The 55,989-nt window shown below is 67.2% G+C and carries 57 protein-coding genes (2 of these 57 running past the window's edge); 37 read left to right on the top strand and 20 right to left on the bottom strand.

Features of this window, described 5'->3' with window-relative positions:
- Positions 1–552, bottom strand: partial view of an SDR family NAD(P)-dependent oxidoreductase gene (locus AB0B25_RS02515; protein WP_357173579.1) — the 5' portion only. 390 nt of this gene lie to the left of the window's left edge; only the first 552 of its 942 coding nucleotides appear in the window; the start codon lies at positions 550–552; its stop codon lies beyond the left edge, outside the window.
- Positions 553–687: 135 nt separating this feature from the next.
- Here AB0B25_RS02515 and AB0B25_RS02510 point away from each other — a divergent pair, with 135 nt between their 5' ends.
- Complete coding sequence (locus AB0B25_RS02510; RefSeq protein ID WP_357173576.1) at positions 688–1,266, top strand: helix-turn-helix domain-containing protein; 579 nt, start codon at positions 688–690, stop codon at positions 1,264–1,266.
- A 257-nt stretch (positions 1,267–1,523) separates the two neighbouring features.
- Here AB0B25_RS02510 and AB0B25_RS02505 read toward each other — a convergent pair whose 3' ends face one another.
- Entirely contained in the window at positions 1,524–2,105 is a 582-nt protein-coding gene (locus tag AB0B25_RS02505) for a TetR/AcrR family transcriptional regulator (RefSeq protein ID WP_357173573.1), read from the bottom strand.
- A gap of 161 nt (positions 2,106–2,266) precedes the next feature.
- On the bottom strand, positions 2,267–2,716 hold the full coding sequence (locus AB0B25_RS02500; protein ID WP_357173570.1) for a lipocalin-like domain-containing protein: 450 nt from the start codon (positions 2,714–2,716) through the stop codon (positions 2,267–2,269).
- Positions 2,717–3,110: 394 nt separating this feature from the next.
- Here AB0B25_RS02500 and AB0B25_RS02495 point away from each other — a divergent pair, with 394 nt between their 5' ends.
- Together AB0B25_RS02495 and AB0B25_RS02490 are read left to right on the top strand one after the other, a co-directional pair.
- Positions 3,111–3,740: an isochorismatase family cysteine hydrolase gene (locus tag AB0B25_RS02495; protein ID WP_357173568.1), complete on the top strand. Its 630-nt coding sequence runs from the start codon at positions 3,111–3,113 to the stop codon at positions 3,738–3,740.
- 1 nt (position 3,741) lies between these two features.
- Positions 3,742–5,319, top strand: a complete 1,578-nt coding sequence (locus AB0B25_RS02490; protein WP_357173565.1) for an aldehyde dehydrogenase (NADP(+)) — start codon at positions 3,742–3,744, stop codon at positions 5,317–5,319.
- A 202-nt stretch (positions 5,320–5,521) separates the two neighbouring features.
- On the opposite strand, the gene AB0B25_RS02485 is transcribed toward AB0B25_RS02490, so the two are convergent.
- Positions 5,522–6,100, bottom strand: coding sequence for an ester cyclase (locus AB0B25_RS02485; protein WP_357173562.1), 579 nt, complete (start codon positions 6,098–6,100; stop codon positions 5,522–5,524).
- Positions 6,101–6,262: 162 nt separating this feature from the next.
- Here AB0B25_RS02485 and AB0B25_RS02480 point away from each other — a divergent pair, with 162 nt between their 5' ends.
- From AB0B25_RS02480 to AB0B25_RS02470, 3 genes are all read left to right on the top strand, one after another.
- The gene (locus AB0B25_RS02480) at positions 6,263–6,874 is read left to right on the top strand and encodes a helix-turn-helix domain-containing protein (protein WP_357173559.1); all 612 of its coding nucleotides are present in this window, start codon (positions 6,263–6,265) and stop codon (positions 6,872–6,874) included.
- Between the two features lie 83 nt (positions 6,875–6,957).
- The gene (locus AB0B25_RS02475; protein WP_357173556.1) at positions 6,958–7,488 is read left to right on the top strand and encodes a CYTH domain-containing protein; all 531 of its coding nucleotides are present in this window, start codon (positions 6,958–6,960) and stop codon (positions 7,486–7,488) included.
- Positions 7,489–7,529: 41 nt separating this feature from the next.
- On the top strand, positions 7,530–7,775 hold the full coding sequence (locus tag AB0B25_RS02470) for a cupin domain-containing protein (protein ID WP_357173553.1): 246 nt from the start codon (positions 7,530–7,532) through the stop codon (positions 7,773–7,775).
- A 367-nt stretch (positions 7,776–8,142) separates the two neighbouring features.
- Here AB0B25_RS02470 and AB0B25_RS02465 read toward each other — a convergent pair whose 3' ends face one another.
- Positions 8,143–8,598: a hypothetical protein gene (locus AB0B25_RS02465; protein WP_357173550.1), complete on the bottom strand. Its 456-nt coding sequence runs from the start codon at positions 8,596–8,598 to the stop codon at positions 8,143–8,145.
- Between the two features lie 531 nt (positions 8,599–9,129).
- Between AB0B25_RS02465 and AB0B25_RS02460 the strand changes: the two genes are divergently transcribed.
- Positions 9,130–9,942 carry a hypothetical protein gene (locus AB0B25_RS02460; RefSeq protein ID WP_357173548.1) on the top strand — a complete coding sequence of 271 codons (813 nt, stop codon included), beginning with the start codon at positions 9,130–9,132 and terminating at the stop codon, positions 9,940–9,942.
- Positions 9,943–10,142: 200 nt separating this feature from the next.
- Here AB0B25_RS02460 and AB0B25_RS02455 read toward each other — a convergent pair whose 3' ends face one another.
- The 3 genes from AB0B25_RS02455 to AB0B25_RS02445 form a co-directional block, all read right to left on the bottom strand.
- Positions 10,143–11,105 carry a hypothetical protein gene (locus tag AB0B25_RS02455; protein WP_357173545.1) on the bottom strand — a complete coding sequence of 321 codons (963 nt, stop codon included), beginning with the start codon at positions 11,103–11,105 and terminating at the stop codon, positions 10,143–10,145.
- A gap of 239 nt (positions 11,106–11,344) precedes the next feature.
- Complete coding sequence (locus tag AB0B25_RS02450; protein WP_357173542.1) at positions 11,345–11,611, bottom strand: protealysin inhibitor emfourin; 267 nt, start codon at positions 11,609–11,611, stop codon at positions 11,345–11,347.
- 21 nt (positions 11,612–11,632) lie between these two features.
- Positions 11,633–12,706, bottom strand: coding sequence for a M4 family metallopeptidase (locus AB0B25_RS02445; RefSeq protein ID WP_357173539.1), 1,074 nt, complete (start codon positions 12,704–12,706; stop codon positions 11,633–11,635).
- A 559-nt stretch (positions 12,707–13,265) separates the two neighbouring features.
- Here AB0B25_RS02445 and AB0B25_RS02440 point away from each other — a divergent pair.
- The 7 genes from AB0B25_RS02440 (at position 13,266) to AB0B25_RS02410 (ending at position 19,838) form a co-directional block, all read left to right on the top strand.
- Positions 13,266–14,309 carry an MBL fold metallo-hydrolase gene (locus tag AB0B25_RS02440; protein WP_357173537.1) on the top strand — a complete coding sequence of 348 codons (1,044 nt, stop codon included), beginning with the start codon at positions 13,266–13,268 and terminating at the stop codon, positions 14,307–14,309.
- A 301-nt stretch (positions 14,310–14,610) separates the two neighbouring features.
- On the top strand, positions 14,611–15,279 hold the full coding sequence (locus AB0B25_RS02435) for a class I SAM-dependent methyltransferase (RefSeq protein WP_357173534.1): 669 nt from the start codon (positions 14,611–14,613) through the stop codon (positions 15,277–15,279).
- A 217-nt stretch (positions 15,280–15,496) separates the two neighbouring features.
- On the top strand, positions 15,497–16,804 hold the full coding sequence (locus tag AB0B25_RS02430; RefSeq protein ID WP_357173531.1) for an MFS transporter: 1,308 nt from the start codon (positions 15,497–15,499) through the stop codon (positions 16,802–16,804).
- Positions 16,805–17,023: 219 nt separating this feature from the next.
- A complete protein-coding gene (locus AB0B25_RS02425; RefSeq protein ID WP_357173528.1) occupies positions 17,024–17,497 on the top strand; it encodes a hypothetical protein in 474 nt (157 codons plus the stop codon).
- Positions 17,498–17,871: 374 nt separating this feature from the next.
- On the top strand, positions 17,872–19,272 hold the full coding sequence (locus AB0B25_RS02420) for a cytochrome P450 (protein WP_357174125.1): 1,401 nt from the start codon (positions 17,872–17,874) through the stop codon (positions 19,270–19,272).
- On the top strand, positions 19,272–19,460 hold the full coding sequence (locus AB0B25_RS02415) for a ferredoxin (protein WP_357173525.1): 189 nt from the start codon (positions 19,272–19,274) through the stop codon (positions 19,458–19,460). The genes AB0B25_RS02420 and AB0B25_RS02415 overlap by 1 nt, the downstream gene beginning before the upstream one ends.
- Before the next feature lie 144 nt (positions 19,461–19,604).
- Positions 19,605–19,838 (top strand): hypothetical protein, encoded by a 234-nt coding sequence (locus AB0B25_RS02410; protein ID WP_357173524.1) that lies wholly within the window; start codon positions 19,605–19,607, stop codon positions 19,836–19,838.
- Between the two features lie 33 nt (positions 19,839–19,871).
- Here AB0B25_RS02410 and AB0B25_RS02405 read toward each other — a convergent pair whose 3' ends face one another.
- Positions 19,872–20,600 (bottom strand): uracil-DNA glycosylase, encoded by a 729-nt coding sequence (locus AB0B25_RS02405; protein WP_357173521.1) that lies wholly within the window; start codon positions 20,598–20,600, stop codon positions 19,872–19,874.
- A gap of 394 nt (positions 20,601–20,994) precedes the next feature.
- Between AB0B25_RS02405 and AB0B25_RS02400 the strand changes: the two genes are divergently transcribed.
- The 7 genes from AB0B25_RS02400 (at position 20,995) to AB0B25_RS02370 (ending at position 29,109) form a co-directional block, all read left to right on the top strand.
- Complete coding sequence (locus tag AB0B25_RS02400; protein WP_357072577.1) at positions 20,995–21,438, top strand: GyrI-like domain-containing protein; 444 nt, start codon at positions 20,995–20,997, stop codon at positions 21,436–21,438.
- Entirely contained in the window at positions 21,435–21,869 is a 435-nt protein-coding gene (locus AB0B25_RS02395) for an effector binding domain-containing protein (RefSeq protein WP_357173518.1), read from the top strand. The genes AB0B25_RS02400 and AB0B25_RS02395 overlap by 4 nt, the downstream gene beginning before the upstream one ends.
- A gap of 249 nt (positions 21,870–22,118) precedes the next feature.
- Positions 22,119–22,892 (top strand): hypothetical protein, encoded by a 774-nt coding sequence (locus AB0B25_RS02390; protein WP_357173516.1) that lies wholly within the window; start codon positions 22,119–22,121, stop codon positions 22,890–22,892.
- Positions 22,882–25,017 carry an Rv1355c family protein gene (locus tag AB0B25_RS02385; RefSeq protein ID WP_357174122.1) on the top strand — a complete coding sequence of 712 codons (2,136 nt, stop codon included), beginning with the start codon at positions 22,882–22,884 and terminating at the stop codon, positions 25,015–25,017. The genes AB0B25_RS02390 and AB0B25_RS02385 overlap by 11 nt, the downstream gene beginning before the upstream one ends.
- Before the next feature lie 43 nt (positions 25,018–25,060).
- Positions 25,061–26,902 carry a bifunctional diguanylate cyclase/phosphodiesterase gene (locus AB0B25_RS02380; protein ID WP_357174119.1) on the top strand — a complete coding sequence of 614 codons (1,842 nt, stop codon included), beginning with the start codon at positions 25,061–25,063 and terminating at the stop codon, positions 26,900–26,902.
- A gap of 126 nt (positions 26,903–27,028) precedes the next feature.
- On the top strand, positions 27,029–28,156 hold the full coding sequence (locus tag AB0B25_RS02375; protein WP_357173513.1) for a glycosyltransferase: 1,128 nt from the start codon (positions 27,029–27,031) through the stop codon (positions 28,154–28,156).
- Positions 28,157–28,230: 74 nt separating this feature from the next.
- Positions 28,231–29,109, top strand: coding sequence for an SDR family oxidoreductase (locus tag AB0B25_RS02370; protein WP_357173510.1), 879 nt, complete (start codon positions 28,231–28,233; stop codon positions 29,107–29,109).
- On the opposite strand, the gene soxR is transcribed toward AB0B25_RS02370, so the two are convergent.
- Positions 29,078–29,563 carry a redox-sensitive transcriptional activator SoxR gene (gene soxR / locus AB0B25_RS02365; RefSeq protein WP_357173507.1) on the bottom strand — a complete coding sequence of 162 codons (486 nt, stop codon included), beginning with the start codon at positions 29,561–29,563 and terminating at the stop codon, positions 29,078–29,080. The two genes, AB0B25_RS02370 and soxR, sit on opposite strands and share 32 nt — an antisense overlap.
- Positions 29,564–29,743: 180 nt before the next feature.
- Between soxR and arcA the strand changes: the two genes are divergently transcribed.
- Both arcA and AB0B25_RS02355 read left to right on the top strand, forming a co-directional pair.
- Entirely contained in the window at positions 29,744–30,994 is a 1,251-nt protein-coding gene (gene arcA / locus AB0B25_RS02360; protein WP_357174116.1) for an arginine deiminase, read from the top strand.
- Between the two features lie 7 nt (positions 30,995–31,001).
- On the top strand, positions 31,002–31,361 hold the full coding sequence (locus AB0B25_RS02355) for a GntR family transcriptional regulator (RefSeq protein ID WP_357173504.1): 360 nt from the start codon (positions 31,002–31,004) through the stop codon (positions 31,359–31,361).
- 35 nt (positions 31,362–31,396) lie between these two features.
- On the opposite strand, the gene AB0B25_RS02350 is transcribed toward AB0B25_RS02355, so the two are convergent.
- On the bottom strand, positions 31,397–33,022 hold the full coding sequence (locus AB0B25_RS02350) for a phospholipid carrier-dependent glycosyltransferase (RefSeq protein WP_357173501.1): 1,626 nt from the start codon (positions 33,020–33,022) through the stop codon (positions 31,397–31,399).
- 242 nt (positions 33,023–33,264) lie between these two features.
- Here AB0B25_RS02350 and rsmI point away from each other — a divergent pair, with 242 nt between their 5' ends.
- Together rsmI and AB0B25_RS02340 are read left to right on the top strand one after the other, a co-directional pair.
- Positions 33,265–34,137, top strand: coding sequence for a 16S rRNA (cytidine(1402)-2'-O)-methyltransferase (gene rsmI, locus AB0B25_RS02345; RefSeq protein ID WP_357173498.1), 873 nt, complete (start codon positions 33,265–33,267; stop codon positions 34,135–34,137).
- A 137-nt stretch (positions 34,138–34,274) separates the two neighbouring features.
- Positions 34,275–35,027: an isocitrate lyase/phosphoenolpyruvate mutase family protein gene (locus tag AB0B25_RS02340; protein WP_357173495.1), complete on the top strand. Its 753-nt coding sequence runs from the start codon at positions 34,275–34,277 to the stop codon at positions 35,025–35,027.
- Positions 35,028–35,101: 74 nt separating this feature from the next.
- On the opposite strand, the gene AB0B25_RS02335 is transcribed toward AB0B25_RS02340, so the two are convergent.
- Positions 35,102–35,770 carry a TetR/AcrR family transcriptional regulator gene (locus tag AB0B25_RS02335; RefSeq protein ID WP_357173493.1) on the bottom strand — a complete coding sequence of 223 codons (669 nt, stop codon included), beginning with the start codon at positions 35,768–35,770 and terminating at the stop codon, positions 35,102–35,104.
- 219 nt (positions 35,771–35,989) lie between these two features.
- Here AB0B25_RS02335 and AB0B25_RS02330 point away from each other — a divergent pair, with 219 nt between their 5' ends.
- Positions 35,990–36,208: a hypothetical protein gene (locus AB0B25_RS02330; RefSeq protein ID WP_357173490.1), complete on the top strand. Its 219-nt coding sequence runs from the start codon at positions 35,990–35,992 to the stop codon at positions 36,206–36,208.
- 1 nt (position 36,209) lies between these two features.
- Here the strand turns inward: AB0B25_RS02330 and metG are convergent, their stop codons facing one another.
- Positions 36,210–37,886, bottom strand: coding sequence for a methionine--tRNA ligase (gene metG, locus AB0B25_RS02325; RefSeq protein ID WP_357173487.1), 1,677 nt, complete (start codon positions 37,884–37,886; stop codon positions 36,210–36,212).
- Positions 37,887–37,888: 2 nt separating this feature from the next.
- Between metG and AB0B25_RS02320 the strand changes: the two genes are divergently transcribed.
- The 3 genes from AB0B25_RS02320 (at position 37,889) to rsmA (ending at position 40,954) form a co-directional block, all read left to right on the top strand.
- Positions 37,889–38,716, top strand: a complete 828-nt coding sequence (locus tag AB0B25_RS02320) for a TatD family hydrolase (protein WP_357173484.1) — start codon at positions 37,889–37,891, stop codon at positions 38,714–38,716.
- 204 nt (positions 38,717–38,920) lie between these two features.
- Positions 38,921–40,048 (top strand): transglycosylase family protein, encoded by a 1,128-nt coding sequence (locus AB0B25_RS02315; RefSeq protein ID WP_357174113.1) that lies wholly within the window; start codon positions 38,921–38,923, stop codon positions 40,046–40,048.
- Between the two features lie 24 nt (positions 40,049–40,072).
- Positions 40,073–40,954, top strand: a complete 882-nt coding sequence (gene rsmA, locus AB0B25_RS02310; protein ID WP_357173481.1) for a 16S rRNA (adenine(1518)-N(6)/adenine(1519)-N(6))-dimethyltransferase RsmA — start codon at positions 40,073–40,075, stop codon at positions 40,952–40,954.
- A gap of 81 nt (positions 40,955–41,035) precedes the next feature.
- Here rsmA and AB0B25_RS02305 read toward each other — a convergent pair whose 3' ends face one another.
- Positions 41,036–41,242: a cation transporter gene (locus AB0B25_RS02305; protein WP_357173478.1), complete on the bottom strand. Its 207-nt coding sequence runs from the start codon at positions 41,240–41,242 to the stop codon at positions 41,036–41,038.
- A 99-nt stretch (positions 41,243–41,341) separates the two neighbouring features.
- Here AB0B25_RS02305 and AB0B25_RS02300 point away from each other — a divergent pair, with 99 nt between their 5' ends.
- Together AB0B25_RS02300 and AB0B25_RS02295 are read left to right on the top strand one after the other, a co-directional pair.
- Positions 41,342–41,497 (top strand): hypothetical protein, encoded by a 156-nt coding sequence (locus AB0B25_RS02300; protein ID WP_357173475.1) that lies wholly within the window; start codon positions 41,342–41,344, stop codon positions 41,495–41,497.
- Between the two features lie 87 nt (positions 41,498–41,584).
- The gene (locus AB0B25_RS02295) at positions 41,585–42,520 is read left to right on the top strand and encodes a 4-(cytidine 5'-diphospho)-2-C-methyl-D-erythritol kinase (protein WP_357173472.1); all 936 of its coding nucleotides are present in this window, start codon (positions 41,585–41,587) and stop codon (positions 42,518–42,520) included.
- A gap of 94 nt (positions 42,521–42,614) precedes the next feature.
- Here AB0B25_RS02295 and AB0B25_RS02290 read toward each other — a convergent pair whose 3' ends face one another.
- Complete coding sequence (locus tag AB0B25_RS02290; RefSeq protein WP_357173470.1) at positions 42,615–43,463, bottom strand: LLM class flavin-dependent oxidoreductase; 849 nt, start codon at positions 43,461–43,463, stop codon at positions 42,615–42,617.
- Positions 43,464–43,745: 282 nt separating this feature from the next.
- On the opposite strand from AB0B25_RS02290, the gene AB0B25_RS02285 reads away from it, so the two are divergent.
- Positions 43,746–45,557, top strand: coding sequence for an ABC-F family ATP-binding cassette domain-containing protein (locus tag AB0B25_RS02285; RefSeq protein ID WP_357173467.1), 1,812 nt, complete (start codon positions 43,746–43,748; stop codon positions 45,555–45,557).
- Positions 45,558–45,565: 8 nt separating this feature from the next.
- Here the strand turns inward: AB0B25_RS02285 and AB0B25_RS02280 are convergent, their stop codons facing one another.
- Both AB0B25_RS02280 and AB0B25_RS02275 read right to left on the bottom strand, forming a co-directional pair.
- Positions 45,566–46,459 carry an Abi-alpha family protein gene (locus AB0B25_RS02280; RefSeq protein ID WP_357173464.1) on the bottom strand — a complete coding sequence of 298 codons (894 nt, stop codon included), beginning with the start codon at positions 46,457–46,459 and terminating at the stop codon, positions 45,566–45,568.
- Entirely contained in the window at positions 46,450–47,772 is a 1,323-nt protein-coding gene (locus tag AB0B25_RS02275) for a hypothetical protein (RefSeq protein ID WP_357173463.1), read from the bottom strand. Before AB0B25_RS02275 ends, AB0B25_RS02280 begins: the two co-directional genes overlap by 10 nt.
- A 251-nt stretch (positions 47,773–48,023) precedes the next feature.
- Here AB0B25_RS02275 and AB0B25_RS02270 point away from each other — a divergent pair, with 251 nt between their 5' ends.
- Both AB0B25_RS02270 and AB0B25_RS02265 read left to right on the top strand, forming a co-directional pair.
- Positions 48,024–48,902, top strand: a complete 879-nt coding sequence (locus AB0B25_RS02270) for an Abi-alpha family protein (protein WP_357173460.1) — start codon at positions 48,024–48,026, stop codon at positions 48,900–48,902.
- Positions 48,903–49,421: 519 nt separating this feature from the next.
- The gene (locus AB0B25_RS02265; RefSeq protein ID WP_357174110.1) at positions 49,422–49,958 is read left to right on the top strand and encodes a nuclear transport factor 2 family protein; all 537 of its coding nucleotides are present in this window, start codon (positions 49,422–49,424) and stop codon (positions 49,956–49,958) included.
- Position 49,959: 1 nt separating this feature from the next.
- On the opposite strand, the gene AB0B25_RS02260 is transcribed toward AB0B25_RS02265, so the two are convergent.
- Entirely contained in the window at positions 49,960–51,603 is a 1,644-nt protein-coding gene (locus AB0B25_RS02260) for a peptide chain release factor 3 (protein ID WP_357173458.1), read from the bottom strand.
- A 346-nt stretch (positions 51,604–51,949) separates the two neighbouring features.
- On the opposite strand from AB0B25_RS02260, the gene AB0B25_RS02255 reads away from it, so the two are divergent.
- A complete protein-coding gene (locus AB0B25_RS02255) occupies positions 51,950–52,549 on the top strand; it encodes a 50S ribosomal protein L25/general stress protein Ctc (RefSeq protein WP_357173455.1) in 600 nt (199 codons plus the stop codon).
- Between the two features lie 28 nt (positions 52,550–52,577).
- The gene (gene pth, locus AB0B25_RS02250; RefSeq protein ID WP_357173452.1) at positions 52,578–53,129 is read left to right on the top strand and encodes an aminoacyl-tRNA hydrolase; all 552 of its coding nucleotides are present in this window, start codon (positions 52,578–52,580) and stop codon (positions 53,127–53,129) included.
- A 247-nt stretch (positions 53,130–53,376) separates the two neighbouring features.
- Here pth and AB0B25_RS02245 read toward each other — a convergent pair whose 3' ends face one another.
- On the bottom strand, positions 53,377–55,035 hold the full coding sequence (locus AB0B25_RS02245) for a fatty acyl-AMP ligase (RefSeq protein WP_357173449.1): 1,659 nt from the start codon (positions 55,033–55,035) through the stop codon (positions 53,377–53,379).
- Between the two features lie 98 nt (positions 55,036–55,133).
- Positions 55,134–55,805 (bottom strand): lysophospholipid acyltransferase family protein, encoded by a 672-nt coding sequence (locus AB0B25_RS02240; RefSeq protein ID WP_357173446.1) that lies wholly within the window; start codon positions 55,803–55,805, stop codon positions 55,134–55,136.
- A gap of 106 nt (positions 55,806–55,911) precedes the next feature.
- Here AB0B25_RS02240 and AB0B25_RS02235 point away from each other — a divergent pair, with 106 nt between their 5' ends.
- A protein-coding gene (locus tag AB0B25_RS02235; protein WP_357173443.1) for a TetR/AcrR family transcriptional regulator crosses the window boundary here: on the top strand, positions 55,912–55,989 show its beginning. Its footprint extends 483 nt past the window's final position; the window shows 78 of its 561 coding nt (coding positions 1–78); the start codon lies at positions 55,912–55,914; its stop codon lies off the right edge, out of view.

Here is a 55,989-nt window from a genome sequence, read left to right as displayed (position 1 = left end):
GGCAAGCCACGGGTCGTAGGGCTCTGCGGCGAAGTCGACGTCGTGGAAGCGAACGGGACCGTTGACGTGCCCGACCGAACTCAGCACCACCACACGAGCGTGCCCGGCGGCCGCGAGCGCGTCATGGAGGCCTACGGTGAGCGCGAAGTGGCCGAGGTGGTTGGTCGCGAATTGGAGTTCGCGACCGTCGGGCGTGTGCTGCTCGGGATTCGCCATGATGCCCGCGTTGTCGACGAGGATGTCCAGCGGGCCCGTCCAGCCCGTCACGAATTCGGCGATCGACGAGCGGTCGGCGAGGTCCAGGCGCGCCGCGTGCACATTCGATGTCGGGGTCGTCGCACTGATCTCGTGCGCGGCCCGCGCGGCTGCGTCGAGATCACGTGCCGCGATCGTGACATCCGCTCCGGCTGACGCCAGCGCTCGCGCGGTCTCCCGGCCCAGACCCCCGGCGCCTCCCGTGACGATCGCGCGACGTCCGCCGAGGTCGACGCCGGCGATCACCTCATCGGCGGTCGACTGTGCGCCGAACGGTGTCGTGATGCGTTCGGTCATTCGTTCTGCCTCTCTCTCGTCCACCTCGGGCGCTTCGCTGTCGGTCCCCGGGGGTGTCGCACTAAGCTGTAAGTGGAGTAGCATCCGGTTACCGACTCAGTATAAGCGGATGCGCATCCGCTTGCAAGGAGGAGTATGCCGCGCTCGCTTCGCGCCGATGCCCAGGCCAACTACGACCGCTTGCTGGAGGTCGCCGCGCAGGTGTTCGCACGCGAGGGTGCGGACACCTCGATGAAGGCGATCGCCGCCGAGGCGGGGGTCGGTATCGGCACGCTCTACCGTCGGTTCCCCACGCGGGAGGATCTGATCGAGGCCACCTACCGAAGCACGACCGACCTTCTGTGCGACTCCGCGTCGAGCCTCATCCAAGAGTTCGCACCGGTCGACGCCATGCGCACGTGGATGGAGCGGTTCGTCGACTACATGCTCACCAAGCGGGGCATGGCCGACGCGCTGCCGACGATCCTCGCGACCCGCGAGGGTCTTCGCTTGCACAGTCGGGAGGCGCTCGCGGGCGCTGTCATCGAACTGCTGGACGCCGGCGTTTCCGCGGGGCGATTCCGCGCGGACGTCTCGCCGTCCGATGTGCTGATGGCGCTCGGCGGAGTCACTCTTATCAGCGGACACGAGCGCCAGCGCGCGCTGGCCACACGATTGCTCGGCCTACTGCTGGACGGGCTCGAGGCTCGTCCTGGTGCCGGGTCGATCGAGTAGGAACAGGGTCGGCGCGGCTTGCCGGTTTGCGGCGGTGAGACCGCCATCGACAGGTAGTGCGACCTCCCGAAACCAGGACCGCGTCACCGATCTCGGATTCGGACATGCCGTGGGTTCCGCGGCGTGATCCGGACGAGAGCGGTCGCGCGAACCGCCAGGCCGGGATTGATCGCCCCGCCCGAAGCGTGGCGATCGATCTCAGGTGGGTTTTCGCCTCAGCGGCCTACATCGTCCACATGCATCGCGTCGCCGGCTCGTCAGACCTTCACGGTCGTGTGCTCGAGTCGCTCTGTGACTGTCTGTAGGAGTTGATCGGACAACTGCGGGTCGGCAACGGCCCGCGACATCAGCAACGCGCCGACCATCGCGCTCAGTGTGAGTATGGCATCGGCCTGCGTCTCGCCAGGGGTGTCGCCGTCCGCCGTCTCGCTGAGGAGCGCCAGATAGCTCCGCACCTGCTTCTGGTACGCCTCCTTGATCTCCGCGCCGCCGCGGCCTGCCGCCGCGCCGAGCGTGACCAGGGCGCATCCTGTTCCTGGAGCGTCGCGGTGGCGGGTGCTGAGGTAGGACTCGATCAGTCCCAGACGGGGGTCCTCGGCGTTCTGCCGAGCGGCCTCCGCCATTTTGCTCTCCCCGTCGAGTAGGGCCAGCGCCGCTGCCTGATTCATCAGGTCGTCGCGTGAGGTGAAGTGTTTATAGAACCCGCCGTGGGTCAGGCCCGCCTCTTTCATCAGGTCCGCGACACCTGGCCGGGCCATCCCTTCCTCGCGAATACGGCGGGCGGTGATCCGCAGGACCCGTTCACGCGACTCCGCCTTGGCTGCCTGGGAGTGCCCCATGTCCCGACCTCCCTGAAATCCGAAAGTACCGACTGAACCACATTTAGATTACGGTCATCATACACATTCCAGTGGCCTGAAGGTGAAGCAGAAGTGGGTGGGGGTAAGTCTCAGGGCTCCGCGCGAACCGTCCGGCGAGGAGGAGGCATGACACCGCGCGGTCACCGGGCGCGTTCCCAGGTCAGGACGCCATTGCGGCGCGCACCCCAGATCGGGGCGGGCTCGGGCAGGATCAGTCGAAGTGTTTCGCCGTCCCACTCGGCGATCCTGGTCTGCGCGCCGCCCACCCAGTTGGGAAACAGGCTGAGTTTCACGTGGTGGACCACGAGGTTGTCCTTGGGCACCTCGTAGGTTCCGCCATAGGCCATATAGCCGACAGCCGCCGCGGACAGCTCCTCGGGTAGTCCTTCCTCGAGCCTTCCTGCCCGGAAGTCGGGCCGTTCGGGATGCATGATCTGGGCCGACATATGGCCGCCGGCGGTGTACATGATGAGCCCCTGGGGTCGCGGCCCGAAAGGTGTGACGACCTCGCCGCTCTCGATGTCGGTGGCCTCGTATGACATCAGGCGCCAGGCGCCGACCAGGACGTTGCGGAGTTGATCGCGGGTCATGTCGTTCCTCGTTGGTGTCCGACGCCTGTGCGGCGCCGCTCGGCGATTGGTCTGATGCGCGGCCCCGGGCTTCGGGGCTGGCGCGGTAGCGAGTCGGCCGTGGCCGGCTGGAAGTCGAATCCGCAAATCTGCGTGCCTATCCGTCGTGCCGGAGAAGGATCGGTCGCCACGGGGCTCCGTGGCCTGCCCTCGCTTCGGTGATCGACGGGCCTGCCGTCGCGACGCCCGAACTCGTGCCTCGCGGTTCCGCTTGTCGAACGTTCGCGCATGTGGATGATAATCATCATACACATTTCTATGAAAGCCCGCCCCCTCCTTGACGGTCAGGATGATATCTGTCATCTTGAATCTGAATTATATAAATCATCCAGATCACGTCAAAGTGAGGACTGTCATGACCGACGCCTACGACCCCACCCGCACCGCGGTGCTGCTGGTCGACCCCTACAACGACTTCCTGTCCGAGCGGGGCAAACTCTGGCCCCTGGTCGAGCCCGTGGCGACCGAGGTCTCCCTGCTGGACAACCTGCGCGCCGTGGTCGCCGCCGGCCGACAGGCGCACCTGCGGATCCTCTTCGTGCCCCACCGCCGCTGGCAGGAAGGCGACTACGACGACTGGGATCACCCCAACCCCACCCAGCGGCTCGTCCAGCAGCGTCACACCTTCGCCCGAGGCACTATCGGCGGGGAATTCCACCCCGATTTCCAGCCCGCCGATGGCGAAGTCATCGTCCAGGAGCACTGGGCCCAAAGCGGCTTCGCCAACACCGACCTGGACTTCCAGCTCAAGCAGCACGGCATCACCCACGTCATCGTCATCGGCCTGCTCGCCAACACCTGCATCGAGTCCACCGCCCGCTACGCCATGGAACTCGGTTACCACGTCACCCTCGTCCGCGACGCCACCGCAGCCTTCGAGCCCGCGATGATGCACGCCGCCCACGAACTCAACGGCCCCACCTACGCCCACGCCATCACCACCACCGCAGGACTCCTGCGGGTGCTCGAGAACGGAGAGAACTGAGATGGCACTGACCGGAGCCATGCTGATCGGCTCGTCCGCCGTGTCGGCATCCGATTCCACGATGAAGGCTCTCGACCCCGCGACGGGCCGCCAGATCGAGCCGGACTTCGCACTCGGCGGACCGGCCGAGGTCGACCGCGCCGCACGCCTGGCCGACGACGCCTTCGACGCTTACAACGGCACCAGCCTCCAGGAGCGCGCCACGTTCCTGGAGCTGATCGCGGACCGGCTGGACGGGATCAACCGGGAGCTGGCCGAGCGCGCGGCGCTGGAGACCGGCCTGCCCGTCGCGCAGCTCGAGGCCGAGGCAACCAAGGCCGCCGTTCAGTTTCGGCAGTTCGCCGAGGTGGTCCGCCAGGGCCGCTTCCGCCACGCGACTATCGATCCCGCGCAGCCCGAGCGGAAGCCGCGGCCGCGCATGGACCACCGCATGCAGAAGATCGCCATCGGCCCGGTCGTCGTCTTCGGCGCCAGCAACTTTCCCATCTCCTACTCCGTCGCCGGCGGCGACACCGCCGCCGCGCTCGCGGCGGGCAGCCCGGTCATCGTCAAGGCCCACAACGCCCACCCGGGAGCGTCCGAGCTTCAAGGGCGCGCCATCCAGAGTGCGGTCGCCGACCGCGGACTGCCCGAGGGTGTGTTCTCCCTGATCCGCGGCGCCGGCAACGAGATCGGCGAGGCCCTGGTCGACCACCCGCTGATCAAGGCGGTCACCTTCACCGGCTCCGAGGCCGGTGGCATGGCCCTCTACCGCCGGGCCCAGTTGCGCCCCGACCCGATCCCTGTCTTCGCCGAGATGACCAGCGTCAACCCCACCTTCGTCCTGCCCGCGGCGCTGGCGGCGCGTGGTGACGAGATCGGCGACGGGTTCGCCGAACGCATGCTCGTCAACGTCGGCCAGGCCTGCCTGAAACCGGCTATCCTGCTCGCCGTCCACGGCCCCGGCTACACCGAGATGCGTGACGCGGCCGCCGCACGGGTGAGCGCGATGGCCGCGCGCACGATGCTGACACCGGGCATCCACGACGCCTATGACCGCAACGCGCAGCGGCTGCGCGACTCCGGCGCCGAGACCATCGCGAAAGGGCCGGAGCCCCAGGGTGTTCGGGAGGGCCGCGCGCGGCTGCTCGAGGTCGAGGGGGACCGATTCCTCGCCGACCCCACGCTGGCCGAGGAGGTCTTCGGACCGTCCGCGCTCCTGGTCCGGCTGACCGACCTGGACCAACTCCTCGCGGTGGCTCGGAGCTTCCGCGGCCAACTCTCGGCGACCATGCACATCGACGAGCCCGACCACGGCCACGCCGTTCGGCTACTGCCCATCCTGGAGCGGCGCACCGGCCGCATCGTGGTGAACGCCTTCGCTCATCCGCAGGAAGTCGGGGACGCCACCATCCACGGCGGCCCATTCCCCGCCACCACCGACAGTCGCTTCACCTCGGTCGGCATGACCGCGATCGACCGCTTCCTGCGCCCCGTCACCTACCAGGGCTTCCCCGACGCGCTCCTGCCCGAAGCGCTGGCCACGGTCAACTTCCCGGAACTGTCGCGGGGGATCGACGAACATCACACCCGCGGCTGACTCCACGGCCGGGTATAACTCCACAGAAGCCCGTCACCACAGGCGATGGTGGCGGGCCTTCACCTTTGGTCCGGCGCCGCGGACATGCACTGTCCTCCCGCTGCCCTGGATGGGCGGCGCGATCACCCGCGCCGGCCTGCCCGGCCGACAAGATGCCGACCCGAATTTCGCGCTACGTGACGCATCGCGCACCCCTGGCGGATCAGCGGTGCTCGAGCGGCCTATCGCGCAGAAGGGCGGCCGCATCGGCCGCTTGCTTCGTGACGTGGGCGGCTGCGCGAGAGGCTCGTCCGGTCAGTCGCCAGGAGAGTATCCGCACGGCGGTGGCGGGGGCCGGGGGAAAGACGCCGAGCTGACCGAGCATGGTGATGTCGTCGCGGACCGCCTCGTGCCTGATCACCTTGCCGTCGCGGACGTCGAGGACGTGGATCTGTTCGAAGTCGATCTCGCGACCGGTGGGAGGTACGGCCTGATCGAGGGCGCCGTCGCGGAAGCGGACGAAGGGGCCGGTGTGGCGGCCCCGCATGCGCAGCCGCACCCAGACCTGCCCCTCGTTGCGGGCGACGCCGAGGACAGGGAAGCGCAGGTCGCTGAAGGCGGACCGCATCCATGCGCCCGAGGCCAGGACTCCCGCGGGTCCGGGTATCGCGCAGGCCGGGGGCGAGACGACCGCATCGCGGTTGTGGAAGTCCGCGGCGACGACATCAGCGGCCAGCGCCGGATCTCCGGTCTCGAGGACCCGGAAGAGTCCGTGGGCCAATTCCATGGTGTCGGTCCCCATCAGGCCATCCTTTCGCCAGTCCGCGATCCGGAGCTGCGTTGCTGGTGCGGTCGGTCCGCCGGGCAGGGCCGCGCCGAGCGCGCCACGCCGTGCGGCGAATCAACATTATATGCCACCTAATGAATAGCATCTATATGCGGCCATTTCGGATAGGATGGCGCCATGTCCGCGAAGCGCATGTACGTCTCCCCGCTGCGCGAGCAGGCCGCCGCGCGCACGCGCGCACTGATCCTGCTGCGGGCGGCCGAGCTGTTCGCCGACTGCGGTTACGGGCGAGTGACCGTCGCGGACATCGCCTCCGCGGCCGGCGTCGCGTCGCAGACCGTTTTCACGAGTGTCGGGAGCAAGGGCGACATCCTGGATCGGATCGTCGAGCAGGGCGTGGTGGCCTCCGGCTATGAACAGGCGATGCAGCGTGTGCTGGCCTTGCGGACACCGGAGTCGGTCCTCGAGGCGCTGGCCCATGGCACGCGCCTCGGCAACGAGAGCCAGTTCACGGTGTACGAGGCGATTCGCAAGGCGCTACCCGTGCACGAGAACGGTGCGGCGCTGTGGGAGCGCGCCACCGCGGCCTACCGGGACGCGCTCCATGCCACCGCCCGCCATCTGCACGGTTTGCCTCCGCCGCCGCCTTATTCGGTGACGGAAACGGCGGACCTGCTGTGGTTCTGGTTCGGTCCGACGGGCTGGCGCACTTTGGTAGTGGAGAGCGGTTGGTCGTGGGATCGGGCCCAGACCGTCCTTTACCGTGCTGCCGTCGCCGGTCTTTACTGAGTCAGCGGCTTCTGCCGGATGCTGACTCGGGCGCCCTGTGCCGGGTAAGTTCAGCCGACCCACCAACCGGAACAGGAGTAGCAGTGCCGATCGAGCACGAAGCCAAGATCCTCGGTATCGACCCGGACACTATCGAACAACACATCGTGGACAAAGGCGGCCGGAAACTCGGTGAGCGCTTCATGCGCCGCTACGTCTACGACATCACGCCGGGCGATGAATCGAAGTGGATCAGGCTGCGCGACAACGGAAACGGAACCACGCTCGCCGTCAAGCAGATCGCCAGCGACGCCATCGACGGCACCCATGAAGTCGAGGTGGGCGTCGACGACTTCGCCGCCACCAACGCTTTGCTCGAGATGCTGGGGTTCACCGCGAAGTCCTACCAGGAAACCAAGCGGATCAGCTGCGTACTCGACGGCGCCCAGCTCGAGATCGACACCTGGCCGCGGATTCCGCCATACCTGGAGATCGAAGCCGCGACCAAAGATGAAGTCATCCGGATTGCCGAACTGCTCGGCTACACCGAGGCCGACCTCACCGGCGAAAATACGATCAAGATATACGCCAGACACGGAATCGACCTCAACACGGTCCGCGAACTGCGTTTCTGAGCGAGTTCTCCAGCACTGTTGCCGCCGGGACCGGCCGCGGGATGAGCGCGCCCGAACGCGCAGCCGGGCAGCTACTGGTGCGAGGAGCGGGACGGAGCCACAACCACGCGTTCTATGTCGCCGCCGGCGCCGGCACGGTACAGATCGAGCAGAATACGTTCGACATGAAATCGGGCACCGTGATCAAGGTTCCCGAGGGCAAGCAGCACAGTGTCACCAACACAGGCACCGAGGACCTCGTCTTCCTCACCATCTACGACCCGCCGAATGTCGACGGCACGCCATAGCGCTTCGACCACATCGGCCTGGATCGGGGATCAGGTGTTTGCCGGCGCCGCGCGGTGACCTCAGGGAATGAGCGACGGCGGGCACGGAGGGCCGCTGTCGGTGCTCGGCACAATCGCCGTGTGCGCTTGTGACAGCCCACTGCGCCAGAGCTTTCGGGTTCATGGCGGCTGGTGGTGCATTCGCAGCCGATGAGTTTTGCTGCTTATCACTCACGTTTCCGCTGGTGCGCGGCAGCCGGTGCGTCGAGGCGCATGTTCTCCGACAATGTTTCGATGTAATGAGAAGGCTCGTGCCGAATTCGGCACGAGCCTTCTCTCGTTGTCATCCGGATGTCGAACCGCAGTATTCAGTGGGGCGGAAAAGAACTCAGGGAATCCGGATTTCGACCGTAGGCACCGGCAGGTGCAGCCGGTCGGTGGTCATACTGACCTGCACTCGCCCCGGGCCGGTCGGCAGGTCGGCGAACACCGTCGGGGGCGCCTGGTTCGACGATGAGCTGTCGGTGACCGGCACGGTGACGGTTCCGGTCGCGCCGGTGTCGAGGTTGCGCCAGTTGGCGAGAGCCTTGATGGTGCAGGGCTGGCCGAATGTCGGCGTGTACTTGACGAAGCTGATTCCGAAACGCGTGGTGCCAGGGGCTCCGGTCGGTGCCGAGATCCCTGCCTGCCCTTGGCCATAGCATGAGTCGCCCAGGGTGTGGACGACTCCGATGCTCACGAATGCGGGCTGATCCGCCGCCGCTGGGGCCACGGACGCCGCGAACGCACCGGCGCACAGTGCCGCAACGAGCGCACCCCGCTTTGCCACCTGTTGACCTGTCACTATCGATCACGCTCCTTCGGGTCGAATCGAATCGAGCAATCTCGATCGGCCATTCTGCTCCTCGCATGGCCGCTTGCGGTGCGGAATTCCGATCGAATCCACCGATCGTGCCCGCTTTTTCGGGCTTGTCCGCAATTCGTCGGCGCTCAACCGGCTCGACGCGCCGAAAATTCTCGGCATTGCGCGCGTGGCGCGAGAGCGTCGCTGAAGGCGCGGGTGGGAAACCGTGCGGTGGCAACCATGGGATCGTGCCGAACGGGTGGCGTGGGCGCGGCGTGGACGCATACGGGCGCGGCATGATCGAGGCGCCTGTCCAGAAGGGCATGCGGCGACGGATGTGCAGCTGCGGCGTATTCGTTGATCTGGCGTCAGCGGAACTTCTCGGGCTGGGTTTCGCCGCGGATATCGGCCGGCATAACGAAGTCTGGTCCGATGTAGAGGCTTCCTTTTATGCTGTTGAGGCTCTTCGTTACACCAGGGCTGAGGCGCGCTCGGCTCGTCGAGGCCGGAGGAAGCGCACTGTGGGGTAAGGTGTTCGCCGAGCTGGTGCAAAGACTGCGCGGGGTAACAAAGGGTGTAGCCGAGGTTCATGAGCGTCCGCTGAGGGAACTCGGTCACGGTCTTCGCCGGGTATCCGGGATCGGACAAACCGACGAAGAGATCGCGCAGCTGGTCCGGGGGATCGATGTGCGGGAAATAAACCGTAATCTGATCGATGGTCTCGATTATCACCAGCTCAACTCTGCGCTCGAGGGTCCTCTGCGTTACGAGCGTGGTGATCACGCGCTCGCACAGATACTCCGGCGCCAGGGGTTCGACGGCCCGCCTCGCCTCGTGGATGCCCAAGGTATGCGCGAGGCTATCGATGCGGGTTGGATAGAAATGTCCCGAGGTGTGCGGAGGCTACGGGATGTAGCCGATTTCAAAACCGGCAACCTCTTTCCCGGACGCGGCGGTAACGGCAGCGGTACGTATATGCACGGCCGTGAACCTGGTTCGAGCGAACCTGATTCCACTCGGCTTCGGGAGATGGCCGAGCATTGGGCAGGCGACCCTGGCAGTGCCGACCCGGGCGGTGTGATCCGCATGGCGATGCACCCCGACGCGCTGCTGACCGATTTGAACTCCCTGACCGCAAAACGAGATACGGAATTGGCATCGATCCGCGCGGAGTGGGAAAGGCAGCCCGAAAATTCTGCGCGAAGAGCCGAGCTGGAAGATCGTATGAGCGTGCTGTCGGACGTGGGACGATACGCTGCCATCAAAGGCTATGATGCGTACCGGATCAACGATATGCATGTCTGGGTGGTTCTGAATCGCACCGCATTGATAGTCGAACTGTGAGGAATTATCTGCGCGTCATCAGCGCCACATGCAGCTGCGCGTCGTACGCCGGAGTCACCCGTGGAAGTCCTTCGGTCCAACTGACCGCACGGCGGACGTGCCGGTAAGAAACGTCACACCCGCCGCGCACCGAGCGTCAGACGGCGATGACTCCCTTGTGCAGGAAGCGATCCGGACCGAGGGCAGTAGCGCGTGCCTTTTCAGGAGTCCTCTTCCCACCACGGCTCCGTGTCCGCCACGGCGACGAACTCGAAAAAGTCCATGTTGCTGATCTCCAGGTTGCACGCCATCGATCCGACCATGCGGCAGGGAAGAACCGCGGGCTGTCCCGGGGTGTCGTACAGGTCGACAACGGTCAGCGGTCGGTCGGTTTCGGCGAAGGTGCTGGCATCGGCGAGCACGACCATGGTGGTGTGCTCATCGATGTCTTCCTCGCGCGGCGAGACCAGCGCCGGGACCTGACCCGACAGGAGGCCGTCGAAGTCCCGGTCGTCGACGACCAACGCCGTCAGCGGATAGTGGTCCACGTCGATCTCATCCGGGTCAAGGTCCGCGCCGACCCAGCCGTCCTCGTCGGCCCCACCCAACTCGTCGAGCAGGGCGCGCCAGCCCTCCTCGTCGTCGAAGAAGGTGCGGACCAGCAGTACGCCGGCGCTGGAGGGCAGTGTCGGGAAGGACCGGTGCGGCGTCGCCGTCGGCGCGGGGAAGGCCGGCTGACCGGCGTCCCCTTGGTACATGCCGCACACGTCCATGTCGCGTACCAGATGGTCGAATGTGAGTGCGCCGCACAGCAGGTCGGCCAGGATCTCGCCGAGCCGGGACGGCGGGACTCGGACCCCGCGCCCCGGTACCATCGCCAGGTCCACCAGCAACGGTCCGTCTCCGCCGTACCCCACCGAAACGTCGGCCAAGACGACGACCGGCGGCGCTTGCTCGCCCTCGGCGACGAGCGCCGGGACGTTTCCGCCATACAGGGAGTCCCATGTGTCGTCCTCGATCGGTCGCAGTCGCACCCCACTGCCCCCGACGACGAGCACATCGCCTTCCCGGCGGCCCCCGATCTCGTCCAGCAGCCCGCCCCACAGTGCCGTGCCGTCCTCGTAGCAGGCACAGACCAATAGGACTTCACCGGGCTCCGGCTGGGGAAGCTTGGGAAATGACATGACTCTCCTCCGAAAGGCTCTGCGGTGCCTGGTCGTAAGGTGTCCTGGCCGTGGCGACGCCTCCGGCAGGACATCACGAGCAGACGGATGGGGCAGCGGCTCATGGTGGCAGATCGGCGCCGTCGAGCCGTAACCGGGCCAGGTGTCGGATCACGGGCGGGGCTGGTCGAGCCGGCGAGTTCCGTGGTCGATGCGAACAAGGGGCATCTTTGTCACGGGCCTCAGGTCTGTCACCGGCCTCAGGCTCCTCCCTTCAGCACCCTGGAGATCAGCATCCGCTGCTGTTCTGTGAGCCGGGGATCCGCCGCGTAGAACGTCCTGCCGTCCACGGTGATCTCGTAGTTGAACCCGTCGGGAATCCCGAGGGGCGGTTCGCTGTGCCCGCTGGCCACCGCTTGGTCGGCCAGGGTGTGCCACTCGCTCGCGTCGGGTCGCGCCGAGGTATCCACTTCGCCGTGCCGCTCGATGCCCGCGAATCCGCCCGTGCGACGCACTTGAATACGCATGCATCCGTGTCTAGTACGGAACTAGGACGTTCGCACCCCAACCTGTTCCCAGGCCTTCAGGACGGCCTTCAGCTCCTCGCCCTCGTTGAAGCGGGCCTCGGCCGCCTCGACCGTGAGCTTCGCGAAGTCCACGAACGAGGCATCCTTCTTCAGCTCGCCGCCGGTCAGGACGTCGTACCAGACCTGCCCCGCCTTTTCCCAGGCGTAGCCGCCGAGGGTCGTGGCGGCCAAATAGAAGGCATGATTGGGGATGCCGGAGTTGATGTGGACGCCGCCGTTGTCCTGGCCGGTGTGCACGTAGTCATCCATGGTCGCCGGCTGCGGGTCCCTGCCGAGAACATCGTCGTCATAGGCGGTACCCGGCTCCTTCATGGAGCGCAGTGCTTTCCCGGTGACGATCGGCGAGAGCAGGCCCGCGCCGATCAGCCAGTCGGCCTCGGCGGCGGTCTGGCCGAGCGTGTACTGCTTGATCAGCGATCCGAAGACGTCCGACAGCGACTCGTTGAGAGCGCCGGGCTGGCCGAAGTAGCTGAGGTTGGCCGTGTACTGCGTGACACCGTGGGTGAGTTCGTGGCCGATGACCTCGATCGGGATGGTGAAGTCGAGGAAGATCTCACCGTCACCGTCGCCGAACACCATCTGTTCGCCATTCCAAAAGGCGTTGTTGTAGTCCTGGTCATAGTGGACGGTCGCATCAAGCGGCCAGTTGTCGCCGTCGATGGAGGAGCGCCCGTGCACCTTCAGATAGAACTCGAAGGTGGCGCCGAGGCCCGCATAGGCACGGTTGACGGTGGCATCCCGGCTCGGGGCGCCGCCCTCGGCACGGACCTTCTCGCCCGGCAGCTCCGTGCTGTGGCGGGCGTCGTAGATGGTGCGCTGGGGCTGGTCGGTCGGCGCTGCGGCAGGCGGGAGGACGGATGGCGAGCCGATGACGGTGGTCAGACGGCGATGGGTGCGCTCGTAGGCGTCGCGCTCGAGGGTCTTGCGCGCGGCACTGGCGAGTCCGGGGTCTTCTCGCTGCGACAACCTGTCGAGAATGTGCGGAGGCACGATGGTGCAGAAGATGGGCTCGAAGCCCCCGTCGGTCTTCGTCATGCCCGCAACCATCGCACACCGGTGCGGCGCGCCGCAGCCGAAAGAGGTTCGGCCAGTGAATGTTTCGGACTACGCCGCTGTCATGTCGAGGCCTGTCGGATGAGATCGCGGCGGGCGGGGCCGATTTTCGTCGGCGGACACCACCGCGAAAGGCGGCGTTCACATCACTTCGTCAACACGCCCGGCGAATCCGCCCTCGATAGCTCTTGGCGGTATCCGCTGGCACACCCGTCGCACCATGCCTCTGCGTGCGAAAGTGCATGTGGTCAGACGGAGGGGAGTGATCGGCGACGCGGTGCGTGGGTGGCCGCAGTGTGGGCAAGTTGGGCCACGGCTGCGCCCATCGGCCGACGGGTGGGCGGTAGAGATGGCCGGATCGGACTATTCGGCCATCTCTGAGCCGGGAGACCAGACGGGGACGCATATTCGATAGTTCCATCCGTCGCCGGTTCGCCAGCGTGACTCGTTTCGGGTGTTCGTCGCGCGAACCATCCGATCTGACCGCATGGCGCGACACCCAGACCGCGCATCGGGTGCACAGTGGAGGTACGTGTGATGGTTGCGGCAGTCCTGGCGAGGTCGCCGCGCCCGGCCCGCGCGCGGTGCGGGCACGGCGGTAGACCCCATTGTCCTGGAGCCGGTCGACGAGGTCGTCGTCACGACGCTGGTGGACAACAGCTACGACGCGCTGATGGGCGATGTCGGCCCGGCCCGGCGTGCGCGCAATGCCACGATCCCCAAGGTGGACGCCCCGCAGTTCGTGGACGGCCGGACGCATACCGGTCTGGTCGCCGAGCACGGCTTCTCCACGCTCGTCACCACCCGTCGTGGCGGCGCCTCGCACACCGTGCTGTTCGACACCGGCGTGTCCCCGACCGGCATGGCGACCAACTTCCACCGGCTCGGGCTCGACGCGGGCGATATCGAGGTGGTGGTGCTCAGCCACGGCCACTTCGATCACACGGGCGGGCTGTCCGGGCTGGTCGAGCTGCGGGGCCGCTGCGGGCTGCCGCTCGTCGTGCATCCGTTGGTGTGGACCAGGCGCCGCCTCGCCCTTCCCGACCAGCCCGCGTGGGAGTTGCCGACGCTGAGCCGGTCAGCGCTGGAGGCCGAGGGCCTCGCGGTGATCGAGCGCAGGCAGCCCTCGCTGTTGCTCGACGGCTCGGTGCTCATCACCGGCGAGGTCGACCGCACCACCGACTTCGAGCACGGGTTGCCCAATCACGAGGCGTGGCGCGACGGGCGGTGGGAGCCCGACCCGACGATCCTCGACGAGCAGGCGCTGGTGGTCCAGGTCCGCGGCAAGGGGCTCGTCGTGCTCACCGGGTGCGGGCATGCCGGTGCGGTGAACATCGCCCGGCACGCGCTGCGACTGACCGGGGTGGATCGGCTCCACGCGCTGCTCGGCGGTTTCCATCTCACCGGAGCGGCTTTCGAGCCGATCATCGAACCCACCGTCGCCGCGTTCGTCGACATGGCGCCCGAGGTGTTGGTGCCCGCGCACTGCACGGGGTGGAAGGCTCAGCACCGGATCGCCGCGGCACTGCCCGATGCGTTCATCCCGAACGCGGTCGGCACGTCGTTCGTGATGGCCGGCGTCTGACCGGGGCTCTCGTCGGGCATGGGCTGCGTTCGAAATGTGCTCCGTGGCATCGGCCGTCGTGGGAGGCGACGTAGGCTTCGACCGCCGATCGTCCACTGGGTCGCGGGCGGTAACGGAGTTCGGCGCCAGTCTGGATGAGGTAGCCGATACCCGCGCTGTTCGGGTGGTCCGTGAGCGGGACGCGATCGAGTGACCGCCGGTCCGCCGGAGTCTCGGGACCGGTCGGATAGTCCGGCGGCTGCCCGTCCTGCTCGACGAGCTACCCATGCGTGATGAAGCCCGCCCGCGTACCGTCGACACTATGAGCAGTAGCGCCGTGCCGATGGCAGCGGTGGAGGGCTCGGACCTGTGGGCGCGAGCGTTCGCGCTGCTGTACGACCCGCTGCTGTGGGCGGGCGAGCGAGCGGGTATGGGCGCTCGTCGGCGGGATCTGCTCGGCCGCGCGGTGGGGCGCACTGTGGAACTCGGCAGCGGTACCGGTCTCAACCTGGGGTACTACCCGGACGACGTCGACGAGCTGATCTTGACCGAACCGGAGGCCGCGATGCGTACGCGGTTGGCGCGGCGGCTGCGTCGAAGTCGACGTCCGGCGCGGGTGCTCGACGCCTCGGCGGAACACCTGCCGTTTGCGGACGAAACCGTGGATACGGTCGTCTCAACACTCGTGTTGTGCACTGTCGACGACCCTGCCCCGGTACTGCGGGAGATCGAGCGTGTGTTGCGTCCCGGTGGCCGGCTGCTGTTTCTCGAGCACGTGCGTTCCCGGTCGCCGCGACTTGCTTCTTGGCAAGATCGCCTCGCGGTCCCGTGGCGCCGGTTCGCGGAGGGCTGCCACTGCAACCGTGCCACCCTCGAGCTGATCCGGGCGTGCGGACTGGAACTCGACGAGGTTCAGGAAGCGTCGTGGCGGGGACTGCCGCCGATTGTTCGACCGCTGGTCATGGGTGCGGCCACAAAAAGTGGCGCCTGACCGGATACCCACCTGTCCGGCCACAGATACCGCGAGCCCACGCTGATCAGGGTCGCCGATGAGTTGATCTCCTCCACCCGGGCCCACGCAGCACACCTAGCGGCGCAACGAACGGCTGTGGCTCGCCGCCGGCTCAGATGTTTGATCTCGCCCTCCCGGACTTGCTTTGATCACAGCGATCACGGCGAGTTGTTCGAAGCGGGAGGTACGGAGTTTGGTGGCCAGACGATCGCTCGGCCGGCAGTTCGGATGGCTGTGGACGTCTTATGCGGTCAGCGCCTACGGCTCCGGGCTGGGGTTCGGTGCGTTACCGCTGATCGCCGTGCTGGTGTTGCACGCCAGCCCCATGCAGGTGTCCGCGCTGTCCGCGGTGGGACCGGCAGTGGGCGCCCTGATCGCGTTGCCGCTCGGGCCGTGGGTGGAGTTCCGCCGCAAGCGACCGGTGATGATCACGATGGACCTGGTCCGCTTCGCGGTCATGATGACGATCCCGGTCGCCTATGCCTTCGGCCGGCTCGGTTTCGTCCAGTTGCTGGTCGTCTCGGCCGTGGTCGCCGCGGCCAAGATCGCCTTCAACGCGGCGAGCGGCGCCTACCTCAAAGCTCTCATCCGGCCGGCGAACCTGCTCGTGGCCAACGCGCGGTTCGAGTCCACGAACTGGAGTTCCATCGCCGTCGGGCCGCCACTGGGTGGGGCGGCGATCGGCCTGTTCGGGCCGGTCACCACCGTCGTGGCCGACGCGCTCAGCTACCTGCTCTCCGCGCTGGGGGTCACCGCGATTCGCGGCCGCGAACAGCCCCCGCAGCGAACCGACAAACGCCAGCTCCGGGTCGGCGAGTTGCTCGATGGGTGGCGGCATCTCTTGACCCATCCCGCCCTACGGGCGCTCTACCTCAACCAGCTGGTCGTCAGTGGTCTGATCATGGCCACCGAGCCGCTGTCGGCCGTACTTCTGCTGCGCGAGCTCGGATTCCCACCCTGGCAGTACGGGATCGCCTTCGCCGCCCCCTGCCTCGGCGGTCTCATCGGCTCCCGCCTTGCCGGCCGTGTCGTGGCACGATACGGCCGACACCGGATCATCCGTACCGTCGGCACGCTGCGCGCGGTCTGGCTGATCGGCCTCGCTGTCGTCCAGCCCGGTGTCGTCGGCCTCGCGACGGTGATCGCGGTCGAGCTCGCGATCATCATCAGCATGAGCCTGTACAACCCGGTACTGGCCACCTATCGACTCGAACACACACCCGAAGACCGTGTGGCCCGGACCCTGTCGGCCTGGTCGATCGGCAGTAGCGCCGCCATCGCCATGCTCAGCGCGCTCGGCGGACTGCTCGCCGACGCCACCAGCCCACGCACGGCGATCACGATCGCAGGACTGCTGATCCTCGCCAGCCCGCTGCTGCTACCCCGCAGCCCGGATTGCCCATCCACACCCGACCCTGCGGTGGCAACAGTTCCGCGGGCACCGGGCGGTTCATCGGAAGCCGAGCAGAGACACCCACTGCTTGCCGAGACGGGCCACGAATAACAGCGAGGCCCGGCCCCGAACCATCCGTCGGTCACCGCGGCTGAGTCGCTCGCCGGCCACGGTCGACGACCGAGCCTCGCCCGAAGCGGCCGAAGGCACAGCTCAGAATTACCGTCGTCATGCGCGTGAGCTGGTGTTTTGCTCGCGCCAACACCGTGTCAGGGGGCATGTCAGCACGATGACGGTCCGGTGTCAGGACGACAGGCGATTGTTTCTTCCGTGATCAGGTCCCGCTCGGCGAGCACGACGCACGCCGAGCAGAACACCACGAACTCGAAGGAGCACACCATCATGTCCACCCCCACCATCACCATCGCCGACCAGGACAAGACCACCCTGCGCACCGCCGCCTACGGCGCCGTCGCGCTGCTGGCCGCCGCGGGCGCACCGCACAAGGGCATCACCCACGCCTCCATCGCCCTGTGCTCGGCCACCGGCCTGGTCGGACACGTTCTCGCCGCGAAGTCCAGGGACATCGAACTGCCGGGCAAGACCGTCGCCGCACTCGCCGACCGGGTACTGCCCGCCCTGACCGCCGCGGTGCGACTGCTCGAGCAGCAGGACCCGGCCGAAGCCGACAACTTCCGCAGCACCCTCGCCGTCGCCGTCGATGCCGCCACCCAGCCCGGCAAGAGCCAGCCCAGCCCCGTCCTGGCCGAGATGGCCCGCAAGATCACCGCAGCCCTCGGCTGACGGGCGAACGAACCGGCTCAGCCGACGAACCGGCCACCGTGGTCCCGCACACCTCGAGGAGGGATCGCTTCCGGTCGTGCATCACAGCGAACGCGGCCTCGGCCGCGCCGAGTTCAACGAGTTCGGCGCGGCCGGTCCACCGGCGCGTGGTGTGCATACCGGCAGCCGTGGTGGCCGGCGCGGTGGTGAGTAGTCGTATATCCGCGCAGCGCCGGCCGTGGCGGCGCCGCGGAAAGGTCGGCCACTACGCCGACTCGGCACAGGCGATAGGGTCGAGGTGTTCGCAGCGCCGCGAAGGGATGACGGGTATGAGTCTTCTTGTGCCACAGACGATCGACGAGGTTTCCGACACTGTCCGCCAGGCGCGGGTCAGGATGGCCTGGCGCGCGCAGCGGGCGGGTGCGCGGCTGGCCGAGTATTACCCCGAGTCGGCGCGGCCGCTGGCGGAGCCCCCGCCGGGCAGCGGGCTGAAGCCGGTGCCGGGTGACTTCGGCTTTCCCGGAATCGGATACACCCTGCATGCGTTGGCGGACCCGATTGCCTTCGCGCGCAAACGATTCGACCGATGGGGTCCGATCCAGTGGTTCGGCATGCTCGGTCGTCGCATCGTCGGGATCAGCAGCCCGGAGGCGCTCGAGGCGGTCATGATCGACCGGAACAAGGCATTGTCGGCTCAGCGCGGCTGGGAATTCCTGATCGGCCCGTTCTTCCGCGGCGGGCTGTTGCTGCGCGATTTCGACGAGCACCTGTTCCATCGGCGGATCATGCAGCAGGCGTTCACCCGACCACGTCTGATCGGCTACCAGCAGATGACGACGCCGCGGATCACCCGCGCGATCGCGGACTGGCGTCCGGGCAACGACTTCCGTGTCTACAGCGCGATCAAGAAGCTGCTGCTCCAGCAGGCCATCGAGGTATTCGCGGGTGCCGAACTCGGCGGCGAGGCAGTTCGGTTGCAGCGCGCTTTCGAGGACGCGGTGCGCGGTGGAGCAGCGATGATCCGAACGAATATGCCGGGTGGGGTGTGGGCGCGCGGGCTGCGCGGGCGACAGGTCCTCGAGGAGTACTTCCGTCGCGAACTGCCGACCAAGCGCGCGGGCAACGGCGCAGACCTGTTCAGCGTGCTGTGCCGGGCGACCACCGAGGAAGGGCATACCTTCACCGACGCGGAGGTGGTCGAGCACATGATCTTCGTGATGATGGCCGCCCACGACACCAGCACGATCGCGTCGTCCATGCTGGTCTATGAACTGGCGAGAAACCCGGAATGGCAGCAGCGGCTGCGCGCCGAATCCGTGGCGTTGGGTAAGCCGTCGCTCGACTACGCCGATCTCGATCGGCTTCCCGCCCTGGATCTCGCGTTCAAAGAGGCGCTGCGGGTCTATTCGCCCGTGGCCCAGCAGGTTCGCGAGACCAGCGTAGACACCGACATTCTCGGCTATTACGTGCCGAAAGGAACATTGGTGCTGTGCAGCACGTACGCCATCATGCGCACCGATGAGTACTGGCATGATGCCGACGTCTTCGACCCCGAACGATTCGCCGACGACCGTCGCGAGGACAAATCACACCGCTTCGCCTGGGCTCCCTTCGGCGGCGGCGCGCACAAGTGTATCGGTCTGTACTTCGGCGCGATGACCGTGAAGGCCGTGGTGCATCAGATGCTGTTGAACTACCGCTGGAGCGTTGCCGACGACTACCAGGTGCCCTTGGTCGCTGGAACCGGCCCGATGCCCGCCGATGGGCTGCCGATTCGGTTGGAGCGGCTGGCCTGATGAAGATCGTCGCGGACCGCACCGTGTGCGAGGGGCACGGCATGTGTGAAGCTCTGGCGCCCGACCTGTTCCGAGTCGGTGCCGATGGAATCGTCGCATCGCGACCCGGAACGGTCGCCGCGTCCGATCGTGACCTGCTCGAACTCGTTGTCGACAGTTGCCCGGTTCAGGCGTTGCGGCTGATCTGAGCACACATGTGGGCTGCGGCGGGCCGGCGTGGCTCGGCGTCGATGCGCACACCGCCGACCAGCAGGGGTGGGCCGTTTCAGCTCCGCTTGCACGGGTAACGCGTGATGAGCTGTCCATCGAGCCGAGAGGAGAGGTGAGTCTGCATGGCCACCTGCGATACCTGCGGAAACGAGTACGACAAGACGTTCACCATTACCCGCAACGGGCAATCCGCCGTCTTCGACAGCTTCGAATGCGCGATCACCGCACTCGCCCCGGTGTGCACGCACTGCTCGTGTCGGATCGTCGGCCACGGCGTCGAGGCGCGCGGAGACTTCTTCTGCTGCGCGCACTGCGCCCATGAGGAAGGTTACCCAGCCCTGGTCGACCACGTCTGAGCCGCCGAACCGAAACACCGGTCCGAGGCGATCTCACCCGTGTGGCGGGGACGCGCCGATTCCGGCGTTCGCGGCCGCGTCGCTGAGTACCGCTTCGAGCATGGCCGGTGTGAGCCGTCCGGTGAAGGTGTTCTGTTGGCTCACGTGATAACAACCGAACAGGTGCAGCGGTCGCCGGTCGATCTCGACCGGGGCCAGCTCCACGTGTGTCCCGTGGCCGAACTTCGGTCGTGGCCGCGGCACGATCCAGCCGGCGTCCGACAACACCGGGAGCAGCGCCTGCCAGCCGAACGCGCCGAGTACGACCACCGAGCGCAATGTCGGTCGCAGCAAGGACAATTCGGTGTCCAACCAATGCCGGCAGCGGTCCCGCTCGCCGGAGGTCGGTTTGTTGTCCGGTGGTGCGCAGTGCACCGGCGCGGTGATCCGCACGCCGGTCAGCCGCATGCCGTCGTCGATGCTGGTGGCGGTCGGTTGACTGGCCAGACCGACCGCGTGCAGCGCGGCAAACAGCACGTCCCCGCTGCGGTCTCCGGTGAACATGCGCCCGGTCCGGTTGCCGCCGTGTGCGGCGGGGGCCAGACCGACGATGAGCATTCTCGCGTCCGCCGCGCCGAATCCGGGAACGGGTCGACCCCAATAGGTTTGGTCGCGGAAGGCAGCGCGTTTCTCCCTGGCGACGAGCTCGCGCCAGGCCACGAGCCGCGGACAGGCGAAGCAGTCGGCGACCGCGGCGTCGAGTTCGGCGATGGAGCGGCACATGTCAGCTGCCGGAAACCACGAGATGGTCGGAGGCCGCGTCCAGGCGCGCGATGCTGGCCGGCCTGTTGTCACCAGGGTTCATCTGGACTCCGTTCGGTGGTAGCAGTTCTTCCTGTGCTCAGCGAGCCGGACGATGTGTGCTCACTATGCATTACCCGAGCGCGCCATTACCCGAGCACAGCATTACCCGAGCGCACCCTGATCGGGCCTCGGTCTGTCGCACCGTGCGCGTCCTACCAGGCATCCTCGGATATCTGACCAGTTCAGCGGGGTGTTGCGGTCCGAAATGTGCCGGATACGTGATCGGTACCGCCTGGTCCGGGTTGATAGCATGGCCTTCCCGACCGACCGGCTGTGGGTTCCGCCCTCCGGATCACCTCGAAAGAGTCCTCGCATGCAGTTTGAAATCGTCGAGCGAGACGAGATGTGGGTTGCTGGATTGCCGGTGCGCAGCCCGAAGCGTGCGCTCGGAGAACTGCGTGATCATGATCTGGAGGCCGCCTGGGCGGCCGTCCTGCACCAGGAGCTCGGCGGGCCGCTCGCCAGCGCCTATACCGACTACACCGGGGAACTCGGTACCTATAACACGCAGATCGTCGGCTATCAGTGCGCGGCGTTCGACGACGTCACCCGCGGTCACCTGGTCGCCCGGTTACCGCGCGGCACCTATGCCCGGTTCTCCTCGGTCGGTAATTTCCCACAGGTGATGACCGACCTGTGGACCCAGATCGCCTATGCCGAGGAACACAACCAGATAAAGCGGACCTATACCGGCGATTTCGAGTGTTATCCACATGCCTACAAGATCGATCTCTACCTGGCGGTCGACGCGCGATGAGCTATGCGATCGTGGTGCGCGCCGAGGGGATCTACGGCGGGCTGGTTGTCCCGCGGGTGCGCCCGAGTTTCAAGGTCAGCAACAGCGACCTGATCGAGTTTCTGAAGGACCGTCTGCATGATCGGGCGGGTGCGGATCGTCCGATGTACACGGTGTACGTACCGGATCCGGCTGGGAACTACAACGCGATGGTCTGTTTCGAATATCCGGAAGCCGATGCGGTTCCGGTGGGCGATGTCCTGGTGCGAGTGCCGAAAGGCATCTACGCCCGTTTCGTTCCCAACGGCGACTATCACGATCCGGTAGAGGATGTGTGGGCACAGGTAGACGACGCGACGGCATCTGCCGAGATCACTCGCGCGTACCGAGAAGAGATCGAGATCTGGCGGGGGCCGGATTCTGTCGAGCTCTTCATCGCCATCCTCGTCTAGTTTGCCATGCGGTAACTGACTTCGAACCAACCGGTCTCTACATTCCTTTCTGGATCGATCATGACGCTTCTGACCTGCGGAAAGAACGCCCGAAACGATAAGTTTTCGGAATATTAGCCGGACGGCTGGTCAATTCCTGTCGGATGACGGATACTGCCCTGGGCAACTTCATCGCGGCTCATGGCCGTGGGGGTGCTACATGAGGCTGGACTATCACGCATGGGCGCGTGGCGATGGAGTAGGAACACCATGACTGTGGAAGTGGTTGCAGTCGCGCCGGCGGACTTCCTCGGGCGGGGAGTGCTGCGGTATTACGACACGCAATCCGAGTGCGCGTTCTTTGTCTCCGAACCGGGCGCGCAGCCGGTGCTCTGGCGCCGGTATCTGGATGGGGCGCTGGACGTTTACCGGTGTTTCGGGGTGGAGCACGCACTCGAATACGACGCGGTCGTCGATGGTCGGTCGACTTCGCTGTTCTTCGCCGCGGTCGACTCCGCTGGCGACGTGGTCGCCGGCGTCCGGATGCAAGGTCCCTACACCGCGGCCGGGCAGGCGCACGCGTTGCTCGAGTGGGCGGGACATGCCGGCGAGAGCGATCTGCGCCTGATGATTGCCGATCGGATACCAGAGGGGGTGGTCGAGGCCAAGGGTGCGTGGGTCTCGCGCGCCGCGCCTCCTCGCGCCGAACTGAGTGCCGCCATCTCGCGTGCCGTGCTGCACGGCGCGCGCTTGCTCGGCGCGCGTTACGGTTTCGCCACGGCGGCCTCGATCACCGCGGGCAGGCATCGGGAATGCGGCGCAGTGCTCGACGAGCGAATTCCTGCGGTGCCCTATCCGGATGACCGCTACCGGACCGTTCCGCTGTGGTGGGACACCCGGACCTATTCGGCGGTTGCCGAGGAATCGCAGCGGTCGTTGGTGGTCGCCGAGCAGGAGGTGCTGGCCGTCGCCGGCGCCGGTCTCCCGGAGCTGCGACACAGGGTCGCAACGGGAGTCGTGGGTGGGTGTGGGCATGGGCGGTGACCGCAGCAAGGTGACGCACCATCGACCGCTGATCATCGACCAGTCCGATCCGGAAGACGCTCGGACACTGGCAGCGCTGCGCGACGATCCGGGTATCGAATTCACCGATCTTCGCGAGTTGCTGCGAGTCGAGTACGGAAAAATGGTTGCCGCGCCGGATATTTCGGAGGGTCCCGAATCCGACCGGTGGATCTACTATCCCTGGCGTAGTGCGGTGGTCGGGTTACCGGGGCCGCGAACATTCCGAGCGATTCGCTTGGATCGAAACAGAAACAAGCTCACCAGATCCGAGCAGGATCGCCTGGCGGGTCTCGCCATCGGAATCGTCGGGCAAAGTGCGGGGCACGCCATTGCCCACCTACTGGCGCTCGAAGGAATTTGCGGCGGGTTGCGATTGGCCGACCTGGACGAAATCGAGTTGTCCAATCTCAATCGGGTTCCCGGCACGTTGTTCGATATCGGTGTCAACAAAGCGGTCGTGACCGCGCGCCGGATTGCCGAGCTGGATCCCTATCTACCGGTGGAGATCTTCGGCTCCGGAGTCGACGAGAATTCGGTGGACGATTTCCTGGACGGTCTCGCGATCGTCGTCGAGGAATGTGATTCGCTCGATATGAAACTCGTGATCCGGGTGGCGGCGGCCAGGCACGGCATTCCCTTGCTGATGGAGACCAGTGACCGTGGTTTGCTGGACGTCGAGCGCTTCGATCTCGAACCCCAGCGTCCCGCGTTCCACGGTTTGCTGGGTGATATCAGCGCGGCCGATCTGCGTGGGCTGACCGCACGGGAGAAGGCGCCGTTCGTGGTGAAACTGCTCGGTGCTTCCGGGCTGTCCGCGCGGCTCGGCGCGAGCCTGGTCGAAGTCGGTGAGACGGTGACCAGCTGGCCGCAACTGGCCGGCGACGTCGCACTCGGCGCCGCGAGTGCCGCCGCCGCCGTCCGGCGCATCGGGCTCGGGATGAAGCTGGAATCCGGCCGCGTCCGGGTGGATCTGGAATCTCATCTGGACGAGGTGGCCGACCCGCCGCCGACCGGTGACCTGGTGTGGGCGGAGGATGCGACCGTGTCCGCCACCGGACCGATCGATCAGGTACTCGCGTGCGCGCAGCGGGCGCCATCCGGGGGCAATATGCAGCCGTGGTCGTTGCATCCCGGCCCGAATGACCTCCGCATCGTGCTGGCGACGGAGTACAGCGCGGCAATGGATATCGGCTTTCGCGGCAGCGCTGTCGCGCTCGGCGCCGCCGTGTACAACGCGCGGGTCGCGGCGGCCGCACACGGCATTCTCGGTCCATACGAGTTCATCGAGGGTGCACCGGGGTCGGGCGAGTTGGTTGCGAGTCTTCGCTGGGGCGACGGCCGGAACGCGGAGCTCGCCGCGAACTATCCCGCGGTGCTGCACCGCGCGACCAACCGTCGGGTCGGTACCGGCGCGCGGCTGGCCGACGGCGTCCTCGACTCGCTTGCCGCGGTCGCCGAATCAGCCGGTGCGCAGCTGCGCGCCGTGATCGATCGGCGGGACATTGCAGAAGCTGCACGTTTGCTGGGAAGCTCAGATCGAATCAGGTATCTGACGCCGCGTTTGTACGAGGAAATGCTGTCCGAAGTCCGGTGGCCTGACGACGACCTGGATACCGGCATCGACGCCCGCAGCCTCGAACTCGCCGCTGACGAGTGGGCAGCGTTCGAGATCACTACACGCGCGGACGTCATGGCGCAGTTGCGATCCTGGTCCGCCGGTGCGGCGCTGGGGAAATACACCTATGACCGCGTCCTGTCCAGCTCCGCCATTGTCGCGGTGACTTTCGAGGGCGCGAAACCTGGGTTGACCGAGTTTGCTGAGGCAGGCGCGGCGGTTGCCCAGGTATGGGTGCAGGCGGAGCGCTTCGGATTGTGCGTGCAACCGATTTCGCCCGTATACCTGTATTCCCGACGCCCTGGCGAACTTACCGCGATTTCCCCCGACTTCGCAGATACACTAGCGTCACTTCAGGGCCGTTTCCTGAACCTGCTGGACGTGCCTGAGCATGAGACCATGGCGTTGGTGCTTCGCCTGAGTTACGCCCCCGCCGCCACGGTTCGCAGCAGACGGCGTCCGGGGCTCGGTGTGGACACCAGTAGCTAGCGCGATCGGAGACAATGTGCCACGGCGGACACTCGACTCATTGGTGACTCAGGTCGCCTCGGAGCTGATGGGTGTGGACGCCACGACGATGGTGGCCGCGACCGAACGTGTGCTCGCTCAGTTGGTCGAGTACTTCGACGTGGACTTCAGCTATGTGCGACATACCGACCGCGAACGTCGGGCAACTGTGCTGATCGCGGAGTGGCCGCACCGCCAGCAGATACCCGACCCGGATCCGCTCGGCGTCATCTACTTCGACAACGCCGACCCGGTGTTCCGCGCGTTGGAACACTCGACCGAGCCCTTGGTCGCCCGGCCGACGCCCGAGTTCGCCGAGTACCAGGAAACGGTTCGGCGGGCCTCCGGCATCGCCGCGGTGACCTCGGCGGCCGTACCGCTGCTGTCCAGAGGTGAGCCGACCGGTGCGCTCGGATTCGTGAAGGCCGGCGATCGGGAATGGAGCACCCGCGAACTCAACGTGCTCAAGGCCATCGCGACGCTCTTCGCGCAGTTGCAGGCGCGGGTGGTCGCGGAGGAGCGGCTCCGATATATCGCGCTGCACGACGATCTGACCGGTCTGGCCAATCGGCGCGCGCTGCTGGAACATATGGAAGATCGATTACGCACCGGCAGTCCCGGCCCAGTGGCGGCTTTCTTCCTCGACCTGGATCGCTTGAAGGCACTCAACGATTTTCTCGGTCACACCGCGGGGGATAATTTCATTCGCACGTTGTCGACGCGGCTGCGGGAGAATCTCGACCCGAACGACATGATTGCCCGACTGGGTGGTGACGAATTCGTCATCGTTCCCGCCAAACCCATGGACCCGGTGGCGGCCGAGTACGAGGCGAACCGCATCCAGCAGTTGATCGCCAGACGCGTCACCGTCGGCGGGGAGTCGGTCAGTCGTGGTGCGAGCGTGGGAGTGGCGCTGGGAATTCCGGGGCAGACCACGGTCGCCGATGTGCTCCGCCGTGCCGATCACGCGCTGCTCTCGGCGAAGTCCGGCGGTGGCAATGGCGTCGCGGTATTCACCGACACCATGCGCGCCCAGTTCGAACTGCAAGACGACGTGGAGCTCAACCTCCGTGGCGCGGTCTCCGACGGCTCGCTGCTGCTGCATTATCAGCCCGAGGTGGACTTGCGCACGGGGCGCATCGTGGCGCTGGAGGCGTTGGTTCGCTGGCTGCATCCGACCAGGGGACTGCTGCCGCCCGGTGCGTTCGTCACCGTCGCCGAGGCCACCAATCTGGCCGGTGAGCTGGGGCGCTGGGTGATTCGGTCGGCGTGTGCGCAGTTCGCCGAATGGCGTCGCCGCGGCATGGCGGGCAATGTGGTGATGCGGATCAACGTGTCGCCGGTGCAATTGGTCAGCCTCGATTTCGTCGAGCGCATCGAGGACATCCTGCGACTGTTCGGAATCGACGGAAGTTCGGTGTGTCTGGAGATCACCGAACACGTCGTAGTGCAGGATCTGGCCCGGACCCAGGTCACGCTGCGTGGCTTGAAGCGGATGGGTGTGCAGATCGCCATCGACGACTTCGGTACCGGTTACAGCTCGCTGTCGCACCTCAAGGCGCTGCCGGTGGACGCGGTGAAGATCGATCGGGGCTTCGTGCAACGCCTCGGTGCGAGCACCGACGATCTTGCCATCGTGAAATCCATTATCGGCCTCGCCGGCTCGTTCGGCCTCGGCGTGGTCGGCGAAGGCGTCGAGACCGCAGTCGCCGCGCGCACCCTGGTCGGTCTCGGCTGCTATCGGGCGCAGGGTTTTCTGATCGCGCGGCCGATGCCCGCCGAGCAGGTCGAATCCCATCTGGCCGCGGGCAGGATTCCGCTCGACCTCGATCTGCCTCGGGCCGATCGCGGCCTGCCCACGCACTGAACCGCGGGTCGCGGGTCCCGGTGATCCGGGGCGGCGCCGCCTGATCCGCCGGTTCTTTCCCGGTTGTTCACGATCGTTGGGCGCAGTGGTCCCGGCGGTAACCCGATCCACTGCACGATCGGCGAGGTGCGCATCGTTCAGCTTGCGAACTTCTACGGACCGCGCTCGGGTGGGTTGCGCACCGCGTTGCATCACCTCGGCGAGGGCTATGTCGCCGCCGGACACCAGGTGGTGCTGATCGTGCCGGGTCCACAGCGCGCCGAGGAGATGCTGACCACCGGCGTCGTGCGGATCACGGTGCCCGCCTTGGCGATTCCCCGGACCGGTGGCTATCGGGCAGCCGATCCGCGGCAGGTGGCCGATGTGGTCGGCGGGCTGCGGCCCGACGTGCTGGAGGTGTCCGATCGGCTGACGCTGCGCGGGTTCGGCCGCTGGGCACGGCGGCGCGACGTAGCCGGCGTCATGATCTCGCACGAACGGCTCGACCGGCTGCTCGGCCAGGTCCTGCCCGGCCCGGTGGCGCGCGGCTGCGCCGATGCGGCGAACCGGCGCACCGCCGCCGACTACGACGTCGTCGTCTGCACCACCGAGTTCGCCCGTCAGGAGTTCTCGCGTATCGACGCGTCGAATGTCGAGTTGGTGCCGCTCGGGGTGGACCTGGACCTGTTCAGCCCGCGTCGATGGGACCGCGGGTTGCGCGCGGAACTCGGGGTGCCCGGGCACCCGCTGCTGGTGCACTGCGGCAGGTTGTCGGTGGAGAAGCGGGTGGACCGCAGCATGGAGGCGGTGGGCGCGCTGCGTACAGCGGGTGTCGAGGCCCGGCTGGTGGTCGCGGGGGACGGGCCGCGGCGCGCGACGCTCCAGCGGCGGGCGTCGGCGCTGCCTGCGCTGCCTGGCGGGTTGCCTGCTGTGCGTTTCACCGGGTTCATCGCCCAACGCGCGATGGTGGCGAAACTGCTTGCGACCGCGGATGTCTCGCTGGCGCCCGGTCCACACGAGACGTTCGGGCTCGCCGCGCTGGAGGCGCTCGCGGCGGGTACGCCGGTCGTGGCGAGCCGATCTTCTGCGCTGGCCGACATCGTGACCTCGGACTGCGGCGCGGTTGCCGCCGATCATCCCTCGGCGTTCGCGCAAGCCGTCACCGGCGTGCTGGCCATGCCGCGAGCCGGGCGGCGCACGGCGGCGCGCAGCCGCGCCGAACAATTCACCTGGCCCAGGGCGGTGGCCGGCATGCTCGCGGTACTCGGCCGCTGACGGTTGTGGTGGCCGAGCAGAACGCTCGAGTACCCTGCGGGGAACCGATTCGGTGATTCGAGATGGGATGCGCAGTGCTTGGTATTGGTCGCAGGCGGGCAGGCCGTAGGACGGTACGCGGCGCGAAGGTTCTGGTGACGGGCGCGGCCAGCGGGATCGGCAGGGCCACGGCACGGGCCGCCGCCGCGGCGGGAGCCGAACTGGTGCTCACCGACATCGACGCCACCGGCTTGGACGAGACGGTGGCCGGCATTCGCGCGGCCGGCGGCGTCGTCATCGCGGCAGACGCGCTCGATATCACCGATTACGACGCGGTCACGGCCTTCGCCGAACGAGTACACGCCGAACACGGAAGCCTCGATGTGATCATGAATGTCGCGGGCATTTCGGCCTGGGGGACGGTGGAGAACCTGGAGCATCGGCACTGGCGGCGGATGGTCGAGGTCAATCTGATGGGCCCGATCCACGTGATCGAGAACTTCGTGCCGTCGATGGTGCGTGCGGGCAAGGGCGGTGCGTTGGTGAACGTGTCGTCAGCGGCAGGGCTGCTCGCGTTGCCCTGGCACGCGGCCTACAGCGCCAGCAAATACGGCATTCGCGGTGTGTCGGAGGTGTTGCGCTTCGATCTGGCGCAGCATGGCATCACGGTGCATCTGGTGGTGCCCGGCGCAGTGAACACGCCGCTGGTGCACAGCGTCGAGCTGGCCGGGGTGAACAAGGAGGACCCGAAGATCGCGCGGCTCACCGCGGCCTTCGCTGCGCACGCGGTGCCGCCGGAGCGGGTGGCGACGGCGATCCTGCGTGGCATCGAGCACAACCGCTTTCTGGTCTACACCTCGTTCGACATCCGGTTCGGGTACTGGTGGGCGCGCAAATTCGCGTTCCCCTACGAGTTCGCCATGCGCCGCACCAGCGCGCGGTTCAGCAGGTTGCTGGCTTCGTCGGGCAGTTGAGGTGGACGTCGAGCACGCGGGCGCCCGGCCCCTGCGCGCCGAGCCGGTCGTGCTCGTTGGCCAGGCGGCAGCTGCCCAGCGACAGACACCCGCAGCCGATGCAACCGGTGAGGTTGTCGCGTAGCCGGATCAGCTGGGTGATTCGGTCGTCGAGGTCCGCCCGCCAGGTGGTGGACAGCGTCTCCCAGTCGCGCCGCGTGGGGTTGCGACCCTCGGGCAGCTGATCGAGGGCGGCGCGGATCTCGCTGAGCGGTATGCCGACTCGCTGGGAAATGCGGATGAAGGCCACGCGGCGCAGGGTCTCGCGGGTGTATCTACGCTGGTTCCCGCTGGTGCGTCTGCTCGTGATGAGCCCTTCGCGTTCGTAGAAGTGCAACGCGGAAACCGCGACTCCACTACGCTCGGAGAGCTGCCCGGGGGTCAGCTCCTTCGCGCGCCAGTCCGCTGTCGACATGCATTCTCCTCCATTCACCTCAACAATACTTCAGGTTTGTGTGGGTGGGGCGCAAATCGGACAGCGCGGGCCGATCGGCATGTGAAGACGGGATTGCCGTGCTCTTCGGCCCGCGGCGAACTACGGTCTGATCATGGAGCAGATGCTGTGCCCGCGCGGCATGGAGAGGATCCGGACGTGATGGCGCCCGATCCCGAGCGCAACGGCCGACGTTTGGCGGTGGCCTCCGAAGTCGGCACGCTGCGTACGGTGCTGCTGCACCGGCCTGGCGACGAGCTGCGCAGACTGACGCCGCGCAACAACGACCAGCTGTTGTTCGACGGGATCCCGTGGGTGGAGCGCGCACAGCAGGAACACGACATCTTCGCGAGCGTCCTGCGCGAGCGCGGCACCGAGGTGCTGTTGCTGTCCGATCTGCTCGCCGAGACGCTCGCGGTCAGCGGCGCCGCCCGCGTTCAGGGCATCGCGGCCGCGGTCGACGCGCGCCGGCTCGGGCACGCGCTCGCCGGCGAACTGGCCGCCTTCCTGCGCGGCGTGCCGGCCAGGGAGCTGGCCGAGATTCTGATGGCGGGGATGACCTTCGATGAGTTGCCGTTCGGTCCCGACACGACCTCGCTGGTCCGCCGTATGCACCACGGCGCGGACTTCGTCATCGATCCGCTGCCCAACCTGTTGTTCACCCGGGACTCCTCGTTCTGGGTCGGCCCGCGCGTCGCGATCACCTCGCTCGCGATGCCCGCCCGCAGCCGAGAGACCTCGCTCACCGATCTCATCTACGCTTTCCATCCCCGTTTTCTCGGGGTGCGCCGCGCCTACGAATCGCACACCGCTCCGATCGAAGGTGGCGACGTATTGCTGCTTTCGGAGGGAGTCGTCGCGGTGGGCGTCGGCGAACGCACCTCGCCCGCGGGTGCGGAAGCGTTGGCGCGCAGCCTGTTCGACGACGATCTGGCGCACACCGTGCTCGTGGTTCCGATCGCCCAGAACCGCGCGACCATGCACCTGGACACCGTGTGCACCATGGTCGACGCCGATGCCGTGGTGATGTATCCGGCGGTTCGAGACTCATTGTGCGCGTTCACGATTCGCAAAGACGCCGAATACACCGGTCGCAGTGGCAACGGCCGGGTCAGCATCCGCGGTCCCGAGCCGTTCCTGCCCGCGGCGGCCGAGGCGATGGGCATCGGCAAGCTGCGGGTGATCGACACCGGCCTGGACGGTGTCACCGCCGAACGCGAGCAATGGGACGACGGCAACAACACCCTCGCGCTCGCGCCCGGTGTAGTGGTCGCCTACGAGCGCAATGAGATGACCAACGCCAGACTGGAGGACGCGGGCATCGAGGTGCTGCGCATCCCTGGCTCCGAACTGGGTTCCGGCCGCGGCGGACCTCGTTGCCTGTCGTGCCCGCTGTCCCGAAATGACGTGTGAGTGGACCATGTTCAGTATCACGGTTTCGCATGATTCGTCCGTACCGCCATACGAGCAGCTGCGCGTGGGCGTGATCGCCCAGGTGCGCGCCGGCACGTTGACGGCCGGGACCAAGATCCCGACCGTTCGTGCGCTGGCGGCCCAGCTGGGGTTGGCCCCGAACACGGTGGCGCGCGCCTACCGCGAATTGGAGGCCGACGGAGTGGTGGAGACCAGAGGCAGACAAGGTTCTTTCATAGCGTCCTCCGGCGACCCGACTCTGGATGTCGCGGGACGGGCCGCCAGCGCCTATGTCGCCACCGTCCGGCGGCTCGGCCTCGACGACGAGGCCGCCCTGCGCTACATCAAGGCAGCGTTGGAGGGCTGACACACCGGGCGGGTCGGCCCGACCGGTGTGGGCGCTCAGCGCCAACTGGGCAGCCAGAGGTGGTCATGCCAGTTGCCGGGGGTGATCGGTAGGGCGGTGAGAATCGGCCAGAGCCAGACGAAGTTGGCGATCACCAGGCCGAGATAGAGACAGACCGCGAGAAGGCCGAGGCTGCGCCGTTCGCTCGGCGGCGCGGACAGGTAGGTCCCGGCGGGGCTGCGCGGTATCGGGCTCGGGCGCGCCGGGCCGAGGACGTCGCCCAGCGCCAGCGCCACGCCCATCATCAGGAACGGGGCCATCGGAACGGCGTAGAAGAAGTACATCTGTCGATCAAGGGTGGCGAACCAGGGCAGCAACGCGGCGCCGTAACCGACCAGCACCGCGCCGTAGCGCCAGTCCCGGCGGACCACGCCGCGCCACAACATCCAGGCAAGGGCCGGCAACGCGATCCACCAGATGGCGGGCGTACCGATCAGCATCACGGCCTTCACACATTGGGTCTGACCGCAGCCGGTGACGCCGCTGTCGGCGTAGTAGTACAGCATCGGTCGCAGGCCCATCGGCCAGGTCCACGGCTTGGACTCCCAAGGGTGGTGGTTGCCCGCCGAGTTGGTCAGCTCGGTGTGGAATTCCAACGACCTGGCGTTGAAGTACCAGAGCGAGCGCAGGGCGTTCGGAAAGAGGTGCGACCAGAACCCCCCGGCGCCGATCGGGTCCGTCGAACTGACGGGATTGCCTGCCATATACCGGTACACGCTCGTCTCGCTGGCGAACCAGGCCCAGTAGCTGGCCAGGTAGAGCCCGAGCGGCACAAGCACCAGCGAGTACAGCGCGGGGCCGACATCGCGGACGGCGACGCCGAGCCAGGGACGGCGCACCTTGTACGCGCGCCGCGCCGAGAGGTCGAAGTAGACACTCAGCAGACCGAAGGCCGCGATGAAATAGATGCCCGACCACTTGGTTCCGCAGGCCAGTCCGAGCAGCACGCCCGCGCCGAAGCGCCACCAGCGCACGCCGAGGCGCGGTCCCCAATCGGTCAGGTCGATCCGGCCTTCGGTGCTCACTCGCGCGATTCGGGTGCGGACCTCGTCACGGTCGACGATGAGGCAGCCGAAGGCCGCGGTCACGAATAACGCCATGAAGATGTCGAGCATCCCGATGCGCGACGAGACGAAGGTGAGCCCGTCAGCGATCAGCAGAATGCCCGCGATGGCGCCGATCAGGGTGGATCGCGCCATGCGGCGCGTGATGCGGATCACCAGCAGCACCAGCACTGTGCCCGCGAGCGCGGCGGTGAACCGCCAGCCCCAGCCGTTGTAGCCGAAAAGCCATTCGCCGATGGCGATCAACTGTTTGCCGACCGGGGGATGCACGACCAAGCCGTAGCCGGGATTGTCCTCGACCCCGCCGCCGGTGAGCATCTGCCACGCCTGCGGGGCGTAATGCTTCTCGTCGAATACGGGGGTGCCCGCATCGGTCGGATAGTTGAGCATCGTGAACCGGGTGACCGCCGCGATCGCGGTGAGGAACGCCGTGACCAACCAGCCGCGGAGCCGGTCGATGGGTCCGAAGTCGGGCGACGGCCGCAGCGGTCCCGGGCTCGACCAGGAGGGCACGGCCCCCAAGGATGCGGTCGCGCGCTGGTCGGTCACCTGGGTCACGCCCCGATCGTATGCTGTACCCGCTTTCCGGTCGCGCATCGGTGAGCCGAATAGCGCCCGAATCCCATACCATGCGCGAACCATTCGGCCAGTCACAATCTCGCATCGAAGATTTCGCCGCGGCGAGCGGCCGGGGAGTGGTACAAGGTGCCGCCGCGCGCCCAGCAGGGGGTCTTCGGGGTGTGCCACCGGCCGAGCGGGCTCGATGCCGGTGGATAGGGTGGTCCTGGTCGGAGTAGGGCGTGGACGGGAGTGTGGTGGCGGACGAGGCGACAGCGGGCAGGCTGGTGCTCGCGGCGACGCCGATGGGCGATGTCGGTGATGCGTCGCAACGATTGCGCGAGGCGCTGTCGTGCGTCGATATCATCGCCGCGGAAGATACTCGGCGCACGAAGTCGTTGGCCAAGGCGCTCGGTGTGGAGATCACGGGGCGGGTGGTGAGTTTCTACGACCATGTCGAGACCGCACGGATCCCGATGTTGCTCGGCGAGATCGAGGGCGGGCGCACAGTGCTGTTGGTGACCGACGCGGGCATGCCGTCGGTCAGCGATCCCGGTTATCGGATGGTCGCGGCGTGCGTCGCCCGCGATCTGCCCGTGACCTGTCTGCCCGGCCCCTCGGCCGTGACCACAGCCTTGGCGCTGTCGGCCTTGCCGGTGGAACGGTTCTGCTTCGACGGGTTCGCGCCGCGCAAAGCCGGTCAGCGCCGGGAGTGGTTGCGCACGCTGGCCACCGAGCCGCGCGCCTGCGTCTTCTTCGAGTCGCCGCACCGTCTCGCCGAGTGCTTGGCCGACGCGGTCGAGGTTCTCGGCCCCGACCGCCGCGCGGCGGTCTGTCGTGAACTCACCAAGACCTACGAGGAGGTCGTCCGGGGCACTCTCGCCGAACTCGCCGACTGGGCGGTCGAGGGCGCGCGGGGTGAGATCACCGTGGTCCTGGCGGGCGCCCACCCGACAACCGCGGACCCCGCCGATCTGGTCGACGAGGTCGAATCCCGCACCGCTGACGGAGTCCGACTCAAGGACGCGTGCGCCGAGGTCGCCTCCGTGCACGCGGTTTCGCGCCGCGAACTCTACGACGCGGTCCTGGCGGCTCGTCGTCATCAGGAGGCCTGACCGCGGCACGTGGATCGGGGTTCGTCCGTGCGCTGCGCCGATACCGCGGACGCCGAGCATCAGGTGGGGGCGCTGGACTTCGCGGGGGAGGGGTGCGGGGTGTCGGGTACCGGAGTCGTATCGGCATGATCGTCGGTATGAGTTCTCTGGAGAGCAAGGCGAAAGCGTTTCTCGGGTTGCACCGACCGGGGGATCCTGGGGTTTTTCCGACGGTGTGGGATGCGTGGACCGCGAAAGTCGCTGTGGCGGCGGGATTTTCGGCATTGACGGTGGGTAGTCACCCGGTCGCCGATTCGATCGGGCGGGCGGACGGAGAAGGAATGACCTTCGCCGAGTTGTTGACTCGGGTGCGCCAGATCACCGCCGCGGTGGATGTCCCGGTGTCCGTCGACATCGAGTCGGGGTACGGCCTGGAGCCCGCGCAGCTGATCGAGGGTCTGCTCGAGTCGGGCGCGATCGGGCTGAACATCGAGGACACCGTGCACTGCGAGGGCGGACGGCTGCGTACGGCACAGGAGCATGCCGAACTCGTGCACGGGCTGCGCCGGTTCGCCGATGCCGCGGGGGTACACGTCGTGGTCAACGCCCGCACCGACTTGTTCCTGCGCAACGACGGAGACGAGGCCGACCGCGTCGATCGTGCGATCGCGCGTCTGAAGCTGGCCGCCGAGGCGGGCGCCGACGTGTTGTTCCCGGTCGGTCGGCACGCCGAGGCGGACATGCGCCGTCTGACCGCTGAGCTGCCGCTGCCGATCAGCGCCACCGTTCTTCCGGACCAGGCCGACAAAGCGGCCCTCGCGGCCCAAGGCGTCGCCCGCGTCAGTTTCGGACCATTCCTGCAGGCCGCGCTGACCGCCGAGATCGACCGCCTGCTCGAGCGCTGGAAGTAGACGCGTCCGGGCATACCCTTCGGTGTCGGGCCGAGCGCGGAAGGGTGTGCCCTGCCACGTATCGCACGCGAGTTTCAGGATCGAGTCGACAGGCCGAGTACCGTCACGACCAACTGGATGAACAACGGCGCCAGCTCCGGCACCCGCGCGGGCCCGTCGGACACGATGACCCGACGCGTGCGCTCGCCGATCGCGTCCGGGATCAGTGCGATCAGGTCGTCCGAGATCTCCGGCAGTGTCGGGTCGGCCGCGCGCGCCTGGTCGTAGAACACCCGATACAACTGGGCGAATCGATCGACGGCCAAATCGCGGTAGGCGATGGCGGTCTGGTTCACCGTGAGCGACTCCACCAGCACCAGTCGCGAGAAATCCGGCTCGGTGGCGACGGTCTGGCAAAACGTGACGACAATGGATTCGATCTTGGCGTACGCGTCGGCATCCGGTGGAAGTTGCCCGAGTTCTTCGGCGATCCTGGTCGCCACGATATCGACTCCGGTATGCACCGCCTCGACGAAGCATTCCTCTTTGTTGGCGAAGTGGTCGTAGAAGGTGGTCCGTGAAACCCTCGCCTTGGCAACGAGGTCGGTGAGTGTAGTGGCGGGATAACCTTTGCGGTCGACGCATTCGACCATCGCTTCCACCAGCCTGCCGCGCTGCGAGGTGAGCACGGCTTCGCGCGCCGCGCGGTGCCGCTCGGCGAAGCTGGTCCGCTGGATGGATGCCGTGGCATTCTCCTCGCGCATGTGTGCCTCTCTGTGCCGGAACCGATACCGAACGGGACGTCGTCGTACCGATCGCATGCGGTCCGGGGCGCCGTCCGGCCCCCAAACCGTTCTTTCATTATCCGACAACGCATTCCACGGCCTACCGAGTGGTCGAATCGGTCCGCGCGCGGCGTAGGGAGAGTACCGTCGGACCTGCTCGAGTACTGACCGGTACAGCCGACGTCGAGGGAGAGTGCAGTGAAGAAACTGCTGGGGCACGCCGCGAAAGTGTTGGGCGCGTTGCTGGTCGGCGCGTTCGGTTTCGCCAGCGGTCAGCGCCCGGCCCGGGACGTCGTGGTGACGTTCCCGGCACCGCTCACCGCACGACGACCGTCGTCGCGCACCACGATGGTCCGGCAGTGCGTGCCGGCGCGGCACACGATGGTCCGGCGCCGGCACGGTACCGGACCGGCATGAGTCAGTCCTTCGGCTCGACGTACTTGGGGTACACCGGTTCGGGCGCGGGCAGGGCGACACCGGGCACGATCGGAGTCGCGATGTCGGCGAAGGTCAGGTTCTGCTGACCCAGCTGATCGAGGATCCGGCTCGCCGAACCCGGCATCACCGGCTGCACCAGGATCGCGACGATCCGCAGCACCTCCAGCGTCACGTACAGCACGGTGGCCTCGCGGGCGAGGTCCTCCGGCGTGCCGGACTTCGCCAGCGCCCACGGCGCCTGCGCGGAGAAGTACTTGTTCGTCTCGCCGAGCGTCAGCCAGATCGCTTCCAGCGCCAGGTGCATCTGCTGGGCGTCGAATTCGGCGCGGCAGCGCTCCAGCAGGCCGTTGGCGAGATCGAGTAGGGTGCGGTCCTCGTCGGTGAACTCGCCGGGTGTGGGTACTACGGCGCCACAGTCGCGGGCGACCAGTTTGGTGCTGCGCTGTACCAGATTGCCGAATTCGTTGGCCAGATCGCTGTTGATCCGACCGACGATGGCGTCGTGGCTGTAGCTGCCGTCCTGGCCGTAGGAGATCTCGCGCAGCAGGAAGAACCGCACCGCGTCCAGGCCGTAGTTCTCGACCAACTCCAGTGGATCGACGACATTGCCGACCGACTTGGACATCTTCTCGCCCTTGTTGTACAGGAACCCGTGCACGAATACGCGTTTCGGCAACTCGATGCCGGCCGACATCAGGAACGCGGGCCAGTACACGGTGTGGAACCGGGTGATGTCCTTGCCGATGATGTGCACATCGGCGGGCCAGAACTTCCGGAACGCCGCGGATTCGGCGTTCGGGAAGCCGACGCCGGTGATGTAGTTGGTCAGCGCGTCCACCCACACGTACATGACGTGGTCGGGATGGCCGGGTACCGGCACGCCCCAGTCGAAGGTGGTGCGCGAGACGGACAGATCCTTCAAGCCCGCCTTGACGTAGCTGACGATTTCATTGCGACGCGTTGCCGGCGCGATGAAATCGGGATGCTCGTCGTAGAGCGCGAGCAGCTTGTCCTGGTAGGCCGAGAGTCGGAAGAAGTAGTTCGACTCCTCGGTCCAGGTGACCGGCGTCTTGGAGTCGGTGGAGATGCGGGTGCCGTCCGCGAGCACCGTGGTTTCCTCGTCGGTGTAGAACGCTTCGTCGCGCACCGAGTACCAGCCGGAATAGTTGCCGAGGTAGATGTCGCCGTTGGCGAGCATCCGCTCCCAGATCGCGATGCTGGCCGCCCGGTGGTCCTCGTCGGTGGTGCGGATGAACCGGTCGAAGGAGATGTCGAGCGTCTTGTCCAGCGCTTCGAACACGTCGGAGTTGCGCGCCGCGAGTTCTTCCACCGGGAGGCCTTCGGCGACCGCGGCCTGCTGCATTTTCTGGCCGTGCTCGTCGGTGCCGGTCAGGAAGAAGACGTCGTAGCCGTCGAGCCGCTTGAACCGGGCGATGGCGTCGGCCGAGATGTACTCGTACGCGTGCCCGATGTGCGGCGCACCGTTCGGGTATGCGATGGCGGTGGTGACGTAGAAGGCGGGGCGGTCGGCTGGGCTCATGGTGTGTCTACTGTAATGCGCGTGGTTTTCTTCGCTCGCGTGAATATCCCCGGTATCGATCCGCGGGTCGCCGCGCCCGGATCCGGATTCGGGTCCGCGGTTGTCAGCGGCGGTCATCGATGAGCGCGCGACGCCCCGCGCCGGAGTTGCCCGCGCCGCTCGCGCCGCTCGTGGACGCGCACACCCACCTGGACGCCTGTGGCGCCACCGACGCGGCCGCCACCGCCGCGATCGTGGATCGGGCCGCCTCCGTCGGCGTCGGTCAGGTGGTCACGGTCGCCGACGATCTGGCCGCCGCGCAGTGGGCGGTGCGGGCGGCGCACTGGGACGATCGCGTATTCGCGGCCGTCGCGCTCCATCCGACCAGGGCGAACGCGCTCGATGACGCCGCGAAGGTCGAGCTGGCGCGGCTGGCCGCCGACCCGCGCGTGGTCGCGATCGGCGAGACCGGTCTCGACTACTACTGGCCGGGCAAGCTGGACGGCTGCGCCGATATCGAAACCCAGATCGAGGGCTTCCGCTGGCATATCGATCTGGCCAAGCGCATTCGCAAACCGTTGATGATCCACAACCGCGATGCCGACCACGATCTGCTGACGGTGCTGCTGGATGAGGGGGCGCCGGACACCGTGATCTTTCACTGCTTTTCCTCGGATGCGAATATGGCGCTGTCCTGCGTCGCCGAAGGCTACATTCTGAGTTTCTCGGGGACGGTCAGTTTCAAGAACGCGCACGAACTGCGCGAAGCGGCCCAACTCGTGCCGGACGATCAGATCCTGGTCGAGACCGACGCGCCGTATCTGACGCCACATCCGTTTCGCGGCGCGCCGAACGAGCCGTACTGCCTGCCGTATACGGTGCGCGCGTTGGCGGAATTGCGGGAACAGGATCCCCTTGAATTGGCAGAGATAACGACCGCCAACGCACGTCGGGTCTACCGCATCTGACGCGAGTCGGTTCCGGTCCGGCTTGTTCACGCGCAGTGCGAATGTAGGCCGCGGGGGCCGAATTGGATGGTGTGTTGTATATCACATTTCTGCGGCGATTTGTGATTTACCTGCGGTGTCTATATCTCTTCGTGATATTGAAAAGGTGCTGCTCCACAGCTTGTGGTTGTCGGCATGCGGGCCCTTCGTTATCGTGCTGTGACCATGTCTCCCTTCGCCCGTATCAACCAGTCGCGGTCCCCGCTGCTGTATTCGGCAGTCGGCGCGTTGCTGCTGACGTTGATCATCGGCGCCGGGCTCGCGATCGTGAATCGCAAGACGGTCACCGTGGTCGTGGACGGCGAGAAGGTTCTGCAGAGCACGATGTCGCGCGATGTGCGCGGCGTACTGAAAACCGCGGGCCTGGTGGTGACCGACCGGGACAAGGTCGCCCCCGCGCTGGCCGCGCACATCGGCAACGGTGCGACCATCACGCTCAACCGCGCCCGCCAGGTCGATCTGTCGGTCGACGGAATGACCCAGAAGGTGTGGACCACCGGTCTGACCGCGGGCGAAGCGCTCGACCAGCTGAAGATCCCCGGCGAGGTGTATGTCTCGCCCGCGCGCAATGAACGGCTGCCGCTGGCCGGCGCGGCGCTGCGTATCGCGACGCCACGCTCGGTGTCGCTGCTCGACGGCGTCGGCAGCGTGGTGGATGTACGCCTGGCCGCCCCCACCGTGGGTGAATTCCTGAGTGTCGCGGGCGTCCCGTTGATCGAGCAGGATTCCGTCGAGCCCGCCGCGTCCACCCCGTTGACCGACGGACTGCGAATCACGGTGACGCGCAAACGGACCGAGAATCGCACCGAGACCATGCCGCTGGATCCGCCGGAGAACGTCATCGAGGATCCGACCATGAACATGAGCCGCTCGGTGGTGGAAACCCCCGGCGCGCCCGGCGTCCAGGACGTCACGTTCGCGGTCCTGATGGTCAATGGCAAGGAAGTGGAGCGCAAGCCGATCGGCTCGACGGTGAAGGTGACCGCGCAGCCGAAAACCGTGCGCAAGGGCGCCAAGCCGGGTACCGAGGTGCCGGAGGTGCACGATGGTGCGATCTGGGACGCGTTGGCCCGCTGCGAGTCCACCGGCAACTGGTCGATCAACAATGGCAACGGCTACTTCGGCGGCGTGCAGTTCGACCAGAGCACCTGGGAGCGGCAGGGCGGCTTGAAATACGCGCCGCGCGCCGACCTGGCCACCCGGGAAGAGCAGATCGCGATCGCCGAGGTCACCCGCGCCAGGCAGGGTTGGGGCGCGTGGCCCGCGTGCACGAGCAGGCTGGGCATGAGTTGAGCGAGCGGTTGGTAGATTCTCGAGGTGTCCGAACCTGAAATCGCCGCTCGTGGCAGCGCTGCATTGCTCGGTCCCGCCGAGGTCCGGATGTTGGCCGAGCAACTCGGGGTGCGGCCGACCAAGCAGCTCGGGCAGAACTTCGTGCACGATGCCAATACGGTGCGACGGATCGTCGCGGCCGCGGGGGTCGGGCGCGCGGACGTGGTTCTCGAGGTCGGGCCCGGTCTGGGTTCGCTGACCCTCGCGCTGCTGGACGTGGTGGATTCGGTGGTCGCGGTCGAGATCGATCCCGTGCTGGCCCGCCATCTGCCGGTGACCGTCGCGGATCGCGCGCCGGAGCGGAGCGCGGCGTTGTCGGTCGTCGAAGCCGATGCGCTGCGGGTCGCCGCCTCGGACCTGCCCGCGGCGCCGACCGCCCTCGTGGCCAATCTGCCGTACAACGTGGCGGTGCCGGTGCTGCTGCACCTGCTCGCCGAATTGCCGAGCATCGCGGTCGCGTTGGTGATGGTGCAGGCCGAGGTGGCCGATCGGCTCGCCGCCGAACCAGGCAGTCGCATCTACGGCGTGCCGAGCGTCAAGGCGGGCTTCTTCGGTGCGGTCCGGCGCGCGGGCGCGGTCGGCACCCAGGTGTTCTGGCCGGTCCCACGAGTCGACTCGGGTCTGGTCCGGATCGACCGATACGTCGAGCCGCCCTGGCCGATGGACGCCGACCATCGCCGAAAAGTCTTCGCGGTCGTCGACGCCGCCTTCGCGCAACGCCGCAAGACCCTTCGCGCGGCGCTCGCCTCCTGGGCGGGCTCGCCCGCCGAGGCCGAACGCCGCCTGCTGGCGGCCGGCATTCCACCCACCGCCCGCGGTGAGACTCTCGACACCGCGGCCTTCGTCCGCCTCGCCGCCCAGGCATAGCGCGCGCGTGGCTCGATGTCGCGCACGAACAGGCGTGGCGCGTCAGGTACGCGGAGCTACGCCTGGGTGAAGGTCTGGCGATCAGTCGGCGAGTTGGTAGCCGGCTTCGTCCACCGCGGCGGTGATGGTGGTGGTGGGAATCGGGGTGGTGCTGTCGACTCGGACCGCGCCACTGGCGAGGTCGACCTCGACGCTGGTGACGCCATCGATCTTGCCGATCTCGGCGGTGACGGAGCTGACGCAGTGCCCACAGGTCATTCCTGTGACGGTGTAGGTGGTGGTGGGCATGTCCGACTCCTTCGCTCGACGACGATCATACGATCGGGGGGTATACCCGACAGGTGGAACATACCCCCCAAGGGTATTGGCCGCAAGCGGTAATGTTCGATGAGTCGTCGTGCGGACGGGATGGCTACCTGCCCCGGTAGCGCGTCGTCGGCTCGCAAACCCCGCCAGTTCGGCGCACGTCCGGCCGACGAACGGTGCGTGATCGGGCAATCGATCGACGCCGTCGGCAGTGCGCTGCTGTCGCGGGCCGAGTGACCGCACAGTGCGGCAGCGAGACGGCGGCCTTGCTTCGCGCGGGCTTCGGCGGACTTCGTCCGGTCGCGCCCATTAGGCTTGTGCATCGTGCTGTCCGTAGTGCCGAGCCCCGTTGCCGTGCGCGCGCCGTCGAAAGTGAACCTCCATCTCGGAGTCGGCGACCTGCGTGCCGATGGCTATCACGACCTGACCACGGTGTTCCAGGCCCTGTCCCTCAGCGACGATCTGCGGATCGCCCCGGCTGCCTCGCTGGCCGTGCGGGTTACCGGTGAAGGCGCGGCTGATGTGCCGACCGATCGGACGAACCTGGTGTGGAAGGCGGCGGTCCGGCTCGCGCACATCGGTGGCCGGGCTCCGCTGGTGGAAATCGCCATCGCCAAAGGCATTCCGGTGGCCGGCGGCATGGCCGGCGGCAGCGCGGATGCCGCCGCCGCGCTGATCGGCCTGAACGAGCTGTGGGACCTCGGTCTGTCCAGGGACGAACTCGTCACGGTGGCGGCCGAGCTCGGCAGCGACGTGCCGTTCGCCCTGCACGGCGGCACCGCGCTGGGCACCGGGCGTGGCGAACGACTTCTTCCGGTGCTGTCGCGCAGTACGTTCCATTGGGTGCTCGCCTTCGCCAAGGGCGGGTTGTCGACGCCTGCGGTGTTCGCCGAGCTCGACCGCCTGCGTGAACTCGGCGAACCGCCCCGGATCGGCGAACCGCAGCAGCTGATGCAGGCACTCGCCTCGGGCGATCCGACCCAGCTCGCCCCACTGCTCGGCAACGATCTGCAGGCGGCGGCGCTGTCACTGAAGCCGGAATTGCGCCGCACCTTGCGCGCGGGCCTGGCGGCGGGCGCGCTGGCCGGACTGGTTTCCGGCTCCGGGCCCACCTGCGCGTTCCTCTGTGCGAGCGAGGAATCCGCGGTGTCGGTGGCGGCCGAACTCGCGGGTGCCGGCGTCTGCCGCAGCGTCCGGACGGCCAGCGGCCCGATGCCCGGGGCGCGCATTCTCGGCGACGGACCGTCGGCGAAACACTGACTGGTTCGACTCCGACCGCGATGCGGATCCGGCGAGGGCGGGGGTGTCGGGCTGTGCGCCGCGAACGGGGTCGTGGAATCCCGGCAGCGGTAGCTCAGCAGATGACGTCGGCCAGTCGATCGACTTGGTCTGATTCGCGTCCGTAGCAGTAGAACATCACCTCGTCGGCGCCGAGATCCTCGAATTCGGCGACAGCCGTGCGGATTTCCGCGGGCGTGGTGAGCAGCCCGGCGAGGAAGCCCTCGGTGTAGTCGCTGAAGCCGTAGTAGGCGCGCATGGCGGCGCGGGCGTCGGCGATCACGTCCGGCGGGCCGAGCGCGACGTTGACCTGGGCGACGATGCGTGGCTCACCCGGCCTGCCGTGGTCGGTCCAGGAGCGGCGCACCGTATCGAACAGGCCACTTGCCCAGGACGGCGGCGCAGCGCTGAGAAACCCGCCGCCCCAGCGGCCGACGCGGTCGAGTGCGATGGGCTGGAACCCGCCGAACAAGATCTCGGGCCCTTCGGGGCGCAGCGGCGGGGGGCCGATCGGCCCGCACTCGGCGTTGTAGGGCTCGCCGGCCCACAGGCGATACAGGAGTGCGAGTTGCTCGTCGAGGCGGCGACCGCGGGTGTGCAAGTCGGTGCCCGAGGCGACATGGTCGTCCGCGCGTCCGCCGACGCCGAGCCCGAGCACCAGGCGTCCACCCGACATGCGGTCCAGCGTGGCCACTTGTTTCGCGAGCAACACCGGATCGCGCAGTGGTGCGATCAATACCTCGGTCTGCACGGTGACGCGCGTGGTCGCGCCGGCGACCATGGCCAGTGCGATCAGCGGTTCCGGGTTGTCGTAGGCCAGCCGATCGAGCAAGCCGAGTGTGTGGAACGGACCCGCGTCGGCGCGCCGTGCCCAGTCGAGCAGGGCGGCGGGATCGGAAATGGGCAGGCCGAGGCCGATATGCATGGAAACCTCCAGGAGAGCACAAGCAGAGAGGACGGTGCCGCCCACCGACACCTCGATGCGACGAGGTGGGACTCCCGCGTTGCGGCGTACTTCCGGGGAGTGCCGGATCGGATCGCTCGGAACGAACGCTGTTCGTCGAATCCAACGTAAACGAACGCTGTTCGTCGCGCAACCCTCGCGGCGGTGTTCGCACTGCTCGCCGGTCGAATGGCCGATCGGCGAGGGTGGGTACGCTGACCCGGGGGCAGCATCGGCCTGCCGCGGCAAGACACGGAAGGATCCATGTCCAACCTGATCAATCTCGAACAGGTCCACAAGAGCTTCGGGATCACCCCACTACTGGACAACGTGTCGCTCGGCATCCACGCGGGTGAACGGATCGGCGTCGTCGGCCTCAACGGTGGCGGCAAGACCACCCTGCTGGAGGTGCTGACCGGTATCGAGCAGCCCGACCGCGGCCGGGTCAGCCGGGTCGGCGGCCTGCGCATGGCGGTGGTGACCCAGCGCGGTGTGCTCCCCGAGGGCGCGACGGTCGGCTCCGTGGTGCTGGCCGGTCTGGCGGACGACGCGCTGACCGACGCGGTCGCCGAACACGAATGGGCAGCCGACCCTCGCATCCGCTCGGTCATGGATGGCATCGGCATCGCCGATCTCGGCATGGATACCTCGGTCGACAACCTCTCCGGCGGCGAGCGCCGCCGGGTCGCGCTCGCCGCTGCCCTGGTCCGCGAGCTCGACCTGCTCGTGCTGGACGAGCCGACCAACCACCTCGACGTGGAAGGCGTGCAGTGGCTGGCCGGGCATTTGCTCAGCCGCCGCAGCGCGCTCGTCGTGGTGACCCACGACCGCTGGTTCCTCGACACCGTCGCCACCAACACCTGGGAAGTGGTCGGCGGCAAGGTCGAAAGCTACGAGGGCGGTTACGGCGACTGGATCTTCGCCCGCGCCGAGCGCGCCCGCCAGGCGGACGCCACCGAGGCGCGGCGACGCAATCTCGCCCGCAAGGAGCTGGCCTGGTTGCGACGGGGGCCGCAGGCGCGCACCTCCAAGCCGCGCTATCGGGTCGAGGCGGCCGAAGCGCTGATCGCCGACGTCCCGCCGCCGCGCGACAGCGTCTCGCTGGCCGCTTTCGCTCGAAAGCGCCTCGGCCGCGTGGTGGTCGAGCTGGAGGACGCCACCCTCGCCACGCCGGACGGTAGAGAGCTGGTGCGCGACTTGACCTGGCGGCTTGCGCCGGGGGAGCGAGTCGGCCTGGTCGGCGTCAACGGGTCCGGCAAGACCACACTGCTGCGCGCGCTGGCCGGTGACGAGGGCGCGATCGGCACTGTGCTCGCCGCCGGGAAACGGATCCAGGGCCAGACCGTGCAGATCGGTTGGCTGCGCCAGGAGCTCGACGACCTGCCGACGAATCTGCGGGTGCTGGAGGCCGTGCAGCAGGTGGCGCAGCGAATCATGCTCGGCGACAAAGAGATTTCAGCCGGCCAGCTGGCCGAACGACTCGGCTTCACCCCTGCCCGCCAGCGGACTCCCGTCGGCGATCTGTCCGGCGGTGAACGCAGGCGCCTACAGCTGACCCGGATCCTGATGTCCGAGCCGAACGTGCTTCTGCTCGACGAGCCGACCAACGACTTGGACATCGATACCCTCCAGCAGTTGGAGGATCTGCTCGACAACTGGGCGGGTACCCTCGTCGTGATCAGCCACGACCGCTATCTCGTCGAGCGCATCTGCGACTCGACCTGGGCGTTGTTCGGCGACGGCAAACTCACCAACCTGCCCGGCGGTATCGAGGAGTATCTGGACAAGCGCGCGTCGATCAGCGCGGGCTGGGTCCGCGCGACCGCGACGCAGGAGAAGCCCGCCGCCACGCCGGCCACCGATTCCGCCGCCTACCGTGCGGCGCGCAAGGAACTGACCCGGCTCGAACGCGCCATCGACAAGCTGTCCGATCGTGAACAGCGACTACATGCCGCGCTCGCCGACGCCGTCACCGACCCGGACAGGCTGGTTGCGCTGGGCGCGGAGCTGAAGCAGGTACGCGCGGAGAAGGAGACCGCAGAGGAGCGTTGGTTGGAGCTGGCCGACGGCGTGTAGTTCGCCGCCTAATGCCCGGAGGCGCGTCCGTCCTGCACGGCCACCGGCAGACAGGTCCGCACGAAATCACGGCCGAAGTCGGTGAGCAACACACTGCGATAGATCACCTTCGTGCCGAACCCGGAGCGCTTCAGCGTTTCCCGCACCGACGACTGCGCCTCCAGCAGTTGGTAGCGGTTCGGGTTGCCGACCGGCTCGCGCGCGTGCTCGACCAGGCCGAGCCTGCGCAGATTGATCAGATACTGCTGGATCCGGTTGGGGAAGCGCAGGCCCGCGTGCTCGCCGATCATCGTGAGCATCGAGCCGATGCGTTCGGCGCTGAGCGTGCGCGGGCGACCGACGCGGATGTCGATGGACGGTTGTGGTCCGTCCAGATGCAGGAAGCGCAGCACGCGTGCTTCGTCCGGGGTCAGCTCGGCGAGCATGCCGGCGAAGGCCGGGTGGTTGTCGTCCTCGTCGTGCGCGCTCGCCGACGAGCGCAGCAGCGCGGCGCCCTGCTCGCGCAGCGTCGGCACCTCATTTCCGGCGGGCGTGCCCGGGGTGGTGGGGAGTCCGAGCGCCTTGCGCATCGCGTCGCGCACCTCGGACTCCGCCTCGGCCAGTACTTCTCGCGGCGGCGCGCCCTCGATGCTGCGTCGTACGACAGTCGAAGTGACGCCGACCGCGGTACCGACACTCCATGCGGTCACCCCGGTGACGGCCGTCCAGGCGACGCGCGCGACACCGGTCGCCGCACGCACCGTGGCCATGGGAACCGGTACCCGAGTGAATGATTCGTCGGTGCGGACGACATCCGTCGCGGACCGACGCGCGATCTCCGTGGTCGGTCGGCTACTGTCGTTCGGCGTGTCGGAGTATTCGACGGCTTCGATATCGCCGTCGTCCGAACCCGTTACAGCCATGTCGTCGCCACTCCTGTTCCGAAGATCAGGATATGAGCGTATCCGGCGAACAGCCCCAGCACGCCGCCATGCACGAAAAGCAACCACTCGTCCTGCTTGATGGCTGCGCGCAGCATGTCGACGAAGTCCGGCGGTGACAACGCCGCCATCTGTTTGGCGATGTACTGGTTGATCTGTCGACCCTGACGGACATTGAATTCCGGATCGGCGAACGCGATCGGCGCGATCGTCATGGCTTCGGTGGTGAGCGTCGATTGCAGCGAGTCGTACTCACGGCTGCCGAGCATGAACTTGACCGCGGGCCGCGCGGGCCCGAGTGCCCGGTCGGCGGCGGGGCGCAGGGTGTCCTCGAGCATCTGCATGGTGCGGTCCGAGCGCGGGCCGTTGAGCAACTCGTCGCCGATATTCGCCACGGTGATCACCTGGCTGGACACCAATTCGGCATATCCGTCGGTGATTTCGGACTTGCGTTTGATCAGTAGGCCCTGCCGCCACGGACACCACCACTTCGGATAGGCGGGTGCGAAGATCATGTTGATCCCGATCCAGTTGACCATCCAGCCGATGATCACGCCGCCGATCGGCAGCACGACAAGGGTGGACCATCCGGTCAGGTGCAGGACCGCGACCAGCACCGCGCCCATCGGCGCGCCGAAGTAGAAGCCGAAGTTCTGCATGAATCGCAGTTCCTTGGCGCCGAGTACTTGGAACAGGGTGTTGAGCAGGTGCGGTCGGGCCTGGAAGTAGCGGATCACCATCTGCTTCACATCGAGCAGCTGATCGATATTCGCGCCCAATTCCTCGGTGAGTTCGCGCAGGATCTCCGGCAGCTGCTGGCGGACCCTGGCATGCACCATGTCGCGCACCTGGGCCGGGAGGTTGTACCAGAGCTGAGGGTGCTCACGCCGGAGGATTTCCTCGACGATGTCTTTGATCTGCGCGTCGGCGATGCCGGCCAGATGTTCGGCGAGTTTGTCCGGCTCCAGCTCGCGGTAGAAGTCGGCGACGCTACCGAGTTTGGCCAGGCCCTTGTCGACCGCGATACTGGCCATCTTGTCGGCGCGCGATGGAACGATGCCCTGCCATCCGAATCTGCCATCGTGCCGCAGCAGCGGCAGAACTTGAATTCGCTTGGGGAGGAATGGATACAGCGCGCGCAGACCGGGCACGTGAATGCCGTAGAACGCGACCGGCTTGAACAGCATGAGCACGCCGGTCCAGTTGGTGATATAGCCGATGATCCCGGTGAAAAGCGGAATCGTCACAAGCTCGAGGAGGATTGTGGGGTGGATTCCGAAAACGCTCTCTAACACGACACCCTCCTGCCGATACACCGGTGACCGCCGCCTCACCGGCACCCAAAACTAGCACCCGCTCCGCAAAGGATCGCCATTGTTCGTCGCCCCCCTGCTTACACCGCGAGTACACAGGCCGGTGGTGGGGGTTCGAGATGTCGATCACAGTGATTGTCGAACTGTCCGAGTCGGACGGCGGCAATGACCGTCGCCGCGGCGGGAAGTAATCTGTGGGTCGGATTCGTTCACCCGGCGATATCGGAGAAAACGTGGCAGACGACAGGACCGGACAGGACGTGGCCCGAGCCGGTTCCCACCCCGTTGAGCACCGTTCGGATGCCGAACAACGGCAGATCAGCAATGAGGCACGGCTGATTCGCGGCGTGTTCCGCGCGGCAGGACTCGCCGCGGGCACGGTCGTTCGCGGTGGGCAGTGGGCGGTCGGCACCACCGTCGATGTCACCAAGGAGATCACCCAGGCGGCGCTGGACGGCGAGTCGTCGGCCGAAATCGCCGAACGAACCGGCAACGCGTTGCGCTCGATGGCCCGCAGCGCGCTCGGCGTCACCGAGGGGTCGGTGCGTGAGATCGTCAGCTACGTCCCGACGTCCAATGGGTCCGCCTCGCAGGAGGCGCTGACTGTCGGCTCCTATTTCCGCTCGGCCAGTATCGAGGAATTGCGCCGTCGGGGTGACGCGCTGTTGGCCAGATCGGCCGACGTCTACTTCACCGAGGAGGTGCACCCGGCCTACGACCGCATCCTCGATGAGCTCGCCCCCGACGAGGCACGGATGCTGCGCTTCATGGCGCTCAATGGTCCGCAACCGTCGGTCGACGTGCGCACCAACCGTCCGCTCGGTATCGGCTCGGAGTTGGTGCAAGGTGATCTGAGCTCCGTGCCCGAGCAGGCGGGGGTGCGCTACCCGGATCGCGCGCGCGCCTATCTGGTCAACCTCAACCGCCTCGGACTCACGCTGACCTCCGACGATCCGGTGGTATTGAGTCGGTACATGGTGCTCGAGGTGCAGCCGGTGGTCGAGGCGGCACTGAAAAAGGCCGGTCGGGCGCCGAAAATCGTGCGCAAGAGTCTCCGGCTCACCGAGTTCGGCGAGGACTTCTGCCGGACTTGTTTCACTATCGGAAGTTGATCTCCGGCGGCAAGCCGGCCGAACAGTGATAGCAATCTGATACAAATCTCCCAATTCCTGAAGTGGCGTGGCTTCGGATGGGATTGTGGAGGTATGGATCAGGCAACTGGCGGGCAGGAGCGCGGCGACCCGGCAGCAGGGATCGACCGGCAAGTGGGTAGAGACCGGGGCGTAACCACCGGTGAGCAGGCGCGCGGAGACCGAGATGTTCGCGTCGGTCCACCGCAACGCGGCGAGCAGGAAGTGCGCATCGGTCCGCCGCAGCGTGGTGATCAGGGGGTTCGTCCCGGTCCGCAACAGCGTGGTGATCAGGGGGTTCGTCCCGGATCGCAACAGCGTGGTGATCAGGGGGTTCGTCCCGGTCCGCAACAGCGTGGTGATCAGGGAGTTCGTCCCGCTCCGCAACAGCGCGGCGAGCGTGCGGGTGCGCGGTTGCGTTTCGACGCCGGGCCGATCGACTACGGGCAGGTGCGCGATGATCCGAGGTCGACGCGCGAACGCCGACGCGACGAACGGGGGATGGACGATCTGGCGGCGATCAGCCGACTGAAGTTCCGCTACCTGCGTAGCCTCGACACCAAATCATGGGATGAGTTCGCGGACACCATGATCCCGGAGGCTACCGCCACCTACAGCGAATACCTGCAGTTCGAATCGCGCGACGCGTTTCTCGCCTTCATGCGCAACACCCTCGGTCCGCATGTGATCACCGAACACCGCTGCGACCATCCGGAGATAGACATCGAGGGCGACACGGCCACCGGCACCTGGTACCTCGCCGACACCGTCCTGATTCCCGCCCACAACATGCTGCTGCGCGGCGCGGCCTTCTACTCCGATCGCTACATCCGCTGCGACGACGGCCACTGGCGGATCTCGCACACCGGATACGAGCGCACCTACGAGGTGGTGCTCTCGCTCAGCGACCTGCCCAGTCTGCGACTCACCTCCAGCCGATGGGGACTGATCGCCAAGGAGGACGGCATCGCCTCGGTCGAACGCAACCCGGGCGCCGCCGCCCCGCCGCGGGAGGAACTCGGGCCCGAGGCCGAATAACTCAGTCGGCCGTGGCGACCAGCGGTTCCAACGTCAACGTCGGATGTTCCTTCTCGATGTACTGCAACCGCCATTTGTCGCTGAACAATGCCAGCAGTACGCCGTCGCTTCGGGTGAATACCTCGACCCCGCGCTGCCGACCGAGTTCATCCGCGGAGGCGGCATCGGTCCGGCGGGCCAGCGAGTAGCCGAGGTGCTCCATCGAGGTCTCGACGGTGAACTCCGTCAACATCCGCGCGGTGACCACCTCGAACTGCATCGGGCCGACGGCCGCGAGGACCGGAGAGGCGTCGCCGCGGACGTCATTGCGCAGCACTTGCACGACACCTTCGGAATCGAGCTGGTCGATGGCTTTGCGGAACTGCTTGTACTTGCCTGCGCTCTGCGCGCGTAACACCGCGAAATGCTCGGGGGCGAACGACGGGATCGGCGGGAACTCCACCTTCTTGTCCACGAACAATGTATGCCCCGGGGCCAGCGCTGTCGCGTTGACCAGGCCGACCACATCGCCGGGGTAGGCAGTGTCCACGGTGGCGCGCTCCCGGCCGAACACGGTCAGCGCGTACTTGGTGGCGAACGGCCGTCCGGTCTGGGCATGGGTGACCACCATGCCACGCTCGAACTCGCCGGACACGATCCGCATGAAGGCGAGCCGGTCCCGGTGCGCGGCGTCCATGCCCGCCTGCACCTTGAACACGACCGCGCTGAACGGGTCGGTGGTATCGCGTGGGTTGCCGCCGGTATCGCGGCGCGGACCGGGTGCGGGCGCCAGCGCGACCAGAGTCTCCAGCAGTTGCCGCACGCCGAAGTTCAGCATCGCGGAGGCGTAGATGACCGGTGAGGTCTGCCCGGCGAGGAACAACTCCTGGTCGTGGTCCTGCCCGGTGGCCGAGAGCAGTTCACTCTCCTCGGCGGCGGTGAGCCACGCCTCGCCCTCGCGCGCCTCGGCGGACGCCGGGGTCAGCGACTCCTCCGGTGCGATGGTCGCGCCGCCCGCGGTCCGGGTGAAGTGGATGTATTCCAGGGGTGCGCCGTCGGGACCGCGGCGCAGCAGGCCGCGGAAATCGCCCGCGATCCCGACCGGAAGGAACAGTGGCGTCGGCGTGAGGCCGATCCGCTCGTTGATCTCGTCGAGCAGTTCCAGTGGCGCCTGTCCGGGACGATCCCACTTGTTGATGACGGTGATCACCGGGATGCCGCGGTGGCGGCACACCTGGAACAGCTTCAGTGTTTGCGGCTCCAGACCCTTGGCCGCGTCGATCAGCATCACCGCGGCGTCGACCGCGGTGAGCACCCGGTAGGTGTCCTCGGAGAAATCGGAGTGACCGGGGGTGTCCACCAAGTTGATCACGCTGTCGACGTCGGAACCCGTGGCACGGTAGTTGAACTGCAGCGCGGTCGAACTGACCGAGATGCCGCGCGCCTTCTCCATCTCCATCCAGTCCGAGACCGTGGACTTGCGGCCCGCCTTGCCGTGGATGGCGCCGGCCTCGGAGATCATCCTCGCGTGCAGCGCGAGTGCCTCGGTGAGCGTCGATTTGCCCGCGTCGGGATGGGAGATGACCGCGAACGTGCGTCGCCGGGCGACCTCGGCGGGTAACCCGCGGGGTGCGGGCGCGACGACACCCTCAGGGGAGGCGCTCAACGGAACAACCTTTCGCAGACGACCGATCGGCAACCACGCCAGCGTACGCGACGGGCCTGCGGAGCGAAGCGAGCGAGCTTCGCCGCGGCCTGGGCCGGGCCCGATCGCGGCACGACGCGGCGGTCGCTACCCGATTCAATCGGGGGCCGTGTGCTGCGGTATGGTGTTCGGGTTGTCTCGGCGAGGGTGACCGCAGACCTGATTTGCGCACCGTGATCGACGCGGCTCGGCTTCCGGCCGTCCTCGTTCGGTCTTCGCCCGACGAGTAGACCAACCCGGTCAGGTGTGAGCAGCCCCTGACATCAACCGTTGACAGCCCGGAAGAGCCGTAGGAGTAGATCCAGTCATGTCCGACGCCAACCTTCTCGAAGCCGCCGTACGCACCGAGTTCGGCAAGGGTGCCGCCCGCCGTACCCGCCGCGCGGGCAATGTCCCCGCCGTGCTCTACGGCCACCAGGCCGACCCGACGCACCTGTCGGTCAACGCCCAGGCCTTCGCCGCGATTCTGCGTGAGCACGGCACCAACGCGGTGCTGAACCTCGTCATCGACGGCAAGAAGCAGCTCGCGCTCACCAAATCCGTTGTGGTGCACCCGATTCGCCGCTACATCGAGCACGCCGACCTGCTGATCATCAAGCGCGGCGAGAAGGTCACCGCCGACGTGATCGTCACCGTCGTCGGCGATGCCGCCCCGGGCACCCTGGTCACCCAGGAGGCCACCACCGTCTCCATCGAGGCCGACGCGTTGAAGCTGCCCGAGGCCATCGAGGTCTCCGTCGAGGGTGTCGAGTCGGGCACCCAGATCACCGCGGGCGCGCTGGAGCTGCCTGCCGGTGTGGGCCTGGCCGCCGATCCGGAGACCCTGATCGTCAATGTCATCGCCGCTCCGGCCGCCGAGGCCGCGGTCGAGGAGGCCGCCGCGGCCGAGGCCGAGAGCGCTGAGTAGCACCGAATCGGCGACCGGGCCAGCGCTCGTGGTCGGACTGGGTAATCCAGGCCTCGAATACGAACGCACCCGGCACAATGTCGGTTTTCTGGTCGCCGACGTGCTCGCGGAGCGCGTCGGCGGCCGTTTCGGTGTGCACAAGAAATCCGGCGCCGACCTGTTGCAGGCCCGATTGGATGGCCGCCAGGTACTGATTGCCAAGCCGCGCTCGTTCATGAACCTGTCCGGACGGTCGGTGGCCGCACTGGCCAAGTTCTTCTCGGTGTCGCCCACCGAGGTGATCGTCGTGCACGACGAGCTCGACCTCCCGTTCGGCGCGATCCGGCTCAAGCGCGGTGGTGGTGAGGGCGGGCACAACGGCCTTCGCTCCGTCTCCAGCGCGCTGACCACCAAAGACTACCTGCGCACGCGCATCGGCATCGGCCGTCCGCCGGGACGCCAGGATCCGGCCGACTATGTCCTGAAGCCGTTCTCGGCGCCGGAGCGAAAAGAGGTTCCGGTAATCGTCGAGCAGGCCGCCGACGCGGTGGAGCTGCTGCTGCGAGTGGGGCTGGAGACCGCGCAGAACCAACTGCACTGAGCAGAAACCGCTCTCGCCGCTGGGCGCCCCGGCTCAGATTCGGTGCTGGTCGGATCGGGCACGCGAGCAACGGATGTCGGGCCGACGCGGCAGCCGTGGCAGGGCTCGTGCGCCGAATGCCGCAGCCTGGTCGGTTCGCTACGCAGGCCGGCACCGAATCCGTGGGGGATTCAGCATCAGTCTTTCCGGCCTGGTGCGGAGGTCGTAGGGAAACCGACTTCGCACCCGACCGGAACTCAGCGGCGGATCATCCGCGCGGCAGATGGACCGCGGTCGCGGCCCTGCGCAACTTGCCGGACGAGGTTTTCGGCAGCGCGCCGGGGCCGAGCACGGTGACGGTCCGTGGCCGGGCGCCCACCTCGGAGAACACCTCGTGCACGATCTCGTGCTCGATTCGCTTGACCTCCTCGGGGTTCTGGTGGCTATTGCTCTCCACCACCACGGCGAAGCTCTCCCGCTTATCGCCCGCGTCCAGGCGCACCGCGACCGCGTTGCCGGGCCGGACGCCGGTCACCCTGCATGCCGCGCGTTCGATATCGGTGGGATAGATGTTGCGGCCGCCCATGATGATCACGTCCTTGATCCGGCCGCACACCACGATCAGCCCCTCCTCGGTGAAGTAGCCGATATCGCCGGTGTCCAACCAGCCGTCGGCGTCCTGACCGGAGCGGAAACCCTCCATCGTCACATAGCCGGAAGTGACGGCGGGGCCGCGCAATTCGATCACGCCCACCGAACGGGTCGGCAGCGGCTGGCGCTCGCTGTCGACGACCCGGCCTTCCAGCTGGTCGACCAGGTAGCCCAGGGTCGGCAACCTGCGGATATTGTGCCCGTGCTCGTGGCCGGGATCGTCCGGCACCGGTACCGCTTTGCCGAGCGCCTCGAGCAGATCGGCGTCGATGACGTCCAGCACCTGGCCGTGGCCGGGGTCGGGGATGGAGACGGCGAGCGTTGTCTCGGCCATGCCGTAGACCGGGGTGAGCGCCATCGGGTTGAGCCCGAAGCGTTGTCCGGCGTCGGCCAGCGCATCCATGGTGTCCGGGTCGACCGGTTCCGCGCCGTTCCACATGTAGCGCACGCTGCTGAGGTCCAACGCGCCGTCATCGGCCTGTCCCAGTCGTCGTGCCAGCAGCGAGTAGGCGAAATTCGGTGCCGCGGTGACGGTGCCGCGGTATTTGTCGATCAGCTCGGCCCACAGCAACGGTCGGGTCAGAAAGTCGATCGGCGTCACACAGACCACTTCGGCACCGAATTGCATGGGCACGCTGAGGAATCCGACCATGCCCATGTCGTGGAACAGGGGTAGCCAGCTGATCATGACGTCGTGGTCGAGCTGGAACTTCACCCGGTCGAACATCGCGTAGGCGTTGACATAGAAGTTCTCGTGGGTGATCCGCACCGCCTTCGGCGAGCCGGTCGAACCGGAGGTCAACTGCTGCAACGCGATATCGTTCTCGGCGGTGGGCACCGGGTCGATCTCGGGGCCGTCGGGCAGTTGGTCGACCCGCACCACGGTGATGCCGCGCTCGCGCAGCAGCGATTCGGCGGCCTCGAACGGTGCGCCGAGGACCACCGCTCGGGCCTCGATCATGGTCAGCACGGACTCGGTGTCGCGGGCCCAGAGGGCGAGATCGGTGCGCGGGGTCGGTTGGTGCAGCATGGTGATCGATGCACCGCGCATCCAGATGGCCTGGCAGACCGGGGCGATATCCGCGGGCATCCCGGCCAGCACGCCGACCGCGTCACCGTGCCCGATTCCGGCCGCGGCCAGGCCGCCCGCCATGTGCCGGGCGATCTGGTGGATCGCTCCCCAGCCGCGGCGTAGCGGCGCTCCTGGCTCACCGGTCACCAGCCCACGTTCGGACGTCTGCGCCGTCGCGTACATCTCGTCGGTGAACCTACTCAACATCCACTCCTCATCACCAGCCGTCGGCCTCGAACCGGCCTCCATCAACTATCCCGCCATTCTCCCGGTGCGTTAACCCCCCTTGTGGGAACCCCAGGTCAGGACCTCGAAGCAGGTGTGCGGAAGGTCGCCGCGTAGCGGTCGACGTAGCACCGGCCCGAGCGTGCTGCCAATTCCAGCATCAGCTCGTCGGTGGCGGTGCGGACCGTATGGTGCTCGGCGGTGGGCAGGTAGTGGCGTGGCGCGCCGAAGTCGACGCGCACCTTGCTGAACCGCGGTAGGCGGCTCCCGCGTGGGTTCACCCGATTGGTGCCGGACAGGATCACTGGAACGACCGGGGCTCCGGTCGCCATAGCGACCCGCAGCGCGCCGGTGCGGCCACGATAGATCCGCCCGTCGGGCGAGCGGGTGCCCTCGGGATGGATGGCCCAGATCCCGCCGCCCGCCAGGATGCGGGCAGCGGCGTTGAGCGCATCCGCGGCCGCGCGGCCCCCCGTCCGATCGACCGGCACCTGTCCGGCCGCCGAGTAGAACCATCGGGTGAGCCGGCCTCGCACACCGCGCCCGGTGAAGTACTCCTGTTTGGCCAAGAACGTCACTCGCCGTGGCACAACCAGCGCGAGGTAGAGCGAGTCGATCACGGCGAGGTGATTGGCCGCGATGATCACCGGTCCGGTGTGCGGAACGTTGTCCAGTCCTACGACTTCGGGTCGGCCGAGCACACGCAGCAGTGGGCCGAGTAACACGTACTTGAACAGCAGATACCACACGAGGACCTCCAGGAGACGAGAGCGTAGACACTGTCTACCCGATGGCGTAGACAGTGTCTACGCGTGGCGATATGGCATTGCGCTGACTGGCGTAGACAATGTCTGCATGGTCGAGGACGAGCCGTTGCGCGAACGACTGGTCAGCGCGGGCGTCGACCTGCTCGAGCAGGTCGGCGCGGCGCAT

Source organism: Nocardia sp. NPDC049190 (assembly GCF_040648115.1).
Classification (GTDB): domain Bacteria; phylum Actinomycetota; class Actinomycetes; order Mycobacteriales; family Mycobacteriaceae; genus Nocardia.
This window is presented reverse-complemented; position numbering and strand designations above follow the sequence as displayed.

What these genes read in the sequence shown, in the direction of transcription:
- AB0B25_RS02265 (WP_357174110.1), top strand. Translation starts at nt 49,422, where the DNA reads ATGGACGATCTGGCGGCGATCAGCCGACTGAAGTTCCGCTACCTGCGT.
- AB0B25_RS02340 (WP_357173495.1), top strand. Translation starts at nt 34,275, where the DNA reads ATGAGTTCTCTGGAGAGCAAGGCGAAAGCGTTTCTCGGGTTGCACCGA.
- AB0B25_RS02305 (WP_357173478.1), bottom strand. Translation starts at nt 41,242, where the DNA reads ATGCCCACCACCACCTACACCGTCACAGGAATGACCTGTGGGCACTGC.
- AB0B25_RS02450 (WP_357173542.1), bottom strand. Translation starts at nt 11,611, where the DNA reads ATGCGTATTCAAGTGCGTCGCACGGGCGGATTCGCGGGCATCGAGCGG.
- AB0B25_RS02455 (WP_357173545.1), bottom strand. Translation starts at nt 11,105, where the DNA reads ATGTCATTTCCCAAGCTTCCCCAGCCGGAGCCCGGTGAAGTCCTATTG.
- AB0B25_RS02500 (WP_357173570.1), bottom strand. Translation starts at nt 2,716, where the DNA reads ATGACCCGCGATCAACTCCGCAACGTCCTGGTCGGCGCCTGGCGCCTG.
- metG (WP_357173487.1), bottom strand. Translation starts at nt 37,886, where the DNA reads ATGACCGCCGCTGACAACCGCGGACCCGAATCCGGATCCGGGCGCGGC.
- AB0B25_RS02490 (WP_357173565.1), top strand. Translation starts at nt 3,742, where the DNA reads ATGGCACTGACCGGAGCCATGCTGATCGGCTCGTCCGCCGTGTCGGCA.
- AB0B25_RS02495 (WP_357173568.1), top strand. Translation starts at nt 3,111, where the DNA reads ATGACCGACGCCTACGACCCCACCCGCACCGCGGTGCTGCTGGTCGAC.
- arcA (WP_357174116.1), top strand. Translation starts at nt 29,744, where the DNA reads ATGGCGCCCGATCCCGAGCGCAACGGCCGACGTTTGGCGGTGGCCTCC.
- soxR (WP_357173507.1), bottom strand. Translation starts at nt 29,563, where the DNA reads ATGTCGACAGCGGACTGGCGCGCGAAGGAGCTGACCCCCGGGCAGCTC.
- AB0B25_RS02470 (WP_357173553.1), top strand. Translation starts at nt 7,530, where the DNA reads ATGAGCGCGCCCGAACGCGCAGCCGGGCAGCTACTGGTGCGAGGAGCG.
- AB0B25_RS02390 (WP_357173516.1), top strand. Translation starts at nt 22,119, where the DNA reads ATGACTGTGGAAGTGGTTGCAGTCGCGCCGGCGGACTTCCTCGGGCGG.
- AB0B25_RS02335 (WP_357173493.1), bottom strand. Translation starts at nt 35,770, where the DNA reads ATGCGCGAGGAGAATGCCACGGCATCCATCCAGCGGACCAGCTTCGCC.
- AB0B25_RS02415 (WP_357173525.1), top strand. Translation starts at nt 19,272, where the DNA reads ATGAAGATCGTCGCGGACCGCACCGTGTGCGAGGGGCACGGCATGTGT.
- AB0B25_RS02505 (WP_357173573.1), bottom strand. Translation starts at nt 2,105, where the DNA reads ATGGGGCACTCCCAGGCAGCCAAGGCGGAGTCGCGTGAACGGGTCCTG.
- AB0B25_RS02385 (WP_357174122.1), top strand. Translation starts at nt 22,882, where the DNA reads ATGGGCGGTGACCGCAGCAAGGTGACGCACCATCGACCGCTGATCATC.
- AB0B25_RS02315 (WP_357174113.1), top strand. Translation starts at nt 38,921, where the DNA reads ATGTCTCCCTTCGCCCGTATCAACCAGTCGCGGTCCCCGCTGCTGTAT.
- AB0B25_RS02300 (WP_357173475.1), top strand. Translation starts at nt 41,342, where the DNA reads ATGAGTCGTCGTGCGGACGGGATGGCTACCTGCCCCGGTAGCGCGTCG.
- AB0B25_RS02395 (WP_357173518.1), top strand. Translation starts at nt 21,435, where the DNA reads ATGAGCTATGCGATCGTGGTGCGCGCCGAGGGGATCTACGGCGGGCTG.
- AB0B25_RS02420 (WP_357174125.1), top strand. Translation starts at nt 17,872, where the DNA reads ATGGCCTGGCGCGCGCAGCGGGCGGGTGCGCGGCTGGCCGAGTATTAC.
- AB0B25_RS02510 (WP_357173576.1), top strand. Translation starts at nt 688, where the DNA reads ATGCCGCGCTCGCTTCGCGCCGATGCCCAGGCCAACTACGACCGCTTG.
- AB0B25_RS02485 (WP_357173562.1), bottom strand. Translation starts at nt 6,100, where the DNA reads ATGGGGACCGACACCATGGAATTGGCCCACGGACTCTTCCGGGTCCTC.
- AB0B25_RS02480 (WP_357173559.1), top strand. Translation starts at nt 6,263, where the DNA reads ATGTCCGCGAAGCGCATGTACGTCTCCCCGCTGCGCGAGCAGGCCGCC.
- AB0B25_RS02445 (WP_357173539.1), bottom strand. Translation starts at nt 12,706, where the DNA reads ATGACGAAGACCGACGGGGGCTTCGAGCCCATCTTCTGCACCATCGTG.
- AB0B25_RS02255 (WP_357173455.1), top strand. Translation starts at nt 51,950, where the DNA reads ATGTCCGACGCCAACCTTCTCGAAGCCGCCGTACGCACCGAGTTCGGC.
- AB0B25_RS02405 (WP_357173521.1), bottom strand. Translation starts at nt 20,600, where the DNA reads ATGTGCCGCTCCATCGCCGAACTCGACGCCGCGGTCGCCGACTGCTTC.
- AB0B25_RS02355 (WP_357173504.1), top strand. Translation starts at nt 31,002, where the DNA reads ATGTTCAGTATCACGGTTTCGCATGATTCGTCCGTACCGCCATACGAG.
- AB0B25_RS02290 (WP_357173470.1), bottom strand. Translation starts at nt 43,463, where the DNA reads ATGCATATCGGCCTCGGCCTGCCCATTTCCGATCCCGCCGCCCTGCTC.
- AB0B25_RS02435 (WP_357173534.1), top strand. Translation starts at nt 14,611, where the DNA reads ATGAGCAGTAGCGCCGTGCCGATGGCAGCGGTGGAGGGCTCGGACCTG.
- AB0B25_RS02285 (WP_357173467.1), top strand. Translation starts at nt 43,746, where the DNA reads ATGTCCAACCTGATCAATCTCGAACAGGTCCACAAGAGCTTCGGGATC.
- AB0B25_RS02280 (WP_357173464.1), bottom strand. Translation starts at nt 46,459, where the DNA reads ATGGCTGTAACGGGTTCGGACGACGGCGATATCGAAGCCGTCGAATAC.
- AB0B25_RS02320 (WP_357173484.1), top strand. Translation starts at nt 37,889, where the DNA reads ATGAGCGCGCGACGCCCCGCGCCGGAGTTGCCCGCGCCGCTCGCGCCG.
- AB0B25_RS02400 (WP_357072577.1), top strand. Translation starts at nt 20,995, where the DNA reads ATGCAGTTTGAAATCGTCGAGCGAGACGAGATGTGGGTTGCTGGATTG.
- AB0B25_RS02410 (WP_357173524.1), top strand. Translation starts at nt 19,605, where the DNA reads ATGGCCACCTGCGATACCTGCGGAAACGAGTACGACAAGACGTTCACC.